48 protein-coding genes and 8 pseudogenes (2 of these 56 running past the window's edge) are annotated in these 57414 nt (G+C 63.2%); 24 read left to right on the forward strand and 32 right to left on the reverse strand.

What is annotated here, in order from left to right:
• Window positions 1-238: the 5' portion of a LysR substrate-binding domain-containing protein gene (locus tag WJU18_RS16915; protein WP_423454120.1), read on the reverse strand. The gene continues 683 nt to the left of window position 1, outside the view; only the first 238 of its 921 coding nucleotides appear in the window; its start codon is at window positions 236-238; the stop codon falls past the left edge of the window.
• Window positions 239-335: 97 nt separating this feature from the next.
• Between WJU18_RS16915 and WJU18_RS16920 the strand changes: the two genes are divergently transcribed.
• The 3 genes from WJU18_RS16920 to WJU18_RS16930 all read left to right on the forward strand — a co-directional run bounded on the left by WJU18_RS16920 (window position 336) and on the right by WJU18_RS16930 (window position 3616).
• Entirely contained in the window at window positions 336-1538 is a 1203-nt protein-coding gene (locus tag WJU18_RS16920; RefSeq protein WP_423454122.1) for a hypothetical protein, read from the forward strand.
• Window positions 1539-1559: 21 nt separating this feature from the next.
• On the forward strand, window positions 1560-2552 hold the full coding sequence (locus tag WJU18_RS16925) for an ornithine cyclodeaminase family protein (RefSeq protein ID WP_423454124.1): 993 nt from the start codon (window positions 1560-1562) through the stop codon (window positions 2550-2552).
• Window positions 2553-2620: 68 nt separating this feature from the next.
• On the forward strand, window positions 2621-3616 hold the full coding sequence (locus WJU18_RS16930; protein ID WP_423454126.1) for a Bug family tripartite tricarboxylate transporter substrate binding protein: 996 nt from the start codon (window positions 2621-2623) through the stop codon (window positions 3614-3616).
• 34 nt (window positions 3617-3650) lie between these two features.
• On the opposite strand, the pseudogene greB reads toward WJU18_RS16930, so the two are convergent.
• Window positions 3651-4213 (reverse strand): annotated as a pseudogene (greB, locus tag WJU18_RS16935) (transcription elongation factor GreB).
• A 118-nt stretch (window positions 4214-4331) separates the two neighbouring features.
• On the opposite strand from greB, the gene WJU18_RS16940 reads away from it, so the two are divergent.
• The 4 genes from WJU18_RS16940 to WJU18_RS16955 are packed head-to-tail and all read left to right on the forward strand — an operon-like array spanning window position 4332 to window position 7891.
• Window positions 4332-5225, forward strand: a complete 894-nt coding sequence (locus WJU18_RS16940) for an inositol monophosphatase family protein (RefSeq protein WP_423454128.1) — start codon at window positions 4332-4334, stop codon at window positions 5223-5225.
• Window positions 5222-5956, forward strand: a complete 735-nt coding sequence (gene trmB, locus WJU18_RS16945; protein WP_423454129.1) for a tRNA (guanosine(46)-N7)-methyltransferase TrmB — start codon at window positions 5222-5224, stop codon at window positions 5954-5956. Before WJU18_RS16940 ends, trmB begins: the two co-directional genes overlap by 4 nt.
• Before the next feature lie 29 nt (window positions 5957-5985).
• Window positions 5986-6939 carry a pseudouridine synthase gene (locus WJU18_RS16950; RefSeq protein ID WP_423454130.1) on the forward strand — a complete coding sequence of 318 codons (954 nt, stop codon included), beginning with the start codon at window positions 5986-5988 and terminating at the stop codon, window positions 6937-6939.
• Window positions 6940-6949: 10 nt separating this feature from the next.
• Complete coding sequence (locus WJU18_RS16955; protein WP_423454132.1) at window positions 6950-7891, forward strand: MBL fold metallo-hydrolase; 942 nt, start codon at window positions 6950-6952, stop codon at window positions 7889-7891.
• Between the two features lie 19 nt (window positions 7892-7910).
• Here WJU18_RS16955 and maiA read toward each other — a convergent pair whose 3' ends face one another.
• The 13 genes and pseudogenes from maiA to WJU18_RS17020 form a co-directional block, all read right to left on the reverse strand.
• A complete protein-coding gene (maiA, locus tag WJU18_RS16960; protein ID WP_423454134.1) occupies window positions 7911-8552 on the reverse strand; it encodes a maleylacetoacetate isomerase in 642 nt (213 codons plus the stop codon).
• Window positions 8553-8557: 5 nt separating this feature from the next.
• On the reverse strand, window positions 8558-9259 hold the full coding sequence (locus tag WJU18_RS16965) for a fumarylacetoacetate hydrolase family protein (RefSeq protein WP_423454136.1): 702 nt from the start codon (window positions 9257-9259) through the stop codon (window positions 8558-8560).
• Between the two features lie 18 nt (window positions 9260-9277).
• On the reverse strand, window positions 9278-10357 hold the full coding sequence (locus WJU18_RS16970; protein WP_423454138.1) for a cupin domain-containing protein: 1080 nt from the start codon (window positions 10355-10357) through the stop codon (window positions 9278-9280).
• A gap of 65 nt (window positions 10358-10422) precedes the next feature.
• Window positions 10423-11136 (reverse strand): ABC transporter ATP-binding protein, encoded by a 714-nt coding sequence (locus WJU18_RS16975; RefSeq protein ID WP_423461025.1) that lies wholly within the window; start codon window positions 11134-11136, stop codon window positions 10423-10425.
• A complete protein-coding gene (locus WJU18_RS16980) occupies window positions 11136-11411 on the reverse strand; it encodes a hypothetical protein (protein ID WP_423461026.1) in 276 nt (91 codons plus the stop codon). Before WJU18_RS16980 ends, WJU18_RS16975 begins: the two co-directional genes overlap by 1 nt.
• 9 nt (window positions 11412-11420) lie before the next feature.
• Window positions 11421-11819 (reverse strand): annotated as a pseudogene (locus WJU18_RS16985) (ATP-binding cassette domain-containing protein); the annotation flags it as partial.
• Between the two features lie 65 nt (window positions 11820-11884).
• Window positions 11885-12859, reverse strand: a complete 975-nt coding sequence (locus WJU18_RS16990; protein ID WP_423454140.1) for a branched-chain amino acid ABC transporter permease — start codon at window positions 12857-12859, stop codon at window positions 11885-11887.
• Between the two features lie 2 nt (window positions 12860-12861).
• Window positions 12862-13785, reverse strand: coding sequence for a branched-chain amino acid ABC transporter permease (locus WJU18_RS16995; RefSeq protein ID WP_423454141.1), 924 nt, complete (start codon window positions 13783-13785; stop codon window positions 12862-12864).
• Between the two features lie 3 nt (window positions 13786-13788).
• A complete protein-coding gene (locus WJU18_RS17000) occupies window positions 13789-14961 on the reverse strand; it encodes an ABC transporter substrate-binding protein (protein WP_423454143.1) in 1173 nt (390 codons plus the stop codon).
• Between the two features lie 82 nt (window positions 14962-15043).
• Window positions 15044-15358, reverse strand: coding sequence for a non-heme iron oxygenase ferredoxin subunit (locus WJU18_RS17005; RefSeq protein WP_423454145.1), 315 nt, complete (start codon window positions 15356-15358; stop codon window positions 15044-15046).
• 11 nt (window positions 15359-15369) lie between these two features.
• Window positions 15370-15852, reverse strand: coding sequence for an aromatic-ring-hydroxylating dioxygenase subunit beta (locus tag WJU18_RS17010; protein WP_423454147.1), 483 nt, complete (start codon window positions 15850-15852; stop codon window positions 15370-15372).
• Window positions 15853-15855: 3 nt separating this feature from the next.
• Window positions 15856-17116: pseudogene (locus WJU18_RS17015) on the reverse strand (aromatic ring-hydroxylating dioxygenase subunit alpha).
• 30 nt (window positions 17117-17146) lie between these two features.
• The gene (locus WJU18_RS17020; RefSeq protein ID WP_423454149.1) at window positions 17147-18133 is read right to left on the reverse strand and encodes a 2Fe-2S iron-sulfur cluster-binding protein; all 987 of its coding nucleotides are present in this window, start codon (window positions 18131-18133) and stop codon (window positions 17147-17149) included.
• Between the two features lie 130 nt (window positions 18134-18263).
• On the opposite strand from WJU18_RS17020, the pseudogene WJU18_RS17025 reads away from it, so the two are divergent.
• Window positions 18264-19201, forward strand: a pseudogene (locus tag WJU18_RS17025) (LysR family transcriptional regulator).
• A gap of 39 nt (window positions 19202-19240) precedes the next feature.
• On the opposite strand, the gene WJU18_RS17030 reads toward WJU18_RS17025, so the two are convergent.
• From WJU18_RS17030 to WJU18_RS17040, 3 genes are read right to left on the reverse strand one after another with little or no spacing between them, the layout of a single operon-like run.
• The gene (locus WJU18_RS17030; RefSeq protein ID WP_423454151.1) at window positions 19241-20215 is read right to left on the reverse strand and encodes a PDR/VanB family oxidoreductase; all 975 of its coding nucleotides are present in this window, start codon (window positions 20213-20215) and stop codon (window positions 19241-19243) included.
• 30 nt (window positions 20216-20245) lie between these two features.
• Window positions 20246-21430 carry an ABC transporter substrate-binding protein gene (locus WJU18_RS17035; RefSeq protein WP_423454153.1) on the reverse strand — a complete coding sequence of 395 codons (1185 nt, stop codon included), beginning with the start codon at window positions 21428-21430 and terminating at the stop codon, window positions 20246-20248.
• Between the two features lie 28 nt (window positions 21431-21458).
• Window positions 21459-22484 (reverse strand): Rieske 2Fe-2S domain-containing protein, encoded by a 1026-nt coding sequence (locus WJU18_RS17040; protein WP_423454155.1) that lies wholly within the window; start codon window positions 22482-22484, stop codon window positions 21459-21461.
• Window positions 22485-22710: 226 nt separating this feature from the next.
• Here WJU18_RS17040 and WJU18_RS17045 point away from each other — a divergent pair, with 226 nt between their 5' ends.
• Window positions 22711-23385 carry a TetR/AcrR family transcriptional regulator gene (locus WJU18_RS17045; protein ID WP_423454157.1) on the forward strand — a complete coding sequence of 225 codons (675 nt, stop codon included), beginning with the start codon at window positions 22711-22713 and terminating at the stop codon, window positions 23383-23385.
• Between the two features lie 3 nt (window positions 23386-23388).
• Here WJU18_RS17045 and WJU18_RS17050 read toward each other — a convergent pair whose 3' ends face one another.
• From WJU18_RS17050 to imuA, 6 genes and pseudogenes are all read right to left on the reverse strand, one after another.
• Window positions 23389-24390: a 2-dehydropantoate 2-reductase gene (locus WJU18_RS17050; RefSeq protein ID WP_423461027.1), complete on the reverse strand. Its 1002-nt coding sequence runs from the start codon at window positions 24388-24390 to the stop codon at window positions 23389-23391.
• Window positions 24391-24437: 47 nt separating this feature from the next.
• Window positions 24438-27067: pseudogene (alaS, locus tag WJU18_RS17055) on the reverse strand (alanine--tRNA ligase).
• Window positions 27068-27171: 104 nt separating this feature from the next.
• Entirely contained in the window at window positions 27172-27783 is a 612-nt protein-coding gene (locus WJU18_RS17060; RefSeq protein WP_423454159.1) for a 2'-5' RNA ligase family protein, read from the reverse strand.
• A gap of 17 nt (window positions 27784-27800) precedes the next feature.
• A pseudogene (locus WJU18_RS17065) lies at window positions 27801-31302 on the reverse strand (error-prone DNA polymerase).
• A complete protein-coding gene (locus WJU18_RS17070; RefSeq protein ID WP_423454161.1) occupies window positions 31295-32671 on the reverse strand; it encodes a Y-family DNA polymerase in 1377 nt (458 codons plus the stop codon). The pseudogene WJU18_RS17065 and the gene WJU18_RS17070 overlap by 8 nt, the downstream one beginning before the upstream one ends.
• A complete protein-coding gene (gene imuA / locus WJU18_RS17075) occupies window positions 32640-33452 on the reverse strand; it encodes a translesion DNA synthesis-associated protein ImuA (protein ID WP_423454163.1) in 813 nt (270 codons plus the stop codon). Before imuA ends, WJU18_RS17070 begins: the two co-directional genes overlap by 32 nt.
• Window positions 33453-33564: 112 nt before the next feature.
• Between imuA and WJU18_RS17080 the strand changes: the two genes are divergently transcribed.
• From WJU18_RS17080 to WJU18_RS17110, 7 genes are all read left to right on the forward strand, one after another.
• Window positions 33565-34380 (forward strand): thymidylate synthase, encoded by an 816-nt coding sequence (locus WJU18_RS17080; RefSeq protein ID WP_423461028.1) that lies wholly within the window; start codon window positions 33565-33567, stop codon window positions 34378-34380.
• Between the two features lie 50 nt (window positions 34381-34430).
• The gene (locus WJU18_RS17085; protein ID WP_423454164.1) at window positions 34431-36221 is read left to right on the forward strand and encodes a tetratricopeptide repeat protein; all 1791 of its coding nucleotides are present in this window, start codon (window positions 34431-34433) and stop codon (window positions 36219-36221) included.
• Window positions 36222-36287: 66 nt separating this feature from the next.
• Window positions 36288-36797 carry a dihydrofolate reductase gene (locus tag WJU18_RS17090; protein WP_423454166.1) on the forward strand — a complete coding sequence of 170 codons (510 nt, stop codon included), beginning with the start codon at window positions 36288-36290 and terminating at the stop codon, window positions 36795-36797.
• A gap of 15 nt (window positions 36798-36812) precedes the next feature.
• A complete protein-coding gene (locus WJU18_RS17095; RefSeq protein WP_423454168.1) occupies window positions 36813-37781 on the forward strand; it encodes a DMT family transporter in 969 nt (322 codons plus the stop codon).
• A 114-nt stretch (window positions 37782-37895) separates the two neighbouring features.
• On the forward strand, window positions 37896-38672 hold the full coding sequence (gene xth / locus WJU18_RS17100; RefSeq protein WP_423454170.1) for an exodeoxyribonuclease III: 777 nt from the start codon (window positions 37896-37898) through the stop codon (window positions 38670-38672).
• Between the two features lies 1 nt (window position 38673).
• Window positions 38674-39417 carry a sulfite exporter TauE/SafE family protein gene (locus tag WJU18_RS17105; RefSeq protein WP_423454172.1) on the forward strand — a complete coding sequence of 248 codons (744 nt, stop codon included), beginning with the start codon at window positions 38674-38676 and terminating at the stop codon, window positions 39415-39417.
• A gap of 46 nt (window positions 39418-39463) precedes the next feature.
• Window positions 39464-40384 carry a DMT family transporter gene (locus WJU18_RS17110; protein WP_423454174.1) on the forward strand — a complete coding sequence of 307 codons (921 nt, stop codon included), beginning with the start codon at window positions 39464-39466 and terminating at the stop codon, window positions 40382-40384.
• 24 nt (window positions 40385-40408) lie between these two features.
• On the opposite strand, the gene WJU18_RS17115 is transcribed toward WJU18_RS17110, so the two are convergent.
• Window positions 40409-41311 (reverse strand): LysR family transcriptional regulator, encoded by a 903-nt coding sequence (locus WJU18_RS17115; protein ID WP_423454176.1) that lies wholly within the window; start codon window positions 41309-41311, stop codon window positions 40409-40411.
• A 190-nt stretch (window positions 41312-41501) separates the two neighbouring features.
• Between WJU18_RS17115 and WJU18_RS17120 the strand changes: the two genes are divergently transcribed.
• The 8 genes and pseudogenes from WJU18_RS17120 (at window position 41502) to WJU18_RS17155 (ending at window position 49420) form a co-directional block, all read left to right on the forward strand.
• Window positions 41502-42914 carry an MmgE/PrpD family protein gene (locus WJU18_RS17120; RefSeq protein WP_423454178.1) on the forward strand — a complete coding sequence of 471 codons (1413 nt, stop codon included), beginning with the start codon at window positions 41502-41504 and terminating at the stop codon, window positions 42912-42914.
• Between the two features lie 52 nt (window positions 42915-42966).
• Window positions 42967-43782, forward strand: coding sequence for a Bug family tripartite tricarboxylate transporter substrate binding protein (locus WJU18_RS17125; RefSeq protein WP_423454180.1), 816 nt, complete (start codon window positions 42967-42969; stop codon window positions 43780-43782).
• Window positions 43719-43949: a tripartite tricarboxylate transporter substrate-binding protein gene (locus WJU18_RS17130; protein WP_423454182.1), complete on the forward strand. Its 231-nt coding sequence runs from the start codon at window positions 43719-43721 to the stop codon at window positions 43947-43949. The genes WJU18_RS17125 and WJU18_RS17130 overlap by 64 nt, the downstream gene beginning before the upstream one ends.
• Window positions 43950-44004: 55 nt before the next feature.
• On the forward strand, window positions 44005-45267 hold the full coding sequence (locus WJU18_RS17135; RefSeq protein ID WP_423454183.1) for an acetyl-CoA hydrolase/transferase family protein: 1263 nt from the start codon (window positions 44005-44007) through the stop codon (window positions 45265-45267).
• 58 nt (window positions 45268-45325) lie between these two features.
• A complete protein-coding gene (locus WJU18_RS17140) occupies window positions 45326-46105 on the forward strand; it encodes an enoyl-CoA hydratase/isomerase family protein (protein ID WP_423454184.1) in 780 nt (259 codons plus the stop codon).
• A gap of 40 nt (window positions 46106-46145) precedes the next feature.
• Complete coding sequence (locus WJU18_RS17145; protein ID WP_423454185.1) at window positions 46146-47324, forward strand: acyl-CoA dehydrogenase family protein; 1179 nt, start codon at window positions 46146-46148, stop codon at window positions 47322-47324.
• Window position 47325: 1 nt separating this feature from the next.
• On the forward strand, window positions 47326-48201 hold the full coding sequence (locus WJU18_RS17150) for an HpcH/HpaI aldolase/citrate lyase family protein (protein ID WP_423454187.1): 876 nt from the start codon (window positions 47326-47328) through the stop codon (window positions 48199-48201).
• A 14-nt stretch (window positions 48202-48215) separates the two neighbouring features.
• Window positions 48216-49420: pseudogene (locus WJU18_RS17155) on the forward strand (CaiB/BaiF CoA transferase family protein).
• 175 nt (window positions 49421-49595) lie between these two features.
• Here the strand turns inward: WJU18_RS17155 and WJU18_RS17160 are convergent.
• From WJU18_RS17160 to WJU18_RS17190, 7 genes and pseudogenes are all read right to left on the reverse strand, one after another.
• Window positions 49596-51052, reverse strand: a pseudogene (locus tag WJU18_RS17160) (aldehyde dehydrogenase family protein).
• Between the two features lie 52 nt (window positions 51053-51104).
• The gene (locus WJU18_RS17165; RefSeq protein ID WP_423454189.1) at window positions 51105-52166 is read right to left on the reverse strand and encodes an amidohydrolase family protein; all 1062 of its coding nucleotides are present in this window, start codon (window positions 52164-52166) and stop codon (window positions 51105-51107) included.
• 147 nt (window positions 52167-52313) lie between these two features.
• On the reverse strand, window positions 52314-53462 hold the full coding sequence (locus WJU18_RS17170; protein WP_423454190.1) for an NADH:flavin oxidoreductase/NADH oxidase: 1149 nt from the start codon (window positions 53460-53462) through the stop codon (window positions 52314-52316).
• A 7-nt stretch (window positions 53463-53469) separates the two neighbouring features.
• Entirely contained in the window at window positions 53470-54606 is a 1137-nt protein-coding gene (locus WJU18_RS17175; RefSeq protein WP_423454192.1) for a zinc-binding dehydrogenase, read from the reverse strand.
• A 190-nt stretch (window positions 54607-54796) separates the two neighbouring features.
• On the reverse strand, window positions 54797-55879 hold the full coding sequence (locus tag WJU18_RS17180; protein ID WP_423454194.1) for an SDR family oxidoreductase: 1083 nt from the start codon (window positions 55877-55879) through the stop codon (window positions 54797-54799).
• Window positions 55880-55938: 59 nt separating this feature from the next.
• Window positions 55939-57408 (reverse strand): ATP-binding cassette domain-containing protein, encoded by a 1470-nt coding sequence (locus WJU18_RS17185; RefSeq protein WP_423454196.1) that lies wholly within the window; start codon window positions 57406-57408, stop codon window positions 55939-55941.
• Window positions 57389-57414: the final stretch of a hypothetical protein gene (locus tag WJU18_RS17190; protein ID WP_423454198.1), read on the reverse strand. The gene runs 157 nt beyond the window's last position; the window shows 26 of its 183 coding nt (coding positions 158-183); the start codon falls outside the window, past its right edge; the stop codon is at window positions 57389-57391. Before WJU18_RS17190 ends, WJU18_RS17185 begins: the two co-directional genes overlap by 20 nt.

Raw genomic sequence — 57414 nt, forward strand, 5'->3', positions numbered from 1 at the left:
CGATGTCCAGCGATTCGGCCAAAGGCTCGAGCATATTCATCGCCACCGCCGTCGGCACCATGCCTTGCCCTGTGTTGACGAACAATTGATCATTGCATAGCACACGCAGCCGTGCAAGCGCATGGCTGACCGATGACTGCGCCAGGCCGAGTTGCTCTCCCGCCGCCGTGACGCTGCGAGATTGGGCGACCGCCAGGAAAACACGGATCAGGTTGAGATCAAAGTTCTTGGGAAGCATGAATCTCAGGCATGGGTGGTATGGAAATAATACATTGGCCCTTCACGCATCCGCTTCCTAGAATTCCCTGCATTCGAACGCTTGCAGAGACAACAGGATGACAACAACGGCAGAGGTCATTGACAGTGGCGGAATCCAGGTTTCTTTCGATGATCTTCTTGGGAGAGGCCTGCCCGGCAACCATACGCTGCCAGGCACCGAGATCGAGCACTACTTTCACGCGGTCAGCAACTTCGTCCACACCTTCGATTTCAAGCCCGGGGACTCATTGGTCCTGTTGACCGACAAGCTGCTTGACCCCCGCGTCGTCTCGGCGATCACCGGCCTGGCGGCCGCCCACGGCATAGAACCCATCACGGTGACCATGCCAACCACCAATGTCCTGGCCATTCCCGAGGATATAAAGCCCATACTCGACAAGGCAAGCTTTGTGGTCTCGACCTGGTACTGCTCGGTCATGGATCCCTACTGCATCCGCTTGCGCCGGGAAAAAGGGCAGCGGTGGGTCAAGATCACCTTTTTCCGCAACCTGGATCTGCTCAAGACCCCTCAGGCCCGCTTCCCCACCGAGCTCGTTGGCGAAATCGTGCGCGCAACCGCGCGGCGCTTTCCCCGGAACGTCGACTGCGAATTGCGCTTCACGGATTCGCGCGGCAGCGACCTGAGAATCCCCCTGACCGCGGCAATGATTGACCGGACTCTGGACAGCAACCGTTGGCGCGGCGAAGTACTGGCGACAAACCCGGGCTCCTACGTTCACTACCTGCCCACCCACGGCCCCAACTTGTTCGACCCACTCTTCATCAGTCCGGATGCGGGGCGAAATTTCAAATCGCATGGCACTCTATATGCACAATGGGCGGTTGGATTCGCACAGCCTTTCAGGGAACGCATCGGCGTGCGCTTTGAGGACAATCGAGTGGTGGAAGTCTCCGGTGAATCCCACGATGCCGAGGTTCTGCGCGAGATGCTGATCGGCGGCGAGTTGATTGAATTAGGTTGCGGCTTCAACCCCAAGTGGCCTCGGCATCTGATCTACCCGGCTGGATCAAACTCCCCAGGCGCCCTTCACTATGGCATTGATCTGACTCAGCCAGCCGACTACATCAAGCGCATGCTTCCCCAGTGGGAAGAGCCGCCAGTCCATGTCGATCTGGTGAGCTTCGACACCACGGTGGATGCCAACGACCAGCGGCTGGTGACGGCCGGATTCCTGGAGGCGCTCCGCGACGAAGACGTCGTCGCCTTGGCTGCCCGGTACGGCGAACCCGTCGATCTGCTGCAAAACTGGCCTGTCTGAACGGATTCAGGAAAACCATAGATGAGCATCTACCTGGGACCTTCCGACCTTCAGACTCTCTTCGCACGGCGCATCGTCACGGCCAGGGAATGCGTCGACGTCGTCGCCCAGGCCTTCGAGGAGCACGGACGAGGCAGCGTCGAAGCGCTGCCGCGCCGGATCCTGTGGGCTTCAGCGCAACACAAGGAGCCACGCGCCCGCGCGCTGAAACTCAGTGCGGCCTATATGCAGGACAGCAAGGTCATGGGCGCATCCATCTATTCGACGCACTTCCAACCGGGGAGCGTCAACATGTGGATCACCGTGTTCAGCGGCGAGTCTGGCGATATGCTGGGCGTCATCAACAGCAAGCATGTGAGCGTCTGGAAAACCGCTTCCACCGCCACTGTCGCCGCGCGGGCTCTCGCCCGCCCTGGCGCGCGCCGCATGGCCTTGATCGGAACCGGCAGCTATGCGCTGGAACAGTTGACCTTCATGGCCGAGGTGCTCCCGCTCGATGAAGTTCGTTGTTTCAGCCGGGATCCAGACCGGCTGGCAAGCTTCTGCGCCCGGGCGAGCACGGCCTCGGGCATTCCGGTGCAGGCCGCGAACTCGGCACGCGCCGCAGTGGCTGAAGCAGACGTCGTGACCACCATGACCACCTCGCCCGTGCCTGTGTTGGAGGGCGCCTGGCTTCCAGAAGGCGCGCATTGCAACGTCATGGGGCAGCACGCACCATCCGCGCGCGAAGTAGACACGGCGGCCGTTCTGCGCTCGCGCCTGGTGGTGGATTCGCTTGAGCAAGCGCTGGAAGAAAAGGGCGAGATTCTCCTTCCGATCCAGGAGGGTGCGCTCGACGCCAGCCATATCGCCGGAGAACTCGGCGCTGTGCTGGCCGGACGCGTGCCCGGCAGGCGCAGCGCCCATGAAGTGACGATGTTCTGCTCGGGAGGCACCGCTTTCGAATACATGAGCCTGTCCCGCCTGCTGATCGAACGCGCCCGTGAGGCCGGAATCGGCCAGCAGCTCAGCTGAGGCGCACGATCCCGTATGCCTGCCGGGCTCATGAAGACAGACCAAGACCAACGACCGGAGACAAACCAATGACCCATCTGCGACCCCAAATGGCGCGCGCGCTCTTGGCCATGGCTTGCGGCATCTTTGCCGCAGTACCTGCCAGCCACGCACAGGACGCCGCGAAAGATTACCCAGCTCGGCCGATACGCTTCATCGTTGCCCAGACAGCCGGCGGCCCAACGGATCTGGTCGCCAGAACGCTCTCCGAGCGGCTGGGGAAGAGCCTGGGGCAGCCGATCATCGTCGAAAACCGGCCGGGCGCGGGCTCTACGATCGCCACCAACGCCGTCGCGCACTCGGCGCCCGATGGCTACACCATCCTGGTCGCCACGGTCCAGCACATCATCAATCCCTACCTCTTTGTGAAGCTCCCTTACGACTCGGTGAAAGATTTTGCGCCCATCACGGTAGCGGCCCAAGCCCAGTTGCTGTTTCTATGCGGCTCCCAGGTACCCGTGCACGATCTGAAGGAACTTGTCGAGTATGCGAGAAAAAACCCGGGCAAAATCAGCTGGGCTCATTCAGGGGTGGGTGGTACAGGCCACCTGGCGGTTGAACTCCTGCAACTTGAAACCGGCATTGATGTCGTCAAGGTTCCCTACAAAGGCACTCAACCGGCGATGAGCGACGTATTGGGCGGACAGGTTCAGTGCATGTCCGCGGCCACTTCGAGCGCCCTCCCCTTCATCAAGAGCGGGAAACTGCGCCCGCTGGCCATTGCCGGCCCGAAGCGATCCAATTTGCTGCCTGAGGTGAAGACTGTTGGGGAGCAGGGATTCCCGCGCTCCGAAGCGCCCGGCCCGCTGGCGCTGCTGGCGCCCGCCCACACCCCGGCGGCGATCATTGACAAACTTCAGTCCAATATCACCGCGATTGTCAGAAGCCAGGATGTAGAGGACCTATTGGCCGCGCAAGGCATGGAGTCCGTGGGCAATACGCCGGCGCAGTTCGCGGACTATATCCAGCAGGAAGGCCAACGGCTTGGCGACGTCATCCGCAAGGCCGGCATCAAGGCCGAATAAGTAACCTGCGTAGATATTGACCACTAGAAACGCTCTAGACCGGCGCGGGGTACTCCACGCTGAGCACCTCGATCTCTCTGGCTCCGGCCGGAGTTTCCAGCCTTAATACGTCGCCCACGCGCGAACGCAGCAGAGTACGGGCGATGGGGAAACCCAGCTCACTTCGCCTTGCTGGCTCTGCGCCTCGTCAATTCCCTTGATCGTGACCGTGCGCTCGGTGCCGTCGTCTTCGACATAGGTCACGGTTGCGCCGAAGAACACTTGTTCGCCGCCGTGGTGGAGACTCGGATCGGTCACTTCCGCGATTTCCAGGCGCTTGGTCAAAAAACGCACGCGCCGATCGATCTCGCGCAAGCGCTTTTTTCCATAGAGATAATCGCCGTTCTCCGACCGGTCGCCATTCTTGGCCGCCCAATGCACCGTCTCCACGATTTTGGGGCGTTCATCGTCCAGCAAGGTCAGCAACTCGGCACGCAGGCGGGCAAACCCCTGCGGGGTCATGTAGTTGCGGGTACCTGCCGGCAGCGGCGCGCTGGAGCCGCCACCCTCATCATCTTCGTCTTCTCCGTCGGATTCGCGGGTAAATGCCTTGCTCATATCGACCGTCATGCTAACCGGGATACGGTATCCGTGGGAAAATCGGCGTTTTGGCTGCCGTCATCGCGCGCGCAGCCGGGACGCGCATGCGTTCTTGAATACGTTCTTCTTACAAGCCATGTCCTCCTCCACCCTGCACCCCATGCTCAATGTGGCCATCCGGGCCGCACGCGCCGCTGGCGCCATCATCAACCGCGCCGCGCTCGATGTCGAAGCCGTGCGCATCTCCCAGAAACAGGTCAATGACTTCGTCACCGAGGTCGATCACGCCAGCGAAGCTGCCATCATCGAGACCCTGCTGACCGCCTACCCGCAGCATGCCATCCATGCCGAGGAGTCCGGGCGCACCCATGGCAACCAGACCTCCGATCACATCTGGATCATCGATCCCCTCGATGGCACCACCAACTTCATCCACGGCTTTCCCGTCTATTGCGTCAGCATCGCCCTTTCCGTGCGCGGGCGTATCGAGCAGGCCGTGGTCTACGATCCCACTCGCAATGATCTGTTCACCGCCACCCGCGGACGCGGCGCCTACCTCAATGAACGGCGCATCCGCGTGAGCAAACGCACCCAGCTCAACCAGAGCCTGATCGCCACCGGCTTTCCCTTCCGCAAGGGCGATGATTTCCCCACCTACCTGAAGATGATGTCCGATGTCATGCAGCGCACCGCCGGACTGCGCCGCCCGGGCGCGGCTGCGCTCGATCTCGCCTATGTGGCCGCAGGCTATACCGATGGCTATTTCGAGACCGGTCTGAAGCCCTGGGATGTGGCCGCGGGCTCCCTGCTGGTGACCGAGGCGGGCGGGCTGATCGGCAATTTCACCGGCGAGGCCGAGTTCATCGAACAACAGGAGTGCCTGGCCGCCAATCCCCGCATCTATGGCCACTTGGTCGGCTTGTTGCGCAAATACTCCAAGTTCAATGCAGCGTCCTTGCCGGCCGGCACTCCCTCGGAGCCCGCAGCCTCCGATACCGAAGAGCCCTCTGAAGGAGCCGACCAGGCATGACGGAAGGAGACGAGCCCACAGGGGTTCCCGCCAACACGCCCTACCCGCGCGCTGTCCGCAGCTTCGTGACCCGTGCCGGGCGCACCACGACCGGCCAGGCCCGCGCCTTGGCCGACCTTGGGCCGCGCTATGTGCTGGCTTTCGACCCGAACACGCCTGATCTGGCAGCTGCGTGCACCTCGAAAGCAAGCGCCGAGGGCAAGCCCTACACCCGAGTCGTGCTCGAAATCGGCTTCGGGATGGGAGCGGCCACCGCGCACATCGCCGCACTCCAACCTGAAACCCTGTTCATCGGGTGCGAAGTTCATGAACCTGGCGTCGGCGCACTGCTGAAGACCATGGGTGAACAAGGCGTGGAAAACATCCGTATCGTGCAGCACGATGCGGTGGAAGTGCTGGCGAAAATGATCGCCCCCGCCTCTCTGGACGGCATCCACATCTTCTTCCCCGATCCCTGGCACAAGAAGCGCCATCACAAGCGGCGCCTGATCCAGCCGCCTTTCGTGCATGAACTGGCCGCACGCCTCAAGCCCGGAGGCTACCTGCACTGCGCCACCGATTGGCAACCTTATGCCGAGCAGATGCTGGCCGTGCTGGGCGAAGACCCCTTGCTCGCCAACACCGCGCAGGATTACGCGCCCAAGCCAGAATACCGCCCGCTCACCAAATTCGAATTGCGCGGCTTGAAGCTCGGGCACGGCGTGTGGGATCTGGTATTTCGCAAGCGCTGAACAGCGCCGGAAAATACCTGCCCCGGTAGATGGCCCACGCCCCGCGCCCGCTCGATCTTCCTGTACGCGACGGCGTGAGCCCCAGCGCCGTGGCCGTGCCGGCAGGCCCCTGGCCGACGGTGCTGGAATTCCTGGCTGCGCGGCTGCCTGTCCTGAGCCCTGATGATTGGGCTGCCCGGTTGGCCGCGGGCGACGTGCTGGGCGACGACGGGAAGCCCGTCGCCGCCACCGCCGCTTGCCGGGCAGGCCAGCGCCTGCATTACTACCGCTATCTGCCGGATGAGCCTGAAGCCCCACAGAGCGAGGCTATCGTGTTCCAGGACGAGTGGCTGGTGGTGGCAGACAAGCCGCATTTCATGCCGGTAACACCCAGCGGGCGCTTCCTGCACCGAAGCCTGCTGGTGCGGCTGAAACGCCGCTTGGGATTGGCGCACCTGAGTCCCATTCACCGCATCGACCGTGAAACCGCCGGGCTGGTGGCCTTTGCCGTGCAACCGGCCACGCGCGCGGCCTATCAAGGGCTGTTCCGGGAGCGGGCAGTTGAAAAGATGTACGAGGCCATCGCGCCCTATCGCCCCGAGCTTGCTTTGCCTTGCACCCGTGACAGCCGCATCGAAGCCGAGCCGGAACGCTTTTTTCTCTCGCACGAGGCGCCCGGCCAGCCCAACAGCCATACCCGGATCGAGCTGGCCGCCGTCCGTGGCGCCTTGGCCCATTACAAGCTGTATCCGCTCACCGGGCAGCGCCATCAGTTGCGGATCCATATGGCCGCGCTTGGTGTGCCGATCATGGGCGATTCGTTTTACCCGGAGGTGCGGCACGGCCCTGGAGACCCCGACGACACGGATACGCCCTTGCAGCTCTTGGCCAGCCATCTGGCTTTCAAGGACCCGCTGACAGGGCAAAGGCATGAGTTCAACTCAGGGCTCAAACTGAACCTGGCAACGGCGGAAGCGACAGACGCAGCACGTCCCGTTCGATAATGCATTCAAGATGACGCCGCAAGCCCCCTCGCTGTTACCGGATGATCTGCGCATGCTGGAGCGCGGTTGGCTCTCATCCAACAACATCGTCTGCCTGGGCGATACCCCCGCCGTGATTGACACCGGGCACACCAAGCACGCGCCCCAGACGGTCGCCCTGGTGCGCGAGTTGCTGGGTGATCGCCCCCTGGCCACCATCGCGCATACCCATCTGCATAGCGACCACTGCGGCGGCACCGGCCAACTCCAGGCCGCCTGGCCTTCCGCCCATACATGGGCCCCCGTGGAATCCTTGCCTCACGTGCAGGCCTGGGACGAAGATGCCCTCACCTTCGGCGGCACCGGCCAGCGCTGCGACCGGTTCACCGCCAGCAGCGCTCTGGTGCCTGGCGATACCGTGCGGCTTGGCAACTACGATTGGCAGATTCACGCGGCGCCGGGCCATGATGCGCTGGCTGTCCTGTTCTTCGAACCCCTTCACGGCCTGCTGATTTCCGGCGATGCCATGTGGGAAAACGGCGTGGGAGTGATCTTTCCCTATATCGAGGGTTCCGATGGCTTCGACACTTTCACCGATACGCTGACGCTGATCGAGCAATTGGCGCCCCGCGTGGTGATTCCTGGCCATGGAGCGCCGTTCGCGCGTGAAGGCGGAGCCATTGAGGCGGCTCTCGCGTCCTCACGGCAGCGCATCGATTATTTCAAGGCGCACCCGGCGCAGCATGCGCTCTATGCCGCGAAGGTGATGATCAAATACCAGATGATGGATTTTGAAAGCATTCCCCACGCGGACTTCAAAGCCTGGCTGAATGCCATGCCTTTAATGCCCTTGTTGCACCAGCAGCACAGGCCGGACCTGTCCCGTGAGGAGTGGCTCCACATGCTGATGGAATCCCTGTTCGACAAAGGCGTGCTGCGCCGCACTGCGACGCACGTGCTGAACGGCAGCTAGTTACCGTTCCATTGCGGAATCAAGCCGCGTCAGGCTGCCTGGCGGGCTCCGAAAGACGGAACGCCTCAAGCTCCCCGCAGGCCTTGTCCACCGCGCTGATGAGAGGCCAGCGCGCAAGACCCACCCGGAACCGCCGCGCACTTTCGACCTGGGGAATCAGGTACACATCGGCCAGGGTGGGTGCATCTCCAAAGCTGAAGCGTCCGCGGCGGGTGTCCGCTGCCAGCAGTGCCTCGTAGGCATCGAAGCCGGTTGTGATCCACGTACCGCACCAGGCATTGACAGCCGCTTCATCAGCCCCAAAACTCTTGCGCAGATACTCGAGGATGCGGCGGTTGTTGATCGGATGCACATCGCAACCCACGATAGCGGCAAGCGCCCGGACTCGGGCACGCGCATCGGCATCGGCCGGCAGAAGCGCCGGTGTGGGGTATTTCTCCTCCAGCCATTCGATGATGGCGGGTGACTGGATCAGCACCTGCTTGCCGTCCACCTCCAGCGCTGGCACCAGTTGCTGCGGATTGAGCGCCTTGAAGGCCTCCGTGAGGTGCGCCTCCTTGCCCAGGTGCACCGCCAGATACTCGTAGCTCAGCCCCTTGAGATGGAGTGCAATACGGGTGCGGTGCGACGTACCGCTGCGCCAGAAGTTGTGGAGCTTCATGGCACTCATTCGGCGTTGCCGATGGCCAGGCTCACTTCAGCCACGCCTTCGACACGGCCGGTGATCTTGTCGCCAGCGACCACCGGACCCACGCCTTCAGGGGTGCCGGTGTAGATCAGATCGCCAGGCTGCAAATGATAGAAGAGCGACAGATCGGCAATGATCTCCCGGATGTCCCAGATCAGTTTGTCGACGTTGGACGATTGTCTGGTCTCACCGTTGACCTCCAGCTTGACGGCACCCTGGCCGATCACCACGCCTTCCATGGGGACGATTTCGCTGCACACCGAACCATCTTCGATGTCCTTGCCCAGATCCCAGGGCCGGCCCTTGTCCCTGGCCACCAGTTGCAGGTCGCGGCGCGTCATATCCAGGCCAGCGGCATAGCCATAGATGATTTCGTGCGCGTTTTCGGCACTGACGCGAAAACCGGCCTTGCCCACGGCCAGCACCAGTTCCATTTCGTAATGGTAGTTGGCCGTCTCCGGCGGATAGGCCACGGTGGCGCCGCTTTGCACGAGCGTCTGTGGCGCCTTGGTGAAATAGAAAGGCCGCTCTACCGTTTTGTCCACGGGTTTGCCCATCTCGACGGCGTGCGCATGGTAGTTGCGGCCGACGAAGAACAGGCGGTTGATGGCGAAGCGCTCGGCCTTGCCGCGGATCGGCAGGGATTGAATGGCGGGAGGGGGGAACAGGTATTGGCTCATGTGGAATGCTCGTGAAAATCAGGATTGCGAAGGCATGGAGGGCTGCTCGTCGGCGCGTATCTCGTAGACACCCAGCTTGCGGTGCAGAGGCGACTCGTCAGCCACGAACAGGAAAGCTGGTTCGCTGCCGGAAAGATTGGCCAGTGTGGTGGCGCAATAGCCCGGGATGCAGCAGGTGTCGGCGGACCTCAGGTCAAAGCCCTGCCCGCCGGCTGCCACACGGGCTGCGCCTTCAATGGCATGGTAAACCGCTGCTGGCGAGCGGGCTGGCAACGTCAGCGTCTGCCCCGGCCGCAACATCAGGGCATGGAAGCCGAGAATGTTTTCGGCGTCTTCGCCTGTCTCGGGATTGATGTAGGTGACTTGCACGGCCTCCAGATCAGGCTGATCCTCGGCGAGAGACTGCAGCGCGGCGCGGGCATCGGTCCAGGGGTAGCGCAGCATCGGATAGCGCCGGCCGCTGCGGCCGAAAACCGGCGTCGGCACGACACCTGCACGAGCGTAGGCACGGTTGCCCTGGCTTTGCTTGGTGTTCTGGCGATCCCCGTTGAGGTGGTAGCTCACCTCCAGGTAGTGGGCCAGGGGCAGATCGAGCACGTCCAGCCAGATCACCGGATCGGAGCCGTCGTGCCCGTGCTCATGCCAGAGCCCTGTTGGCGTGAGAATCAGGTCCCCCCGGCTCATCTGGCAGCGTTCGCCATCCACCGTGGTCCAGGCACCCTCGCCCTCCACCACCATGCGCACCGCATTGGGCGTATGCCGGTGCGAAGGTGCCCATTCGCCGGGCAGCAGAAGTTGCATGCCCAGGTAGATGGCCGAGCTGGCCTGCATTTTCTCCAGCCCATGCCCTGGATTGGCCAGCACCAGCACGCGGCGCTCTGCCTTCTCGATCGGTGTCAAGTCCCCAGCCTGCATCAGCAGGGGTTTGATCGATTGATAGGGCCAATAAGTCGGGCTGGTCTGGCGAGCCGGCACCTTGGGCGGCAACAGGCTGCGCAGGCTGGGCCACAGGGGCACCAGGTTCAGCTTCCTGAGTTCGTCACGGTAAGACTGAGGCAACTCTTCCAGAGTGCCCAGGGGTTGATCTTCTGCGGCCATGCCGGTTTCCTTGAAATACGATTGAGACGAAACAGCGAGAGAGGTGTCGCTCCAGGAACGTGTTCTTACACGCCGAGATAGTCGTGGACGATCTGCTTGTCGGCGCGCAAGGCCTCGGACGTGCCGGACCAGACCACACGCCCTTTCTCGATCACGATGTGCCGGTCGGCCAGTTGCAGCAACGGGCCCAGATTCTTGTCGATGACGATCAGCGAGAGTCCTTCGGCCTTGAGCTCGCCCAGCGAGCGCCAGATTTCGGCACGGATCAGCGGCGCAAGACCTTCCGTCGCCTCATCGAGCACCATGAGCCGGGGATTGGTCATGAGCGCGCGGCCGATGGCCAGCATCTGCTGCTCGCCACCGGAAAGCTGCGAGCCGAGATTGCTGCGGCGTTCCTTGAGACGAGGGAAGAAGCCGTAGACGCGTTCGAGCGTCCAGGGGCGCAGGCCGTGGCCCGTCCGCGAACGAGCGGTCGCCACCAGGTTCTCCTCCACCGTGAGGTTGGGAAAAACCTGCCGCCCCTCGGGCACCAGGCCCAAGCCCTGTTGCGCGATGGCAAAGGAAGGCCGGTTTTCGATGTTCCGGCCCGCGAATTCGATACTGCCGCCGCTGGCGCGCAACAGGCCGAAGAGGCACTTGATGGTGGTAGAGCGCCCCATGCCATTGCGGCCCAGCAGCGTGACGACCTCGCCCTCGCCGACCGAAAAATCGATGCCGAACAAGACCTTGGCCGCCCCATACCCTGCATGAAGGCCCTTGACGTCCAACAATGCCTTCATCATGCGATCTCCTCGTCGCCCAGGTATATCGTGCGCACTTCGCTGTTGCCGCGTACCTCTTCGGGCGTTCCGGTCATCAGGATACGGCCATAGACCAGCACGCTGATCCGGTCCGCCAGTGCGAACACCGCATTCATGTCGTGCTCGACCAGCAGGATGGTGTAGCGCCGCTTGAGCGATTGCAGCAGCTCGATCACCTTGGCTGACTCCTGCACGCTCATGCCCGCCATCGGCTCGTCCAGCAGCAGGAACTTGGGCCGCGCCGCCAGCGCCATCGCCAATTCGAGCTGGCGCCGCTCTCCGTAGCCCAGTTCGGAGGCCCGCAGATCGGCCAGCGCCTGCAGCCCGGCGGCGGCGATGCCGTCATCAGCAGCCGCCACGGCGGCCGCATCGTCCAGCAGGCTCAGCCAGAAGCGGAAGGCGTGCCGCTTGGCGCCCATGGCGGCCAGCGCCGCGTTTTCCCGCACCGTGAACTCGTCAAACACCGAGGTAATCTGGTAAGAGCGCAGCAGGCCCTGGCGCGCGCGGGCATGTATGCCGTGCGAGGTCACGTCCCGGCCCTCGAAGAGCACCGATCCGCTGTCGGAGCGCAGCTCGCCCGAGAGCTGGTTGATGAGCGTGGTCTTGCCTGCGCCGTTGGGACCAATGATCGCGTGCAATTCACCCGGGGCGATGTCCAGCGACACCTCGTCGGTCACGAGCAACGCGCCATAGCGCTTGGTCAGCGATTGGGTTTTCAGCATGCTGCTCATGGCTTGGGCTCCTCTCGCGCCGCCTTGGCGCGTGGCGTGAAGTGTTCAAGCCAGCCCATGAGACCAGTCCTGCCGAGGAGCGCGACCGCCAGGATGGCCAGGCCGAAGGGTGCCATCCAATGCTCGGTGAGCACCTTGAACACCTCCTCTATGCCCAGAAAAACCACCGCGCCCAACAACGGGCCGGCCACCGACCCCATGCCGCCCAGAACCACCATGACGATCAGTTCGCCCGACACGGTCCAGGCCATGGTGCTGGGTGAAGCGTAGGCATTGAGGTTGGCGAACAGCAAGCCCGCCAGCCCGCACAGCACCGCCGACAGCACGTAGGCGGCCAACTGGTACTCGCGGGGCGCCAGGCCGATGGAGGCCACACGGCGGGCATTCTGGCGGCCACCACGCAACGCCATGCCAAAGGGCGAATGGCGCATGCGTGCCGTCCATAGCAATAGCGCGACCAGCAGTATGAGCGAGGCCGCATAGACCGCCTGGGCGCTGGAAAGCGCATGACCGAAGAATTCGCTCGCGCCGGTGATGGTCAAGCCATCGTCGCCGCCAAACTGCTTGAGGCTGACAATGACGAAATAGCCCATCTGCGCGAACGCCAGCGTGATCATGATGAAGCCGATGCCGGTCGTACGCAGGCTGATCGCCCCCGTGACCGCACCGACCATGGCGCACGCACCGATGCACCAGGCCAGATGCACCCAGCCGCTGGTGATGCCGAAGTGAGCCGGCAGCGCGACGCTGTACATGCCGATGCCAAGGAACAGTGCATGTCCCAGGCTGACCAGCCCGCCAAAACCGAGCGCGATGTTGAGCGCGGCGGCGGCAATGGCGTAGATCAGCACGCGGGCGAAGAAACTGACCAGGAAGCTGTCCTGGGTCAGCGCAGCCAAGGCCGGCACGCCGGCCAGTCCCAGCACGACCAGCACCGGCAGCCAGCCGGCGGGATATCGCAAGGATTTCATGATCAAGCCCCTTTGTGCGCGGGAAAAAGGCCTTGGGGGCGGAAGGCGAGCACGACGGCCATCAACAGATAGACCAGCATCGATGCCAGTGCCGGTCCAGCCGCGTTGGCGATCTCACGGTCTGCCACGGCGCGCAGCAGCATGGGCAGAAAAGTCCGGCCCAAGGTATCCACCATGCCCACGATGATGCTGGCATACAGCGCCCCCTTGACGGAGCCGATGCCGCCAATCACGATGACCACCAGCGTGGTGATCAGCACAGGCTCACCCATGCCGCTTTGCACCGAAAGAATGGGGCCGGCCATGGCGCCAGCCAACGCGGCCAGTGCAGCGCCCAGGGCGAACAGCATGGCATTCAGGCGCTGAATGTTCACCCCCAGGGCGCCGACCATGGCCGGGTTGACCGAGCCGGCGCGGATCAGCATGCCCACGCGGGTGCGGTGGATCAGCCACTGGCTGCCCACGGCCACCGCCAGGCCCACGCCGATGATCAGGAAGCGGTAGCTCGGGTAGCTCAGGCCCATCAGATCGATGGTGCCGGACAGCGCCTCAGGCAGCGACACGAAGACCGGTTGCGGCCCCCAGATCATGCGCACTACCTCGTTGAAGAACAGCACCAGCCCGAAAGTGGCCAGCACGTGGTCGAGGTGGTCGCGCCGGTACAGCCGTGCCACGGCCACACGCTCCAGCACGAAGCCGACCACGGCCCCCGTCGCCAGAGCCGCCAGCACCGCCAGCAGAAAGGAGCCGGTCTGGCCGCCCACCACCGCGGCGGCGTAAGCCCCCAGCATGTAGAGCGAACCATGCGCCAGATTCACAAAGCTCATGATGCCGAAAACCAGCGTCAGGCCAGCGGCCAGCAGAAACAGCAGAACGCCGTACTGCAAGCCGTTGAGAAGCTGCGCGAGCAGCAACGTGGTGCTCATGGCTTATTTGCCCTTGCACAGGCTGGCGTACACGTCCTGGTGCTCGGCCAGAGGCGTGCCGAGCAGCTTGGCCGTGAGTTTGCTGCCCTCCTTGGAGGTCTGCACGGCGTAGTAGTTCTGCACCGGCATATTGTTGTTGTTGAACCGGAAAGGCCCGCGCACTGATTTGAGCTCAGCGCCCGCCGCCTTGACTGCGGCGGCAAAGGCGGCCTTGTCGCTGGTCTTGCCATTCACGCGCTTGACCGCGATATCCAGCAAGCGCACCGTGTCGTAGCCCACAGCGGCATAGAGGCTGGGTTCACGTTTGAATTTCTTGGTAAACGCCGCCACGAATTCGCTGTTGCCCGGCGCAGTCAGTACCGCATCCCACATGGCTCCCGAGATCACACCCACGGCAGCATCGCGCTGGGCACCGATGGTGGTGCCATCGACCGTGAATGCCGACAGCAGCGGCAACGTCTTGCCCAAGCCCGCCTGTGCGTACTGCTTGACGAAATTCACGCCCATGCCGCCCGGGTAGAACACGAAAACGGCATCAGCACCCGCCGCCTGCAGCTGAGCCAGCTCCGCCGAGTAATCCGGCTGGTTGACCTGCGTATAAACCTCATCGACCACCTTGCCCTTGTAGAGGCGCTTGAAGCCCGCCACGTAGTCCTTGCCCGCCTGGTAGTTGGGCGCCATCAAATAGACTTTCTTGAAGCCTTTGTCCTGGGCGTATTTGCCCATCGCCTCGGCCGCGCCATCGTTTTGCCAGGCCGTTGAAAAAACGTTGGGGAGGCAGCCGGCGCCGGCCAGCGGCGACGGGCCGGCATTGGTGGCGATAGCCACGGTGCCCGACTCCTTGATGCGGGGAAGGCTGGCCATCAGCACATTCGAAAAACCCAGGCCGACGATGGCGTCGACTTTGTCGCGGTCAATGAATTTGCGCGCGATCTGGTTGCCCATTTCGGGTTTGAGCTGATCATCCTCGCGCAGCACACTGGCAGCCTGCCCGCCCAGCTTGCCACCCAGTTCCTCAAGGCCCAACATGAAGCCGTCATATTGATCCTGCCCGACAGCCGCGACGGGACCGGACAAAGGTGCAAAGAAGCCGATTTTCACGTCGGCACGGGCTTGCATGGCGAGGCTCAAGGCCGAAGCGGCAAGTAGCAGGGAAATGGAGGTGGGTCGTGTCATTCTTGTCTCTTGTGAAGGCCTGGAGCGGTCCGAAAACCGCCGTGGCGGGTTGAAAATCCAGCGAGGAGAAGGAAGCCGGGGCTCAGGACAGCTTGAGCATCACGCGCTGGTTCTCGATCCTGATCGGGTAGGTGCGCAGCGGCTCGGTCACGGGCGCGCAGGTGGGTTGCCCATTCCGCACATCGAACTTGCCCTGATGCAGCGGGCATTCGATCTCATGCCCTTCCAGGAAGCCATCGCACAAACGAGCGGCCCCATGCGTGCACAGGTTGTCGGTGGCGTAGACCTCATCGCCCAAGGTGTAGATGGCAATGTCCCTGCCCTCGACAATAACGCCCACCACGTCGTCCGTGGGCAGATCGGTGACGGCCAGCGCGTCGGTCCATGGTTCGCTCATGCAGGTCTCGCTCAAATGGGGTAAATAATGGAGTTGGGGATCATTTCGCTGTCGTAGATGCACTCGCGCGAGGCGAACTTCAGCCCCTCGGGGGTGCGCACCACCTTGTCCAGGTAGCGGCCCACGTTGAACACCGTGGAGGCCTGCGACAGCTTGGTGCGAAACACCGCGTAGTTCGCCTCGCAGCGCCAACCGTCCGCCTCCACCTGGCGCACCACGGGGCTGCCCACCACATGGCGCTGGTAGTACGGGTCATGGAACAGCGTTTCCTTGATACCGTAGACGCGATCCTTCAGCATGCCCTTGCTGCTGAAGGACAGCGTGGCCAGCGGGAAGCCGCGCTCATGGTTCTCGCGCGGCTGCAGGCGATAGGTGCATTGCTCAATGAAGAACTCGGGCCACAGCTCCCAGTCATTCGAATCGACAGCGCTTGCATAGTCGGCATAGAGCTGGTTCAACTCCAGCCAGTCCTGGAACTCGATCTTGATGCTCATCGCTCAGTCCTCCATCACGTCGCGCCAGTAGCGGTACATGCCGCGAATCAGGGTCTCGGTCACCATGTGATCGGTATCGCCCACTTCGGTACCGCCCAGTTCGGCGACAGCACGATGGAACGGTTTGCTCTCGAAGGATTCCTGCGAGAACTCGATCACCTCGCCGTCGTCGGCAGACACAAAACCGGCCGGGCCGAACAGATTGGCCTGGCGCAGCCGCCGGTCGGTCATCTCGGGCGTGTCGTCCTCAAAACCGAAATGCGTCCACACGAAATCGAATGAACCATTGCCCGTCGGCTGGATGTGGCGCGTGGAAACGCTATTGACCTGCTGCTGGAGGATCACGCTGGGGAAAATGGTGGTCATCACCGCCGTGGGGCCGCCCCACCAGGGCTCGGGCACGATGTCCAGAAAGCTGGGGTCGTGGAGTTGCATGCTCTCCTTGAAGCTCGATACCTGCGTGACCTGATCGGCCTTGCCGCCCGTGCCGCGCGTGGAGATCATGGCTGCATGGCGATAGCGGTCGTCCATCTTCAGCTCCGAGCGGTTGTCGGCGCGCCACAGCCCGAAGGTCACAAACCAGGTGTGCAACAGGCCTGGGTGATAGGGGTCCTTGATGTTTTCCTGCATGAGCTTCCAGTTGCCCGGAATGCTCTGGCGGTTGTAGCCCAGGATCTTGAGCTTGCGCCCGTTGAACAGACGATCGAAATAAGACAGGATCGCGGGGCCCAGGTAGTCCTCCAGCGATTCAACCTCGTGGTCGAAGGAGGCGAACACCACGCCGCCGCGCACCGCGACCTTGAGCTTCGTCAGACCATGGTCGCTGGTCTTGAAATCGGCCGGCATGCCGCCATTGACCTTGCCGTCCTGCTTGACGCCGCGGCGGAAAGGCACCCCTTGCAAATCACCCTTCAGGGTGTAGCTCCACTGGTGATAGGGGCAGACAAAATCCTTCTTGTTGCCGTGGCGTTCACGGCAAAAACGCATGCCGCGGTGCGCGCAAACGTTCTCCACCACATTGATGGAGCCGTCGGCATCCCGCACCATGATGACGGAGCGCTCTCCCACCACGGTCCGCTTGAAGTCGCCGGCGTTGGGCACTTCCGCTTCCAGCCCGACATAGCACCAGTGGCCTTTGTAGAAAAAACGCTCAAGCTCGCGCTTGTAGAGATCTTCACTGGTATAGGCCAGGAAGGGGAATTCGGTGCGTTCCATCACCAGCCCAACTGGGCTCGGCGGGAAAGATGCTCGAGACTTCGCTCATGGGAGATCCTCTTTGGGTGGGGGATTGAAATCAGGTACCGCTCGGGTAGAAGGCATCCGCGTGGATGTGCTCCGGCGCGAGGCCCAGCCGCTTGACCAGAAAAGTCACGGCCTCCACCATCGCGGGGGCTCCGCACAGGTAAGCCCGCCAGCCCGTCAACGACGGCAGGTCCTGCTCGATCGCGTCGGTGACCAGGCCTTGGCGCAGACCGCTCGCCACCGGGCCGGTCGCCACCACGATATGCAATTGCAAATTGGGATGCGAGGCGGCCATGGCTTGCAGGCGCTGGGCGTCATAGAGATCGCGCTCGCTGCGCACGCCGAAATAAAGATGAATCGGGTTGTCCATGCCGCCTTCGAGCGCACCGCGCACGATGGACAGCACTGGCGCCAAACCCGTACCGCCAGCCACGCAGAGCATGGGCCCCTCATGTTTGCGGCGCAAGTAAGCCGTGCCCAGCGGCCCGCTGATTCGCAGGGCCGCGCCGGGCTCCAACTGTTCGAACACGTGCTCTGTCACGCGGCCATCGAACACGCGGCGGATCTGGAACTCCCACTCTTCATCGCCAGGCAGGCCGGCCATCGAATAGGGGCGGATATGCTCAGGCGTGAATTGCAGCGTGGCGTATTGGCCCGGGCTGAACTCGATGGGCTTGGCCAGCTTGACGCGCAAACGCCGGATATCGTGGGTGGCCTCCTCGATGGCGACCACGGTGCCCTTGACGATCCGGGCCGGGTGAACCACCACCTCGTCCACTTCGGGCAATTCGATGGCGCAGCTTTCGGTCAATACGCTCTGGCAGGCCAGCACATAGCCTTCGCCCTCCACCTGCGGCCGGCCTGATTCAGGCCCGGAGTTGAGCACTTGCCCCCGCACCACGCGGCAACGGCAGGTGCCGCACCGCCCCGCCATGCAGCTGTAGGAGATGGGTACCTCGTTGGCACGCAGGACGTCCAGCAGGTTGTTGCCGACCTCGGCGCTGAGCACCCGCTTGAGGGGTTCGATCGTGATTTCCATGGTCTGCCGGCTACCAGCTTGCTTTGGCTGCAGTTGTCTTCTTGGGCTGGGATTCTGCGGACGGGAGGAATATCAGTCCATACATCGATCCTGATAGATAGAATCACTGGCGTGAATAATGCTCATCGCCATGAACCTGCGTGAACTGGATCTCAACCTGCTGGTGGTTTTCAATCAACTGCTGCTCGACCGCAGCGTTTCGGCCGCCGCCGAACATCTGGGGCTGACGCAACCGGCCGTGAGCAACTCGCTCAAGCGGTTGCGCACCCTCCTCCAGGACGAATTGTTCCTGCGCACCTCCCGCGGTATGGAGCCCACGCCCTATGCGTTGCATCTGGCCGAGCCCGTGGTCTACGCGCTCAACGCCCTGCAATCAGCCCTGACACGCCGCGACGCGTTCAACCCCGAGACCAGCGGGCGCACCTTCAACCTCGCGATGACCGATATCGGCGAGATCTATTTCATGCCGCCGCTGATGAATGCCCTGGCCCAGCGCGCGCCGCACATCCAGATCCACACGGTGCGTCCGCACACCGGCAACCTCAAGCTGGACATGGAATCGGGCGCCGTCGATCTGGCCGCCGGCCCTCTGCCGGATCTGCAGACTGGTTTTTTCAGACACGGCTGTTGCGCCACCGGTATGTATGCCTGTTCCGGCAGGACCATCCCACCGCGCGCTCCCCCATGAGCCTTGAGCAGTTCTGCGAACTGGATCATGTGGGCGTGCTGTCGGCCAGCACCGGCCATGGCGACATCGACGGCCTGATGGAGCGCGCCGGCATCCAGCGGCGCCTGCGCCTGCGCGTGCCGCATTTCGTGGCCGTGGGACCGATCCTGCAAAGCACCGACCTCATCGCCACTGTGCCCGAACGCTTTGCCGAACGCATACAGAACGCCTTCGGCCTCGCCAGTTCACCACACCCCGTGCGGCTGCCCGACATTGCCATCAACCTGTTCTGGCATGCCAAGTTCAACCGCGACCCTGCCAACCTCTGGCTGAGGCAATTGTTCGTGCAACTGTTCTCTGACGGTAGCCCAGGCAAGCTCCCCGAGGCCCAATCCTCTTAGAGCGTGTTTATGGTCTTAGGGCGGGCATTCATGCCCACCCTACAACGCCAAGACCAACCTTGCCGATTTGGCCCGCGAGCAACACGGCGTAAAGCAGTCGTTGCGTGCGCGCTCATCATCGCTCAAATACATGTCGTGGTGTTCGGGAATGCCCTCGCGCACGCCCGTCAGGCAAGTGCCGCAAATGCCCTGCTCGCATGACAGCGGCACCTCCACCCCGCAGCGCGCCAGCGCGGCCACCACGGTTTCATCGGCGGCCACGGTCACAACCTGCCCGGTACTCGCTACCTCGACCTCGAAGGTGCCCGCATCGGCTGCGGGCGCCACAGGCACAAAGGATTCGAAGTGGAAGCGCTCTTCCGGCCGTCCTCGCGCGGCCCATTCTTCGCGGGCGCAATCCAGGAAGCCAGCCGGGCCGCACACATAGGCACGGGCATTGGCATCTGCCTTGCTCAATACCGTGGCAAGCGCTGGCGGCTGGCCGGGCAACGCTTCGTCGTCAAAGTGTAGTGTGACCCGCCCCGCCAGGCGCTCCGATGCCAGCTCACTTTGGAACGGCGCCCGGGCACGCGAGCGCGCGAACAGATGCATGTGGAATTCGCACCCTCGTGCTGCCAATTCATAGGCCATGGCCAGCAGCGGCGTGATGCCGACGCCGCCGGCCAGCAACACGCTGGGCGCACTGTCGGCCTGCAGGCCGAACGCATGGCGCGGCAGGCCAATGGACAGCACCTGCCCTTCGAACACCTGCTCGTGCAGATACCGGGAGCCGCCCCGCCCCGCCTCCTCCCGCAGCACCGCGATCCGATAGCGGTTGCCTTGCGCGCCGCTCGCCTCTGGCTGGCCGCACAGTGAATACTGGCGCACCATCCCGTTGGGCAGATGCACATCTATATGCGCACCGGCCTGATAGGCCGGCAGCGTGACGCTGGCATCCACCGGGGTGATCTCGAAGGCATCTATGCCTTCGGCTTCGCGCCAGCGGCGTGCCACGCGAACGTTCAAGAGGCTCATGGATTGGCTCCGGCTCGTTTCATCCCTGCCTTATTTGAGCGGACAGGCTGCGGCGTAGGCATCCTGGTAGCTCTTGAATGGCGTGGAGATGGTTTTCAGGTTCAGGCGGCCCTTGGCGTCCTTGGCCACTTGCATGACGTGCATGGCCTGGATGGGGAAGTGGTTGTTGCCGAATTTCATGTCCCCCCGCACCGATTTGAAATCGGCGGCCTTGAGTGCAGCCATGAAAGCCTTCTTGTCGGCCACATTGCCCTTGACGTTGGCAATGGCCGAATCAAGCAGCAACGCGGCGTCGTAGCTCTGGGCGGCGTAGTTCGACGGAATGCGCTTGTACTTGCGCTCGAACTCATCGACGAACTGCTGGCTTTGCGGATTGCTGAAATCAGGAGCCCAGAAACCTCCGCTCACCACCCCCATCGCGGTGTCACCCACAGCGGGTAGCGTCAGCGCATCGACGATGAAGGTCGACAGCAGCGGCACCTTGCGGATCAGGCCGGCCTGCGCATATTGCTTGGCGAAAGCCACACCCAGCCCGCCGGGATAGAAAGCGAACACGGCATCCGGATTGGCCGCAGCCACCTGAGACAACTCAGCCTGGAAATCCAGTTGGTTGAGCGAGGTATAGACCTCTTCAGCCAATGCGCCCTTGTAGTGGCGCTTGAAACCGCTCACGATATCCTTGCCGGCCTGGTAGTTGGGCGCCAGCACGAACACCTTCTTGTAGCCCTTCTCCGTCGCATACTGGCCGATGGCCTCCGCCGGCTGATCGCCCTGCCACGAGGTAATGAACTGATAAGGCGAACATTGCGCGCCGGCGATCTGCGAGGGACCGGCGTTGGAGCCGATCAGGAACACCTCATTGCCGGTGATGTACTTGTGCACCGCCATCATGATGTTGGAAAAGGAGATGCCGGTGATGATGGACACCTTGTCCCGCTCCACCAGCTTGCGGGCCAGTTGCGTGGCCACATCGGGCTTGAGTTGGCTGTCTTCCTTGATCAACTGCACCGGCACGCCGCCGAGCTTGCCGCCGTTGCGCTCAAGCAGCAGGTTGAAGCCGTCAAGCTGATCCTGCCCCACGGCTGCCTGCGCGCCCGACAGCTCACCGATGAAGCCGATCTTGATCGGCGTCTGGGGTTGGGTTTGCGCCTGAGCAAAGGAAAGAGAGCCCAAGGCCAGCGCAGCCAGGGTGATTTGAGCGAGTTTGAGTTTCATTCTTGTCTCCTACAGTCATGTGGGCGGCTCACAGAGCCTCTTCTTTGATCAGGCGCTCGATCTGCCGGCGCATGCGCACCGGACCGGCATCGACGGTCAGCAGCACCGGTTTCATGGCCCAGAAATCCTGGTCGCCAATGGCGGCCTGCTGAGCGTCCAGGAAAGGCTTGTCCTGGTCCTCGAAGGCCATGCGGCGCAAGCGCGAAAACTCGCTCGCCTGGGCTTCGTCGAGCTGCGTGCCGGGCGGCATGACAGCCGCGAAGTGGTAGTGCGTAGTCTTCTCGGTTTCGGGTGTCAGGATGTGCACACCGTAGTACCACCCCCTGTCCTCGCGCTGGCCACCCACCTCGTGCACACCGGTATCCAGCAGAAAATTGCTGGGTGGAATCCAGGTCATATGGGTCCACATATCCACCGGCTTACCGTCGCGGCGGTAGACCATATCGAAAATGCGGGGCACGGAGATGTTGGGCATCCAGCGCTTGCAGATGAGCGTGCCGTCCTTCTCCTCCAGCGTCTGATCGGCGCCACGCTGCTCGGGGCTGCCCAGAAAACCGTCGTGCAGATAAGTGATGTGGCTCAGGTCCAGCAGGTTTTCGCCCATCAGCTCGTAGTTGGCCTCGATGTTCAGGTAGCCATGGCTGGTGCTGAAGCCCTCGCGCTGCTGTAGCGCGTCGTAGTTGGGCAGCTTGGCGCGATCGGCTTCGCCCGTGCCCATCCAGATCCAGACCATGCCCTGGCTCTCGGCCAACGGATAGGAGCGCACCTTGGCCGCTGCCGGGATCTTGCCGTCGCCGTGCGGGTTGTCCACACACTTGCCCGTGCAGTCGAAGGTCAGCCCGTGGTACTGGCACCTGATGTTGTCTTGCTTGAGCACGCCCATGGACAGCGGCACGAAACGGTGCGGACAGCGGTCCAGCAAGGCGGCGGGCGTGCCATCGGTCTTGCGATAGAAAACGATGGGCTCATCCAGCAGCCGGCGCTTGAACATGGCGCCAGGTTGAATATCGCTGCTCCAGCAGGCCAGGTACCACGCATTGCGTATGAATGCCATGTAGATCTCCTCGTGGGGAAAGTGGGCGGAAAAATTTCTTGAAATAGTTGGGCGCGATCTTAAAAGAAACAGAGCAGGCGGTTTGTAAGTGAATTCCCTAAGATGTGACTTCCCCGGAATCGCTTAGAACGGATTCAGGTTCTTGACGTGCTCATGTCCTTAAATACGCCATGGGAGCGCGGCCATTCATAATTCCCATGGATCACCATGCTTTCGCAACACCACCATGCCCAGCGCTTCCCTACCTGAGGATCAGACCGAACCGCAACCGCCCGCCCCTCGCCGCGAGCGCCGCACACAGGCCGACCGCACCCGTGCCACGCGTGAAAAACTGATGCAAGCCGCCATCGATGTGCTGCTGGAGCAAGGCTATGGCCGGCTGACGACCAAGGAGGTGGCGAGGGTCGCCGGTGTTTCCAATGGCGCGCTGATGCACCACTTTGCCTCCAAGGCGGAGCTGGTGGTAGCCGCCACGGCCATGGTCTACGAAGAAGCCATCGTGCGCGGCCAGCGCGTGGCGCAGACGGCGGATGCTGATCTCAACCCCATCGAGGGTTATCTGAGCGATTGCCTGAGCGTCTACTTCGACTGGCCCTTCATTGCCGCGCTCGAAAGCATCGTCGTGGCCCGCACGGACCCCGAATTGCTGGAGCAAATCCTGCCCGTGATGGAGCGCTATCGCACCACTTGCGACGACATCTGGCTCAAGGTCTTCAAGCGCGCCGGCCTCCCCTCATCCCGGGCCAAGGTCTTGCTCAACCTCACACTGAACCTGACACGCGGCATGGCCATCAACCGCCTGTGGCGGCATGATGACCGCAACTACCAGAGTTATCTCAAGGAATGGGTAGCCATTGCTGAACGGGAAATGGCCGCATCCGTCAACCCAGCCAACCCCTGATGATCACTTCAGCCCGAGTGCATGCAGCAAGCGAGAGGCCTCCATGTGTTCGGGCGCTGTGGGCCAGGAACCGTCGATCAGCTCAACCATGCGCGCGTTGCGCGGTGCCGGTACACCCGTAGATTTCGCCAGACGCACCACCTCTCCGCAGAGCGCATCGACTTCAGTGCGCCGGCCCATGGCCAGATCATCCGCCATGCTGGAACGCGCCTGTGCATCGATCCGCAGCATGCGCGCCGCCAGCACGCGGAACAGCCAATCGGGCAAACGCAGGATCGCCGGCAGCCGATGCGGCGGCACAGGCGTCAGCCGCGCAGGTTGAATGCCGGCAGCACGCAGCACGGCCAGCGCCTCGTCCATCAGACTGGCAAAAACTTGCCGGTAACCGCGTTGCATCAGCTCGGCGCGCAGCGGCAAGCCTGACAGCGCATTGACGGGATTATTCAGATTGAGCAGCAGCTTGCCCCATTGAACCGGCCGCAGATCGGCATGCAATTCAAGCAGCAACCCGGCTCGCGTAAAAAGCGGCTGCCATGCGCGGAGCACCGCATCGTCCTGCGCCGCCAGATGCCCTTCCGTGCCCTGGTGATAGTGCCCTGGCGCCAATTCAGCCACGTTGAAAGACACCATGCCCGGCAGCACGCGCAAGGCGGGTGCCGCTGCCTGGGCCTGCGGCGCATTGGCAAGGCCATTCTGCAAGGATAACACCGGCGCACCCGCTGGCAGCACCTGGGCCAGCGCGCTGGCGGCTTCGGCCGTGGCACCGCTTTTGACCGTGAGCAGCACCAGGGATGGCGCCGGCATGGTGGCGCGCAATATCTCCACGCTCTCCACCAAGTGCAGGGCCGCCGGAGACAGTTGGTGGCGCCTGCCGAACACATCGGTCAGAGTCAGGCCCTCCCGGGCCAGCGCTTGATTCACACGAGGGCGGGCGATGAACACCACGTCCGCCCCCGCTGCGGCCAGGCAGCCCCCGACAAAGCACCCTATCGCCCCAGCGCCCATGACCCAGATGGGCCCAGGCGCCGCGGACAGCGGGGTGCTCTGCGGACTCACACGCGCTCAGCCACCCAGGCCTGGACAGACTCCAGCGCCTTCGGCAGCCCGCTGGCATCAGTGCCGCCCGCCATGGCCATGTCGGGTTTGCCGCCGCCCTTGCCGCCTACCTGCTGGGCCACGAAATTGACCAGCTCGCCCGCCTTGACCTTGCCTACGCTGTCGGCCGTGACACCGGCCGCCAACTGGACTTTGGCGCCGTCCACGGCGGCCAGCACGATGGCCGCCGTCTTGAGCTTGTCCTTGAGCTTGTCCATGGTCTCGCGCAGGGTCTTGGCGTCAGCCCCCTCCAGCTTGGCGGCAAGCACCTTGATGCCCTTGACATCGACCGCCTGAGTCAGCAGTTCGTCGCCCTGCGAGGAAGCCAGCTTGCCCTTGAGCTGGGCGATCTCCTTTTCAAGCGTTTTCACCTGATCGAGCACTTGCCCGAGGCGGCCTTGCACTTCGGAAACAGGGGCTTTCAGGGTAGCGGCCACACTGTGCAGCGTGGATTCGACCCCTTGCAGGTAAGCCAGCGCGTTGGCGCCGGTGATCGCCTCGATACGCCGCACGCCGGCAGCCACGCCGCCCTCGCTCACGATCTTGAACAGGCCGATATCGCCGGTGCGCGCCACGTGCGTGCCGCCGCAGAGTTCGCGGCTGGTACCGATATCGAGCACGCGCACGGTTTCGCCATATTTTTCACCGAACAGCATCATGGCGCCGGTCTTCTGAGCGCTCTCGATGTCCATCACGCGGGCCTGTGTGGCGGCGTTGGCCAGAATCTCGTCGTTCACGCGGCGTTCGATCTCGGTGATCTGCTCCGGCGTGACCGCCGCGTTGTGCGCGAAATCGAAGCGGGTTTTTTCCGCATCGACCAGCGAGCCTTTTTGCTGCACGTGCGCGCCCAGCACCTCGCGCAAGGCCTTGTGCATCAGGTGCGTCACGCTGTGGTTGCGCATGGTGGCGGCGCGGCGCTGCTGGTCAACCCGGGCGTCGATCACGTCGCCCACCTTGAGCGAGCCCTGCGTCATCGTGCCGTGGTGGCCATAGACGTCGGCGCGGATTTTCTGCGTGTCCTGCACGCCGAATTCGACCCCCTCGCCTGCCAGCACCCCTTGATCGCCCACCTGGCCGCCTGATTCGGAATAGAAGGGTGTGGTGTCCAGCACGACGATGCCGTTCTGCCCTTCCTTCAAGACCTCCACGGGAGTGCCTTCTGCATAGAGCGCGAGCACTTTGCTGGTGTGCGCCAGCTCGTCGTAGCCAGTGAAGGTGTTGGCCGTGCCGCTGTATTCAACGGCCTTGTCCATCTTGAACTTGCCCGCGGCGCGGCCTGCGGCCTTCTGGCGCTCCATGGCGGCATTGAAGCCGGCTTCGTCCACCGTCACGCCGCGCTCACGGCACACGTCCTGGGTCAGATCGAGCGGGAAACCGTAGGTGTCGTGGAGCTTGAAGGCCACTTCGCCCGGCAGTGAGGTTTGCCCGTTGGCCAGCGCGCCGTCGAGGATTTCCATGCCATTGGCCAGCGTCTCGAAAAAGCGCTCTTCCTCGGCCTTCAGCACCTCGCCCACGCGCTGCTCGTCAGCGGCCAGGCGGGGATAGGCGGCGCCCATCAGCCTGGCCAGATCGGGCACCAGCTTGTGGAAGAAAGGCTTCTTCTGGCCCAGTTTGTAGCCGTGCCGGATGGCGCGGCGGATGATGCGCCGCTGCACGTAGCCGCGGCCTTCATTGCTGGGGATCACGCCGTCGCTGACGAGGAATGACGTCGCGCGGATGTGGTCTGCGATCACCTTGAGCGAGGGATTGGCCAGATCGGCGCATCCGGTCTCACGTGCGGAGGCCTTGATGAGCATATCGAACAGATCGATCTCGTAGTTGCTGTGCACGTGCTGCAGAATGGCCGCCAGGCGCTCCAGGCCCATGCCGGTGTCCACACACGGGGCGGGCAACGGGGTAAGGCTGCCATCTTCATGCATTTCGAACTGCATGAACACGTGGTTCCAGATCTCGATGAAGCGGTCGCCGTCTTCGTCGGGCGATCCAGGGGGCCGCCAGGGATCTCGGGACCATGGTCGTAGAAGATCTCGCTGCAAGGGCCACAAGGGCCTGTGTCAGCCATCATCCAGAAGTTGTCGCTCTTGTAGCGGCCGCCTTTGTTGTCGCCAATGCGGATCACGCGCTCGGGCGGCAGGCCAATGATCTGCGTCCAGATGCCGTAGGCTTCATCGTCTTCCTCATAGACGGTGGCCAACAGGCGCTCAGGGGGCAGCCCGAACACCTTGGTCAGCAGCTCCCACCCCCACTCGATGCTTTCCCGCTTGAAATAGTCGCCGAACGACCAGTTGCCCAGCATTTCGAAGAAGGTATGGTGGCGCGCGGTGTAGCCCACGTTCTCCAGATCGTTGTGCTTGCCGCCGGCCCTCAGGCACGCTTGCACACTGGCGGCACGCACGTAGGGGCGCTTGTCGGTGCCGAGGAAGACATCCTTGAACTGCACCATGCCGCTGTTGGTGAACATGAGCGTGGGGTCGTTGCCGGGCACCAGCGGGCTGCTCTGCACCACGGTGTGGCCCTTGCTTTCGAAGAAATCGAGGAAAGTCTTGCGGATTTCCGCGACAGAGATGGGAGGGCGAGAAGTTTTCATATTCTTTGGCGGCCACAACCGCCGGCAACTCGCGCCGCACGGGCGAACGCGTGGCAAGGCGCGAAATTCGGGCTTTTGATGGAATTAGCCAAATTTTAGCTGTTTCACCCTGGCGAACGCCCTGCTCCGAAACGCCCTAGCCTGTGATAGCGTGGTGGCTGGGATTTCAGCTCTGACCAGATCAGATCAATATGAGCCGCTTGCCAGCGGATGGCCTGCGTCAAAGGCTGCAAGCTGAGCTTATCCGCGCGGCGCAGGGTGGTCAGATGCGGCTTCCAGCCTTGCGTGGCGGCGGGCAGGCCGATCTGGCGGGCGAATCTCGCGGTGGCCAGATGCAGTGCGGCCAATTCCGGGGTCAGTTCGGGTGTCAGCACGGCAATGATTCCACTGGGCGCATGCCATAGCTCGGCCTGGGTGAGTACAATTTCAAACGGCTCGAAACGCAGATCCTGCAGCGCCACCAGCCAGTCCCGTTCGTGCGGCGCATCGACCTGATTGAAGAACTGCAACGTGATGTGCATGCGCTCGGGTATGGGGTGCAGCCGGCGCGGCTGGCCCGGCCAGCGCTGTCTCTCGGCGTCAATGGCTGCGCAGGCGCTGGCGTCTGGAAACAGCGCGGTAAAAAGGCGCCTGGGCGCGGTGGGGATCGGGAGCGAATCCATATCAAACAGGCCCGCCTGGGTATAACTGGCTGAATTAAATGCGAAAGATGACATAGCCAGCGCCTTGGCCGTTAATGAAAGTCACGGCTGGTGGTCGATTCGGCCAACCGGCCGAGCCAGGGTGTCAGGTCATGCATGCGCTGGGCAATCAGGTGCCGCACCTGGCCACCACTGTCCTTGTCCTTCTGCCACTCGCCCTCCACCGCCAGCAGGCGCGAGCGCAACAGCGCGTTGCGCTGCTGCTCGTCGATGCGGGCGCTTTTCCAGACGATGACGTTCACCGGGCCGGTTTCGTCCTCCAGCGTGACGAAAATGGTGCCTTTGGCCGTGCCGGGCTGTTGGCGGCCGATGACCAGACCGCAGGCAGTCACGCGCCGGCCATGCGGCAAGGCGCTCAATTCAGCGGCACTTTGCACGCCGCGCCGCGCCAGCCGCTCCCGCAGCAAAGCCAACGGGTGCTGGCGCAGCGTGAGGCCCAGGGCCGCGTAATCGTGCACGATCTCCTCGCCTTCAGGCGCGGCGGCGAAGGGCAGCACGGCTTCATCGACCGGCGCTTCGCGCAAAAGGCCTGGCGCCCGCCGCTCGCCAGCAGCCTGCCATACCTGCTGGCGCCGGTGGCCACTGAGGGAACGCAGCGCATCGGCGGCAGCCAGGGCATTGATGTCCCTGGTTTCCAGATCGGCGCGCAGGCACAAATCGTTCACGCTGGTGAAGGGGGCCTCCTTTCGTGCCTCCACGACTCTTTGGCCGGCCACCATGCTGAGCCCCTTCACCAGCAGCAGGCCCAGACGAACCGCTGGGCGGTCTTGCGTCAGCTCGGCAGGGCTTTCATCGCGGTTTGCATGTCTGCGCCCGTCCGCTCTCCCCTCTCCGCCATCCCCGCGCAAGCGAGGATCCAGGGGCGCTGGAACATCCGTACTGGATCCCCGCCTGCGCGGGGATGACGGGGGAAATGGAAATGCAGGAGATTCCAACGTGCATTCCCAATCGCTCACTGTCACATCGGGCGGCACCACCACCACATCGTGCCGGCGAGCATCCTGAATCAGCTGCGCCGGGCCATAGAACCCCATGGGCTGGGAGTTGAGCATGGCGGCCAGGAAGGCCTCGGGTTCGTGGCACTTGAGCCAACTGCTCTGGTAGGCGATCAGCGCGAAGCTGTAGGCATGACTTTCCGGGAAACCGTATTCGCCGAAACCCTCGATCTGCTTGAAGATACGCTCGGCATATTCCTTCTTGTAGCCATTGAGCAGCATGCCGGAGATGAGTCTTTCACGGTGCGGCCCCAGGCCCCCTTTTTCTTCCAGGCGGCCATGTCTCGGCGCAGCTTGTCGGCCATCTCGGCGCTGTAGCCCGCCGCAAGCATGGCCAACTGCATCACCTGCTCCTGAAAAATAGGAACGCCCAAGGTACGCTTCAAAGCCTTGGCCAGAAGTGGCTGGCTCTCCTCATCGTCTGGGTCTGCCAGATTGGGGGGTGGGTCTTTCGAGGAGCGCTCGTACTCAATGGGCAAACCTTTCCTGTGCCTCTCACGCGCCCTCAGATAGGGATGGACCATGCCTCCGCTGATGGGCCCAGGCCGCACAATGGCCACCTGCACCACCAGGTCGTAAAAACCCGCGGCCGCAAGCGAGGCAGCATGGACATCTGCGCTCGGCTTTCGATCTGGAAGGTTCCCACCGTGTCGGCCTTCGAGATCATGTCGTAGGTTGCCGGGCAACCGAGTGGGATATCGGAACAGGCAAAGGGCCGCCCTTTCCGGGCTGAGACCATGTCCAGGCAACGCCGCATGGCCGTCAGCATGCCAAGCGCCAGCACGTCCACCTTCATCAGACCCAAGGCTTCAAGATCATCCTTGTCCCACTGGATCACCTGGCGATCTTCCATGGCGGCCGGCTCCAGCGGCACCAGGCGATGCAAGGGGGTTTCCGTCAGAACGAATCCTCCCACGTGCTGGCTCAGATGCCGGGGCGCTCCACGTAGTTGCTCGGTCAACTCCAGCCATAAGGCTGCCAAATCTGGTGCCAGCGTGGTACCCACGCTCTGCGCCAGTTCACCCAGCCTATGCGCAGCCAATTCAGAATCAAACCAATGGTGATCCTTGGCAAAAGCATCGACCAGGCGTTCGTCAATACCCAATGCCTTGCCCGCATCGCGCAGCGCGCTGCGCCTGCGATAGCAGATGACGGTGGCAGCGAGCGCAGCGCGGTTACGCCCATATTTTTGGTAGATGTACTGAATGACCTCTTCTCGCCGCTCGTGCTCGAAATCGACATCAATATCTGGCGGATCATTGTGGCGCGCCTGACTGATGAAGCGCTCAAGCAGCGGGCTGGATACACGCGGATCTGCTTCTGTAATACCCAGGCAGTAGCACACCACCGAATTGGCGGCGGAACCACGCCCCTGACACAAGATACCTATGCTCCGCGCCTCGCGCACGATGTTGTGCACGGTAAGAAAATACATTTCATACTTGCAGGCGGCGATGAGCTTCAGTTCCTTGGCAATGAGGTCTCGAATATTCGAAAGGACACCGCCCGGAAAACGCCAGGCTGCACCTTCTTCCGTCAGGCGCGCCAAGGTCTCCGTGGGCGTCAATCCGTCTAGAACGCTTTCCTTCGGATAGTTGTAGCGGATCTCTTCCAACCTGAACACACAGCGCTCAGCCACCATCAGCGTGCCAGCCAGCAGTTCCTGTGAATACACCTCGGCCAGCCTCGCGTGCGGACGCAAATGACGCTCTGCATTGGCCTGCAACTCAAAGCCGCATGCATGAACCGGCCGGCCTAGCCGAATGGCGGTCATCACATCGTGCAAACGCTTGGCGGCGCGCACGTGCATGTGTACATCGCCAGCGGCAAGCAGCGGGCAGCCTGTTGCATGGCCGAGTTCCCGCATGAACGCCAGCCAGAGCGCATCATCGGCAGCGCCATTCAGTTCCACCAGAAGAGAGAGTTCGGAGCCAGACAGATTCCTGGCTTCCCTGAAGCCAGCCTGGGAGTCCATCCACTCAGGAACACTCGCAGCAGCCCGCCAAGGCGACCACAGCAGTTCGCACTCGCCCAACGCGGCCAACGTATCCTGCAGCGAGCCCATCTGATACTGCCCCTTGGGCGCCCCGCGTCGGGCTTTCGTGATGGCCTCGCACAAGTTGCCCCAGCCCTCCAGATTGCGCGCCAGCACCACCAGCGTACCCTGCCCTTCAAAACGGAATTCACTGCCATAGAGCAGACGCAACGGCTGCTTCATGCCCAGGGCAAGGCGCGCGGCGCGAATCTGCTTCAATTCCTCATCAAACTCATCGCTGCCCGACACGCACAGCTTCAACTCTCTCCAGGCCCGAACCACACCGGCCACCGAGCATTCATCGGTCATGGCCAACGCGGCGTACCCCAGCGCCCAGGCGCGCCGCACCAGATCTTCCGGGCTGGACGCGCCCCGCTGAAAGCTGAATTGCGTCAGGCAGTGAAGCTCGGCGTAACCAGCCAGCCCGCCGGCAGGCAGCGGCGCGGCGCGGCGGCGAACAGGCAGCCTGTGAATGGTGGCCGAGGAGACGGCGGCATCAGGCATACAAGCCTTGCAGAAACCAACGCGGCTTCTGGCTTTCATACTGTGAGGTGGGGCGCTCCCGGTACACCCACAACAATTCGGCCGTGGGGTTCTGCGCGATGTAGTAATCCCGCGCCGCGGGCACGCCTTGCGCCGGCATGGCCCCACCCCACCAGCCCGCCTCGATGCGGCGCGGCCCCGTCAGCAGGCGCAGCACGCCCCGGTGGCAAGGCTGGCCGTCTTGCACTTCGAGCGGCAAAGGTTCGCGCAACAACCAGGTGGGCGCCAAGGCATCAGGCAAAGAAGAAGCGCTGTTCTTGTCGGCTTTTTCCACCGCCGCCCGCCATTCCTGCGCGCACTCAGGCCGGTGGTCGGCATTCATGGCCGGTGACAGCACTTGCGTCGAACCCAGGCGCGCGCTGAGACGCTCGACAAAGGCATGCAGCGGCTCTCCGTGACGCTGTTCTTCGGGCAGGAAGCTGACGCTGCCCGCTTGCCATGGCGCTGTTTCGAGGGAACGCAGGCGCAGTTGGGCGGCAGGCGCGAGCAATTGCACCTGGGCCAGGCGCTCGGCCAGCAAGCGCCGCAAGTGCGCCATGGACTGCGCTGGCTCGGCGGTACGAATGACGAGAGCTTGATCCGGCGGCAATGGCCGGCCGTCCAGCCGCTTCAGATCCAGCGTCCACTTCAGCTCGAAAGCCAATACGCCCAACTGGCGTGCGCGCAGCCATATCTGCAATGCGGTGAGCAAACGGTTGGCTGACCACATCAGCGCCTGCGCGTCTTCCACGCGCGTGGGCAATTCCAATGACTGATCGAAGACGTCAGGCAACGTCAACCAGCAGTAGCTCTCCGGGGCCAGGCCCCAGGCCACATCGAGCGCGGCGCGCAGTTCTGTTCCGAATCGCCGCACCAGGGGGCCGCGCGGCAATGCTGTTACATCGCCCCAATTGCGGCAACCCAGGCGCGCCAGCAAATCGAGATGCGGACGTGCCGCGGTCAACGTGTCCAGCGGCAATGCGCCAGCCCCTCCGCCCGGCAGCGGCTGGCCAGCGGCCCGCAGGCGCAAACGCGCCAACGCGATGACGCCACCGGCTGCCTGCGCCTGGTAAAAGCCAGCCGAAACCGGGTTCGATTCAAGAATACGGCGCAGCAATGCTTGCCGCCCGCCCCACAGACGCAGGCTGCCCGAAACCTCCAGCAACAGCGCCTCATCGACCCAGGCCACGCGCGGCGTAAAACCCAGCGCCCACCATCCCAAGGCTTCGCGCATGCCAGGGTCTTCGCTCGGCGCAGAAAGAGGGGTTTCAGATGCACCAGCCGCACCAGTTCCACCAACTGCGCTGTTTGTGCCCTCTTCAGGCAGCCACTGCAAGGCGATCCAGTGCATAGGAGCTTTCTCGTTGCGTGGCAAAAGGCAATACGGCGGCACCAGCGGTTTCAGCCGTGTTGTCAGGAAAGTGATACTGGGCGCTGGCAGCCGCCAGCAGCGCTTGCATCTGTCCGCCCTGGGCATCCAGGAACAGAGGGGCGGCCAAGGGAGGCCCGCGGCGCTTCAGGATATTGACCTGCAAGCGGGACGCGGCGCCCTCCCGAGCCCTCGCCACTCGCACCGCCGCCCGCAACCGGGCCGGCGACGCCGAAGCCGCTGCCCCTTCAGGCCGCAGCACGAACAGCAAACTGCCCGCCCGCCGCGCCGCCGCTCCCTGCAGCCGCCGCAAATCGGCTGTGCGGGCACCAGGCAGCCAGGTCACGACGGAGCCCACGTCGGCGCAACGCAGCGCCTGCTCGGCAGCCCAAAGTGCGGCGGTAGCTGTTTCGGCACGAACCCACAGCACGGCCTGTGCCGGCAAGCCCGCGGCCGACAACGCTGGTATGAAAGGCTCATGGGGCGGACGGACCAGCACCACGGTTTCACCGCTGGCTTGCCAATGCGCCGCCAGCGCCGGCAACAGCAGAGACCAGACGGCGCCGTCGGCCATGGGCTGCAGCAACTCTGTCATCGCGCCCAAGGGCCAGCCGCCACCGGGCAGCTCGGCATCCAGCCGCGCGTGACCCGTGGCCATGGTTGGTGTGGTTCCTCCGGCCAGTTCATCGGCATGCCATATACCGGGAAAGCCGGCGCAGGAAGGCAATGATGCGAGCGAAGGGGAAAATGAAGATGCGCCCATGTTTATAAATAAAATACTGTTCTTTTATACAGTATTTTGAGGCATCTGTGAATCAGGATGCATCATGAACAGAGGATGCTCAGAATGAGCCACAATCATCCCCATGACAAAGATTAGCGACCGCCCTATCCGCCACCAATATGAAGACTTCATGCGCCACGTGAATGAGCATGGCGTGTTCAAGGCTGATCGGACCGGTACAGGCACGAAAAGCGTGTTTGGCTACCAGATGCGCTTTGATCTTAATGAGGGCTTTCCGTTGGTCACCACCAAGAAGGTGCACCTGAAAAGCATCATCCATGAGCTTCTGTGGTTCCTACGTGGCGACAGCAATGCGCGCTGGCTGCAGGAGCGGGGCGTATCCATCTGGGACGAGTGGGCCAACCCTGAAACGGGCGATCTGGGACCGGTATACGGTGTGCAATGGCGCTCATGGCCCACCCCGGACGGCGGGCATATCGATCAGATCGCCCAGGTGATCGACACCCTGAAAAACAACCCCGATTCACGCCGCATCATCGTCAGCAGCTGGAACGTGGCAGAACTGGGCAAGATGGCGCTGATGCCCTGTCATGCCTTCTTCCAGTTCTACGTGGCGGATGGCAAGCTCAGCTGCCAGCTCTACCAGCGCAGCGCGGACATCTTTCTGGGGGTTCCGTTCAATATCGCCAGCTACGCGCTGCTGACACACATGGTGGCCCAGCAGTGCGGCCTGGCGGTGGGCGACTTCATCTGGACAGGTGGCGATTGCCACATTTACTCGAATCACGAAGAACAAGTAAAGGAGCAACTGTCTCGCCAACCCTTCCCCTACCCCACGCTCGCCATACGCCGCAAGCCGCCCTCGATCTTCGATTACGACTACGACGATTTCGAGGTGCAAGGCTATGAGCATCATGCGGCCATCAAGGCACCTGTAGCGGTGTAGCACCAACCGCACAAGGCGTGCGCCGGGAGGTTGACGAGGTGTAGACTGCCATGCACCCCGCCTCTTCCAGCAAGCCACTCCACGCCCTGCTGCAAGAAGCATCGGCTCATCTGCAGCAGCGTTCGTTCGACTCTGCCCAGACGCTGCTGGATCAAGCGGTCCGCATGGCGCCGCAGATGCGCGATGTTCAAATGCTGCAGGCCATTCTGGCCGTGCAGACACGCCAGAACGAAAAGGCCGAACACATTTTCAAGGCGCTCCTGCGGCAAAACCCCTCCGATATCGATGCGCTCGCCAACCTGGGTTTTCTGCTGCTGCAAGTCGGGCGCAACCACGACGCCCTGGCCGTTCTCGAGCGCGCCATTCAACTCCAGCCTCGCCATGCCGGGTTGCACCTGAATCTCGGCGTTACCCAAGAAGCCCTGAACCGCCAGGATGACGCCCTGCAAAGCTATCAACGCAGCCTGGCGCTCAACCCTCGCGACGCCCAAACGCATTTCGTGGTGGGCAAGCTGCTGCAGGACCGGCAGGATTTTCAGGGAGCTTGCGCCAGCTATCAGCGTGCCTTGTCGCTCCATCCCAGCCACCCCGAGGCCTTGAGCAACCTCCTCTTCACGCACCACTACCTGGAGGATTTCAGCCCGTACGTGAACAGCACCCTGGCTCGACGGCTGGCCCAGGCGGCGAACACGGCACATCAGGGTCAGGCAAAAAAGGAAAGGCAGGAAAGACGCTCATCAAAGCCTTTGCTGAGAGTCGGTTTCGTTTCAGCCGATCTGCGCGAGCACCCTGTCGGCTATTTCCTTGAAACCACACTCCAGCAACTTGACCGCACGCGCCTTGCCTTGTTTGCCTACAGCAACAACATTTTCGAAGACAAAGTCTCCGCGCGTCTGAAGCCTCATTTCACGTGCTGGAGGGTGATTGAAGCGCTCAATGATCGCGATGCCGCCGCATTGATCCGGCAAGACCAGATCGATGTCCTGGTCGATCTATCCGGTTATACAGCAGGCCATCGCCAAGGGCTCTTCGCGCTGCGCGCGGCGCCGCTGCAACTCTCGTGGTTGGGCTACTTTTCCACCACGGGCCAATCGGCCATCGACTATGTGCTGGCAGACCCGGTCTGCGTTCCGCCTGAAGAAGAAGACCTGTTCGTTGAACGCGTCTGGCGCATGCCGGTCACCCGCTATTGCTTTACCGCGCCATCGAACGCCCCGGCCATATCCAGGCTGCCGGCACTGGAATCCGGGCACGTCACTTTTGGAAGCTTCCAGGCCCTGCAGAAAATCAACAATCGAGTGCTGCGCGCCTGGGCCGAGATTCTTCGCCGCGCGCCCAAGGCCCGATGGCGCATTCAAAGCAAGCAGCTTGATATCCCCGCCGGGCGCGCTCTGTTCGAAGCCCGCTTGGCGGCATGCGGCGTACCGCGGGAGCGGGTCCGCCTGACAGGAAGCCAGAGCCGGGCGGACTATCTGGCTTCGTATGGCGAGGTCGATCTGATCCTGGACACTTACCCTTATCCTGGCGGCACCACCACCGTCGAGGCCCTCTGGATGGGGGTACCCACCCTGACGCTTGCCCAGCCCGGCATGCTCGGGCGGCAAGGACAAAGCATCATGTCGGCCGCCAGGCTGGCCCATTGGGTTGTCGGCACGGAGGCCGATTATGTGGACCGCGCCACCCAGTGGGCAGAGGCCTCCGCCGAGCAACTGCAGGAATTGGCCCGCCTGCGCTCGGGCTTGCGGGAACGGATGCAAAAAAGCACTCTGCTCGATGCAACCCAGTTCGCCCGTGACTTCGAGCAGGCCATCGAGGGCATGTGGCAGGATGCCCAAACGTGAGGTCCTTGAGGTGTGCGAACTCCGGCACAATCAGCGCCTCGTTTTCCACGCAAAGCTGAAACACCCATGACACCCGTAATTGGCCTGATCTACGCACGCGCACGCAATGGCGTCATCGGGAAAAATGGCGTCATGCCCTGGCACCTGCCGGAGGATCTGGCCCATTTCAAACGCACCACGCTGAATCACCCGGTCATCATGGGGCGCAAAACCTGGGATTCGCTCCCTCCCCGCTTTCGCCCCTTGCCCGGCCGCACCAACATCGTGATCACACGGCAAACGACCTGGCAGGAAGAAGGCGCGCAGCGTGCCAGCAGCTTGCAGGAAGCGCTTGAACACTGCGCAGGCGCCGAGAGGGTCTGGGTCATCGGCGGCGCACAGATCTACGCCCATGCGCTGGCCTTGGCAGATGAGATTGTGGCCACCGAGATCGATGCCGATTTCGAGGGCGATGCCTATGCACCCGCGCTGGATGAATCATGGCAAGCCGTGGCCCGCGATAACTTGACCGCCGCCAACAACCTACGCCTGAGCTTCGTCACCTACAGAAAAGCCGGAAAAGCAGCCGCAGGCTAATTCCGCCAGCATGACATGAACACACTCCCGATGTCGTCCGGCGGCAAAGGCAACACCTGGACAGGCGTTGCCTGCGGCATGGGAGCGGGCGCGCTCTGGGGCCTGGTTTTTCTGGCGCCTGAGCTGGTGCGGGAGTTCAGTCCCCTGCTGCTGACCATCGGCCGCTACCTCTGCTACGGCCTGATCGCCGCCGCCCTCATTGCTCCGCGCTGGCGTTCACTGGCGGCACGCATCCCGCGCCGCCAGTGGTGGAACCTGGTCTGGCTGGCCTTCGTGGGTAACACCCTTTATTACCTCTTGCTGGCCAGCGCCGTCCAAATAGGCGGCATCGCCATGACCTCGCTCGTGATCGGCTTCCTTCCCGTCGCGGTCACCGTGGTGGGCAGCCGCGATCACGGAGCGGTGCCGCTACGCAAGCTCTTGCCTTCATTGATGCTGTGCGCGGCCGGTGCCATCTGCATCGGCTGGCAGGCCATTGCAGGCCCGAGCACCGGCTCAGGCTCCCGGCAGGTGATTGGTTTGCTGTGCGCCGTCGGCGCACTGGCCTCATGGACAAGCTACGCCATCGGCAACGCCCGCAGCCTCGTGCGCCTGGAGCATATTTCTTCGCACGATTGGAGTCTGCTCACCGGCCTCGTCACAGGCGCGCAGAGCCTGCTCCTGATCCCGTTCGCGCTGGCCTTGAACGATACAAGCCACCCGATCGACTCATGGGCCCGGCTGGCCGCCGTATCAGCCGGTGTGGCAGTGTTCGCCTCCATCACGGGCAACGCCCTCTGGAACCGGATGAGCCGCCTGCTGCCGCTCACGCTCGTCGGCCAGATGATCCTCTTTGAAACGCTGTTTGCGCTGCTGTACGGCTTTCTCTGGGAGCGCCGCCTGCCCACATGGCTGGAAATTGCCGCGCTGGCGTTCGTCGTCATGAGCGTGCTGACCTGCCTGGCCGCTCACCGCAAGCCCGTGGTGATCGAGCCGGCGGCCTGAGTTCACAAAGGCCTTCCCTGACCATGCCATGATGGAGGGTAAAACGATCAATGGTAATGGCCGGCAACGGCTGAAAACATCCGTAAGACATTGATTTAATTGGATTCCTGATCAATGAAAATCACCACCTGGAACGTAAACTCCCTCACCGCCCGTCTGCAGCATGTGCTTGACTGGCTCACGGCCAACCCCGTGGACGTACTGGCGCTGCAAGAGCTGAAGATGACCGATGACAAGTTTCCGTTCGATGCTCTGCGGGAAATCGGCTATGAGGCGGCCGCGTTCGGGCAAAAGACCTACAACGGCGTCGCCCTGCTCTCCCGCTCACCCATCAGCGATGTCGCACGCAACATTGCCGGCTTCGCGGATGAATCAGCGCGCGTCATCGCGGGCACCATTGATACACCGGGCGGCACACTGCGCGTGGTCAATGGCTACTTCGTTAACGGCCAGGCGCCAGACAGCGAAAAATTCGAGTACAAGATGAACTGGCTGCGCGGCCTGCAAGACTGGCTGCGCGAAGAGCTTGCCGCGCATCCGCGTCTCATTCTGCTGGGCGATTTCAATATCGCCCCTGAAGATCGCGACAGCTACGATCCCGTGGGCCTGGCCGAAACCATCCATCACACCACCAAGGAGCGCGACCATTTCAAGGCGCTGCTGGGGCTGGGTCTGCAGGATGCCTTCCGCATGTTCGAGCAGCCCGAAAAAAGCTTCTCATGGTGGGACTACCGCATGCTCGGCTACCAGAAAAACCGGGGGCTGCGCATCGACCACATTCTGGTCAGCGGGCCGCTGGCACCGCAAGTCAAGGCATGCAGCGTCGACCGTACGCCGCGCAAATGGCCCAAGCCCAGCGATCACGCTCCCGTCACGGTGGAACTCGCCTGATTTGATTGAAGCCATCACAGCCGCGGTAGCCATTGGTGTCGGCGTCCTGATCGGCGCCTCTGGCGTCGGCGGTGTCCTGCTGATCTCGTTTCTGGCTCTCTTTGGCGGACTGAGCATCCACCAAGCCTCTGCCACAAGCCTGTTCAGTTTCGTGTTCACGGGTCTGCTGGGTACCTGGCTGTTCCAGCGCAAGGGATCCATCGACTGGCGGCTGGCGGTGCCGGTCTGCGTAGGGGCCATGGTATCGAGCTATCTGGGCGTCATCGTCGCTTCGGCGACCAACGCGAGAACACTGACGCTGATCGTCGGATGCCTTATCGTGGCCTCGGGCATCAACCTGCTGGTACCGCGCCGGCCACAACCATCTCGGCCGCACGAGTTCAATGCCCGCACGGGGTTGTCGTTGCTTGCCGTGGGAGCCGCCTCGGGCTTCGGCTCAGGCGTCTCGGGCGCGGGCGGTCCTGTGTTTTCCGTGCCCATCATGATGGCAATGCGATACTCGGCTCTGGGTGCCATTGGGATTGGCCAAGTGTTGCAAGTCATCTCGGCGGTGTCCGGCTCGGCCGGTAACATGCAGCGCGGACTGATCGACTGGAAATTGGCCGCCTGGGTCACGGTATTTCAGTTGGCGGGGCTGGCCTGGGGCGCCAAACTGGCACACTCCGTCGACGAACGATGGCTGAAGCTTCTGGCGGGCGTTCTTTGCGTCACCGCTGGCACCCTGCTCCTGATTCGGGCTTGGTAACACGGCATCAACCCAGCAGTATGAGCAGACAGCACGAGGTACGGCAATGATTTCCCGATATTCCACTCACCTGAAGCTGGTGGGCATGGCTGCGCTATGGGGCGCCTCGTGGGCCTGGGGCCGGGTAGTGGCCCAATCCATGCCCCCGATTGCGGCGGCTTGCGTGCGCTTCCTGCTGGCCAGCGTGGTGCTGATCGTCTGGCTTCGCCATAGCGGCCGCATGCGCACGCTGCGGACGCTGAACCGCCGCGAATGGTGGGGCCTGGCATGGGCCTCGGCGGTGGGGGTGCTGGGTTATGCCGTTTTCTTCATGTTGTCTCTCCAGACCGTTCCGGCCAGCAGAGCCGCGATGGTAGTGGCCCTCAACCCGGTGTTCACCATGCTCTTCGCGGCCATGCTTTTCCGGGAACCCGTGAACTGGAAAATGAGCCTGGGCCTCATCATGGCCGTGGTGGGCGCCATCTATGCGCTCAGCGGCGGCGCCTTGGCCACCTTGATGCCCAACCAGGCCGGAACGGGCGAATTCCTGCTGCTGGGCTGCGTGGCCTGCTGGGTCGGCTACACCCTGCTCGGCCGCGTGTTGCTGACCTCCGTCGATTCGCTCACCGCCACCACTGTGACGTCCCTGTTGGGCGCCATCTTTCTTGCCATTGCCAGCCTGATCACCGAAGGCCCCTCCGCCTGGGCCGCGGTGGCGCAAGCGCCTCTGGCATCGTGGTATTGCCTGGTGGGTCTGGCCTTTGGTTCCACGGCCCTGGCCTACGCCTGGTACATGCACGGCGTACAGGCTCTGGGCGCAGGCCCCGCTGCCGCCTATATCGCGCTCGTGCCGCTGTTCGGCGTGCTGGCTTCCAGCCTATGGCTGGGCGAGCCTTTGACGTTTTCCCTGCTTGCCGGCGGCATCCTGGCGATCAGCGGCATGGCGATCATGAACCTGGGACGCATGTCCATCACAAGCAAGAGCTGATCTCGGAGCTCCCTGAGAACGTGTTTACAAAGCCCGCATTTCAGGCCAGATAGCAGCGGCCGCATCGAGAAATGCCCGGATGAGTGGATCATGCCGCCGGCTAGCCAGATGGGCAATGCAGAGCGAATACTCCTTCTCCGCCGCCAGAGGGGAAACCGCCAGCCAGCCGGCAGCCTCGCCTTCAACGGCGTGCTCCCGGCGGACCAGGGTGAGGCCAGCGCCCTTTTGGACCAGCGCACGCGCTGACGTGGCATTGTCGAAGCCGATCACAGTGTTGAGCGTCAGCCCCCTGGCGCCAAACAGTTCCTTGAGAATCGTCGCGTACGCCATGCTGTCTTCGGAGGGCGTGATCCAGGGAAGATCGGCCAAGGCCTGCCAGTCCGCGGATTCAATCTGCTCTTTCCAGGCAATGGGGCCCACGATGCTGAAATGCACGGTCGTCAGCTCATGGTAGGTCAATGCCGGATCGGTTGGGCGGTCCAGCAAGACGCCTACATCCAGCTCCCCGCTCTTGAGGCCCTGGCGGGTGCTTGAAGAGGGGCGCACCCGAAGATCCATCTTGACCAGCGGGTGCTGGGAACGCATTTCAGACACCACCTCGCCCATCCGGTTGGCCGACAGATCGCTACTGCTCCCCACGATCAGCGTTCCCTGGATCTTGCCTTTCAACTCGCGGGCAAATGACGAAAACAGGACGGCCTCGTTCAGCAGCAGCTTGGCCTTGCGAAGCAGGGTTTCGCCCGCCTGGGTGAGTTCAAGATTCCGGTTGGTCCGCACGAAGAGCTGGATATCGAGGTGCTCTTCCATCGCGCGCACATGCGCGCTGGCCGCGGACAAGCTGATATGCAGCCGCTCCGCCGCGTGCGTGAGGTGCTGCTCCTCAGCGACGGCGACGAACGTACGAAGCTGGACAAGGTCAATCAACATGGCATGGGATTCCTATTTTTCGGCGGACTCGTTCAGCGTGGCCTGAGGACGTGTCCACGATCCCCCGAGGGTAACCCCTTCGTGCAAAGACTCTTCGCAAGACATGAACACGGAGTTCCGAAAAACGCCATGGACACAGGACCACCCTCCTTCCTAGACTCGGCTTCACTACTCCATCAGAGACATCTCCATGAGCGGCACGACGACCGAAGATTTCGCGGCAACCCTGAGCCGGTTCGCCACCCGGCTGACCATGAACCAGTTGCCGCCTTCGGCCATCCTCGCTGCCAAGGCAAACATCTTCGACACCCTGGCCTGCGCAGCAGCAGGCTCCAGCGCGGCGGGCATCGCTGAGCTGCGCGGCCTGGCCACCGAATGGGGCGGCGCGCCGCAGGCCAGCACGCTGGTCTTTGGCGACAAGCTGCCCGCTCATCATGCGGCCTGGGTCAACGGCGCCATGGCCCATGCGCGCGATTATGACGATACACACGACGCCGCGGTGCTGCATGCGGGTGTCTCCGTGGTGCCCGCCGCCCTGGCGGCCGCTGAACTCGCAGGGGGCGTGCCAGGCGCGGATTTCATTGCCGGCGTGGCGGCCGGCCTGGAAACCATCTGCCGCCTCGGCGTAGCCACCCAGATCGGGATCATCGAGAGCGGCTATATGTACACGTCGCTGTTCGGCCACTTTGCCGCTACTGTAGCCGCCAGCCGGGTGCTTGGCCTGAATGAAGGCCAGATGGTCAACGCTCTCGGGATCAACTATTCGCAGGCCGCGGGCAATCACCAGGTGACACGAGATGCGGCGCTAACCAAGCGCATGCAGCCCGGCTTCGCCGCCATGTCGGCCTTGATCGCCGCTCAAATGGCACAACGCGGCGTCCGCGGCGTCCAGAACACTTTCGAGGGCGAAGACGGCTTTCTTCGCGTGTACCTGCATGACCGCTGCGATCGCGCCGTGTTGCGCGCCCACCTGGGGGAGCAGTTCGAGTTCACGCAGCTCAGCTACAAGCCGTACCCGTGCTGCCGATTCAACCATCCCGCCATCAGCGCGGCCCTGGCTTTGCGGCAAGTCATCGGCGGCCAGACCGGCCAGATCCGCAAGGTGCGGGTGGGCCTGAATTACCAGGCCTACGAAGCCGTATGCACGCCGGTAGAAGTGCGCAAGGCCCCCAAAACCGTGGTGCAGGCCCAGTTCAGCATCCCCTACACGGTGGCCGCCGCCTTGATCGATGGCGGTGTCCGGCTGGAGCATTTTGCGGACACCTCGCTCGGCCGGGAAGACCTGCTTTCGCTGGCCAGCAAGGTGGATGCCTCGGTCGATGAGGAAATCGAGCGCCAGGCCGGCCGCAACATTTCACCGGTTCTGCTGGAAATCGAGATGAATGACGGCACGGCCCACCGACTGCGTGTCGATGCGCCGCTGGGGCACCCAAGTCACCCCATGTCCGAGAACGACTTCGACACCAAGGCACGTGACTGCATGCGCATGGCCGCCCGCCCGCTGGGCGACAACGCCGCCAGCCGGCTGCGCGCGCAGGTCAATCAACTCGATAAGTCGGACAACGCCAGCGAGTTGATCCGGGCCCTGGCCCCCGCGGGATAGCGCCTCCCGGCATCCCGCATCCCAAGAACGAGCACCCATACAAGGAGACAACGTGAACGATCTGAAAACCATCAACCGGCGCACGCTTCTTGCCGCAGGCGCAAGCACCCTGCTCCCGCTTCAGGCAAATGCCCAGGGAGGCTGGCCAAACCGGCCCATCAAGCTTGTCGTGCCGTTCGCGCCTGGCGGCAGCAACGACATCCTGTCCCGGGTGCTCGGCGCCAAGCTGAGTACGCGCCTGGGCCAGCCTGTCGTCATCGAAAACAAAGGTGGCGGCGGCGGGACCATCGGCACGGATGCAGTGGCCAAGTCGGCCCCCGACGGCTATACCTTGTTGTTCGCGTCCACGTCGGTAACCACCAACGCCGCCAGCGGCAAGAAGCTGCCCTACGACCTGTTCAAGGATCTGCAACCCATCGGCCTGCTGGCCGCGACACCATTCGTGGTGGTGGTCAGCAACCATGTCAAGGCCCACACGCTTTCGGAATTCATCGCCCTGGCGCGTGCCAAACCGAAATCGGTGAATTACGGCACCGCCGGCATTGGAGGCATCAATCACCTGGGCACCGAACTCTTCGCTTCCGCGGCGAAGATCGAGATGACCCATGTGCCCTACAAAGGCATCGGCCCGGCCTTTACCGATCTCATGGCCGGCAACCTGCAGATGACGCTACCGACGCTGGCATCGGTGCTCCCCCACATCCGCGGCGAAAAGATGCGCGCGTTGGCCGTGACCAGTCCGGAACGCTCCCCCTGGCCCCGGAAATCCCCACGGCCTCGGAAGCCGGTCTTCCCGGATTTCAGTTGGAGGCCTGGTTCGGCCTGCTTGGCCCCGCCAACATGCCGGCGCCCATTCTCAAACGCTTGAACGAGGAGCTCAACTGGACCTTGGAGCAACCCGATGTGAAGGAAGCTCTCAAACGCGAAGCCGCCACCACCACGCCTGGTACGCCCGAGAAATTCGCCAGCCTGATGCGATCGGAAGTCACTCGGTGGGGCAACCTGATCCGCGACAAAAACATCGAGATCGATTGAGCCTGAAAACGCTCACGCTCGTTTGCGCGTCTTTTGAACGGATAGGCGATACCGTATGAAGCAGATCTCACTGGCGCAGTTGCGCTTTGCCGAACTCCTGAAGCCCGGCGATGTCATCGCCTGGCCCCAGGGACCCGGCGAGCCGCTGGCGTTGACCGAGCAACTGGTCGCGCAGCGTGCTGAACTGGAGCGCCCGGCGCTACTTTTCGGCCTCACCCAATCGGCTACCCTGCGTCCGGAGCTGGCGGACCACTTCCGCTTCCACGCACTCAATGGTGCGGGGAGCAGCAGGAAAGTCACGGCGCTGGCAGAGCTCATTCCCTGCCAGATCAGTACGGTCCCCACCCTCCTGCGAGGCGGCTATCTCCAGGTGGACGTCGCCTTGATCCAGGTCCGCCCCATGCCGGGCGGTGGTTATACGCTGGGGGTGATCGCGGACTTTACCCAGGCCTTGATCGAGCGTGCCCGGGTGGTGATCGCCTTGCTCAACTCCTCACCGCCTCTGATGGGGGGTGACGCCCGCGTGAACGAAGCCGATATCGACTGGCTCGTCGACGGCGATGACCGCGTGATCGACATGCCCGACCCGGAGCCCTCGGCGGTGGAGCTGGAAGTGGCTCGGCGCGTGGCAGAACTCATACCCGATCGCGCCACCATTCAGCTCGGCATCGGAACGCTGCCGGCCGCAGTGGCCCACGCCTTGGCCGATCACCGCGAGCTGGGCGTGCACTCCGGCGTCGTCTCCGATGTGCTGGTCGACCTGATCGAACGCGGCATCGTCTCCAATGCCCACAAGGGCGCTGATGCCGGCCGCACCGTCACCGGCGGCCTGTTCGGAACGAAACGCTTGCGCGACTTCGCCGAGCGCCACGGGCTCATTGATCTCCGCAATGCCGATTACACCCACCAGATCGCGACGGCCAAAGCGCTCTCGGCGTTCCACGCGGTCAACTCGGTGATCGAAATGGATCTGACCGGCCAGGCCAACGCGGAGATCGCGGGCGGCCGCTATCTGGGCGCCGTCGGCGGTCTCGTGGATTTCGTGCGCGCGGGCACAGCTTCGCCTGGCGGACGCTCGATCCTGGCCTTTCCCTCGGCCACGCCGGACGGCAAACACTCGCGCATCGTGGCTTCACTGGGCGATCGCCCGGTCACGGTGCCTCGCGTCGAGGTGGATGTGGTGGTCACGGAGCACGGGGTGGCCCAGTTGCGCGGCTGCTCATTGTCAGAGCGTGCCAGAAGGCTCCTGCAGATCGCGCATCCGGACCACCGGGAAGCGCTCGAACGGTCCTGGCATATGGCCGGACATGTGGCCTGACATGTGACTGGACGCGCGTCCTGAAACTCTCTTTCATTTTCTTTGACCGGCTCCCAACATGACCCAAGACGTCATCCTCGAAAGCCCCGGCGACGGCATTGCCGAAATCCGCCTCAATCGCCCTGAACGAATGAACGCCCTGGGTGTTGAAACCGTGCTCGCGCTGCGGCAAGCCATAGACGAAGCCGCCCGCAGGCGGGCGCGGGTCATCCTCTTGTGCGGCACGGGACGCGCGTTCTGCGCCGGCGCTGACCTCAAGCAGCGCAAGGGCATGGATCTACCAGCCCGCCTGGCCCACAACGCCGGCATCAACGATGCCATCAATGCCCTGGCCGCCGCCAAGTGCGTGACCGTGGCGGTACTCAACGGCGTGGCGCTGGGCGGCGGGCTGGAAATGGCCCTGGCGTGCGATCTGCGCATCGCGGCCGCCGGAGTTTCATTGGGCCTGACTGAAAGCCGCATAGGCGCCTTTCCAGGCGCCGGGGGCACACAGCGCCTGTCCCGCCTGGTGGGCACCAGCCGCGCCCTGCAGATGATGCTCACGGGCGAGCCGGTCAGCAGCGAATACGCCCACTCGATCGGTCTGGTGAACGAACTGGCTTCTTCCGAAGAACTTTCATCCCGTGCGCTCGGGCTGGCCCGGCTGCTGGCCAGCCGCTCCGGCAACGCGCAGGCGGTCATCAAGCAACTGGTCTATCAAGGCATCGAGCTGCCCCTGGCTGAGGGTTTGCGCATGGAGCGCGCCGCCTTGCCGGACATCCTCGGGTCCGCCGACTACGCGGAAGGCCTCGCCGCCTTCGAAGAACGCCGGCCACCGCGCTTCGAAGGCCAAGCCTGACTCTCTCCCCTGTTTTTTTCAATTTCAAACGCCGCATCACATGAACCCCATCAAACTCAAACTTTCCCCCGAGCAGCGCGCCCTGGTCGGCGCCGTGCGCGATCTCTCCCACTCCTTGGATTTCCGGGGCAACTCCATCAAGTACATGGATGGCACCTATCCCTGGGAAAACCTCGACGCGCTGGCGAAAATCGGGGTTCTTGGCATGTCGATTCCCGAGGAATACGGCGGCTCCAATCTGCCCGTGTTCGACACGGCGCTGGTCATCGAAGAAGTGGCCAAGGGCTGCTATGCCACCGCCATGGGCCTGATGGGCATGCTGGGCGTTCAGACACGGGTGATCTCCACCTATGCGCCGGAATCCATGAAGCGGGAAATCCTGCCTCAGGTCGCCGCGGGCAAGGTGCACCTGGCCGTCTGCATGACCGAGCCGCATGCGGGCACCGACGTGCCGAACTACAAAACCAACACCGTCATCAAGGACAGCCATGCCGTTGTCAATGGTGTCAAGACGCTCATCAGCCGCGCCAAAGAGGCAGAGTGGTTCGTGGTGTTCACGCGCATCAACGGCTCTCCCGGCAGGCACGGCATTGGGTGCGTGCTGGTCAACCGCCATATGCCGGGCTTCGAAGTCACCGCCCGCTACCACACCATGGGTGGCGAGTATCTGGCCGAGATCCAGTTCAACAACGTCGAAGTGCCCGTAGAGAACGTGATCCTGCGCGAGGGCGGCATGAAGCAGCTGATGTCGGCCTTCAACACGCAGCGCTGCCTGAACCCCAGCGTCTCCCTGGGCCTGGCCGAGGCGGCGTTCGAGGAAGCCGTGAAGTATGTGCGCGAGCGCACCATCCGTGGCCAGGCCATAGCCAACTTCCAGGGTATTCAATGGAAGTTCGCCGAGATGTACCGCGACATCGAAGCCGGCCGCGCCCTGCTCTACCAGGCAGCCCTCTCGGCCAACCCTTTCCCCGATCCTTATCAGGCCGGCATCGCCAAGATGTTCGTCAATGAAATGGCGATCCGGGTGGCGAACGAAGCCCTGCAGGTGCATGGCGGCTACGGCTTCACCGACGACTATCCCATCTCACGCATCTACCGTGGCGTGCGTTACGGCACCCTGGGTGGCGGCGCCACAGAAGCCTTGAAAGATCTGGTCGGCAAGAAGATCATGAATGACTTCGACTCCGTTGATGGCTTCCTTTCTATGGGCAACTTCTGAGATGCGCTCGCTTCTATTCGTTCCCGGGCATGACGAGCGCAAGCTGGTCAAAGGCTTGAGCTCGGGGGCCGACGCGCTGATCGTGGATCTGGAAGACGCCGTGCCGGAAACCGAGAAAGCGCGTGCGCGCGGCATTACCGCGGCATTCGTGGGCGCACACCAGGAGCGTCTTCCGCTCTTTGTCCGTGTCAATGCGCTCTCCACGGGACTGACGCTGGACGATCTGGCCGCCGTGGTGGGCGCGCGCCCTTACGGCATCATGTTGCCCAAGTGCGCGTCGGTCCGCGATGTGGATCTCCTCGGCGCCTACCTGCAGGCACTGGAAGTGCGTGAAGGCGTGCCCGCCGGCCGCACCCGCATCCTCCCCATTTCCACGGAAACGGCCGCCTCGGTACTGGGGTCGGCCAGCTATGGCGAGAAACCCAACGAACGGTTGTGCGGACTCATGTGGGGAGGTGAGGATCTGGCCGCCGACATCGGCGCCACCGCCAACCGCGGGCCGGACGGACGTTACGGCGCGCCCTACGAACTGGCCCGCTCGCTCACGTTGATGGGCGCCACGGCAGCCCAGGTGCCCGCTGTCGACGCCGTGTTCACCAATTTCCGCGATACCCCAGGCCTCATGAGCGAGGCGGAGCAGGCCTTGCGGGATGGCTTTTCCGCCAAGGCCGCGATCCATCCGGACCAGATCGGCCCCATCAACGAAGCCTTCACACCCACGGCGGAAGACATCGCCTGGGCAGGCCGCGTGACCGAGGCGTTCGAAGCCAACCCCACCCGCGGCGCGATCCAGCTGGACGGAAAGATGCTTGACCGCCCGCATCTCAGATCCGCCCGGCGCGTCCTGGCGCGCGCCTCATCGGCGCGCGCGAATTGATTTTGGAGACCGAGATGTCAAGCGTTCAAAAATACCCCTTATCGGGAATCACGGTACTCGATCTCTCTCACGTCTATAACGGCCCCTATGCGACCTTTCTCATGGCCATGGCGGGCGCCGACGTGATCAAGATCGAGCCTTTCGAGGAGAGCATCTGAGAAGCCGCGGCGACATGGGTGGCGCGGCGCTGCCTTTCGCCATGCTCAACTCCAACAAGAAGCCCATCACGCTGAACCTGAAGTCAGACAAAGGGCGCGAACTGTTCATCGAGATGGCCCGGCGCGCGGACGTTCTGGTCGAAAACTTCGCCCCCGGCGTCATGGACCGGCTGGGCTTGGGGGTAGACGTGCTGCGTGAGGCCAACCCCCGCCTCATCTACGGATCCAGTTCGGGCTACGGCAAGGAAGGCCCCTACAGGGACTACCCCGCCATGGACCTGGTCATGCAGGCCATGTGCGGCGTCATCGAATGCACCGGCTACCCCGATCAACCACCGGTCAAAGCCGGCGCGGCACTGTGCGATTTCATGGCGGGCATTCATTTGTACGGTGCCATCATGACGGCACTCTATGAGCGCGAGCGCACTGGCAAAGGACGCACTGTGGAGGTTTCGATGCAGGAGGCCACCTATGCCTCGCTCGCCTCCAACCTCGGCATGTTCCACACGCGCGGCGCCGCCGCGCCTTCACGCACCGGCAACCGCCACGGTGGCCTGGGCATTTCGCCTTACAACGTCTATCCCACCACGGATGGCTATGTCGTGCTCAACGCGCCGGGCGATCATCATTTCCGCGCCATCCTGGATGTGATGGGGCGCTCCGACCTCAAGGACGACCCGCGCTTTCTCTCCCGCTCCTCGCGGGTGGCAAATTTCGCCGATGTCGATGCGCTGATCGAGAGCTGGACGACCACCCTGCCCAAACAGAAGGTGGCCGATCTCATGCTGTCCGCGAAAGTACCGTGCGCGCCGGTGCGCGGCCTGGAGGAAGTCATGAACGATGAGAACATGCATGCCCGTGGCAGCCTGCAATGGATCGAGCACCCTTCATTGGGGCGTGTACCGCTTCCTCACTCGCCCCTCTTCTTTGAAGACACCCCCCGCCGCCCCATCGAACCCAGCCTGCCCTTGGGCGCGAAGAACGACGAGATCTTCGGTACCTGGCTGGGTCACTCTCCCGAGGAGTTGCAGGCGTACCGGGCGGATGGCGTGATTTCCTGATGCGCGGATAGCCGAGCCCCGCGCGCAAGCGGAATTCAGCGCGACATGGGAGCCCCCTGGATCCCCGCGCAGGCGGGGATCCAGAAAGCCTTGGCACATCCTATAGAGTTCGATAAGCCTCCAAAGCAAAAGCCCCTCAACCCGTGAAGAGTTGAGGGGCTTTAAGTGAAGGCCATCAGTTCAAGGCACAGTCGATGTGCTGCGGCAGCAGGAACTCCCTCAAGCCGTCCTCTCCCCACTCAGAACCCACCCCGCTGAATTTGTAGCCCGTCATCGGAGCATCCGCGCGCAGCGGACTGCCTCCATTGATCTGCACCGTACCCACGCGCAGCCTCGGCACCAGCTTGAGGCATTGGTCCTTGGCGCCGAACAGATAGGCCTTGAGTCCCAGTTCTGAGTCATTCGCGATCGCGATGGCCTCGTCCACCGTGCGGTAGGTCAGCACCACTGATACCGGGCCGAAGATCTCGTTGCGTGCCAGCGGCGCCTGGTTGTCCAGGCCACCTACGAGCGCCGGGTTGATGAACCAGCCTTTCTTGATGGCCGGCCGGCCACCGCCCGCCAGGATGGTAGCTCCCCCTCCACAGCCTTTGCCAGGCCAGCTTCTATACGCTCGCGCTGAGCCGAGGAGATCACCGGGCCGACGATGGTGCCTGGATCGCGCGGATCTCCCACCGTGATTTTTTCATAGGCCTTGCGGCTGGCCTCCACGAATTCATCGTAGCGGCTTTCTTCCACCAGAATGCGCGTGGGCGACCCACAGCCTTGCCCGGCATTGCGGGCGTAGCGGGCATGCAGCCAGAACGCATATTGCTCGTAGTTCACGCCGGGCAGCATGATCGCCGCAGACTTTCCGCCCAACTCGAGCACCACGCTGCGCATGCCCGCAGCGGCCTGCTGCATGACCTGCCGGCCCACGTTGACCGACCCCGTGAAACTGACCTTGTCCAGGCCCGGATGCTCTGTCAGCGCACGCCCGGTTTCCGCGCCACCCGCGAGAATGTTGACCACCCCTGGCGGGAAGCCAGCCTCGTGTGCCAACTTGCCCAACAGCGCTACCGCCAGCGGTGCCTGGGGCGAAGAAAGCAGCACCGTGGTGCAGCCTGCTGCCAGGGCAGCGCCAATCTTGGTACCCCCGATCAGAAGGGGATAGTTGAAGGCCGTGATCGCCCCCACCACACCCACCGGCCGGTAAGCCACGGAACTCACGGCCGTGCAGGTCTCATTGAAGCCCAGGTTGCGGGTCCGGTCGCGCGTGCCGGCTTCGGCGAGCCAGCGAATGAAGGCAGCGGGCGTGTCGATATGGTTGGTCTTGAGGTTGACGGGCGACCCCACTTCGGCCAGCAAAGCCTCCATCAATTCGTCGCGGTGCGCCACCATGAGATCGGCAAACTTCAGCAGCACCCGCTTGCGCAGCGCTGGATCGCTCCAGACGCCGCTTTCGAAAGCCGCGCGCGCGGCGCTCACGGCCTCTCCTACCTGCGCCACGGAAGCGCCTGGAAATTCAGCCACCACTTCTTCCGTCACAGGGCTGACCACCCGGATCATCTCGCCTTGGCCTCGGCGATTTTCGTTGTTGATGAACAGATCCGTGTGGGGTTTAAATGAGGTTGTCTCAGGCATAGGGTTCATCTCCTTCAGTGCAATGCGGTTGATCTTGAGTGGTTCTTGAATAGCCACGCGTTCAGGCAATCCGGTAGACCCGCTTGGCGGTACCGCTGAAAAGCGCGTGGCGCTCGTGCGCAGGCAACGCTGCCGTGGCCTGCTTGTAGGTGTTCCATAGGGCCAGATAGCTGCACGATTGGCGATCGACAGGGAAATTGCTCTCGAACATGCAGCGGTCTGCCCCAAAGCGATCGATGCATTCGGCAATCAGGGGCTGCCAGGCGGGCAGGAGCTCCTTGGACGCGGCAGGGCGCGATCCGTGTTCGAAGCCAAAGCCGAAAACCGCCATGCCCAAGCCGCCAATCTTGACGACGACATTCTTCAGCGCCGCCAGCTCCGCCAGGCCCGCGCGCCATTCGGCCAGGACCTCTGCACGCTGATCGCGATACTGCTCCACACCGATACGGCCGCCCACATGATTCAGCACCACCGTGGTGTCAGGGAACGCGCGAGCCAGCGCTGCCAGATCACGCAATTGATGGTGATACAGCCAGGCCTCGAAATGCAGACCGCGCGGGGCCAATTGCGCCATTCCTCGGTGAAACTGCGGATCAGCCGTGCAGTCCGGCGGCGACATATGCTTGATGAAGCGGCCGACCACGCCGGGTTCATGCGCGAGCTGATAGCGGATACCGCGCAGCCGTCCGCGTGCAGCCGACAGTTGTTCGTCAAGTACGGCGCCCACGGCATCGCCTAACATCAGGTCGGCATGGCCGACCACGGCGGCCGCCACCCGGCATGGCCCATAGATGCCACTGTCGGCCATGGCGCCCACACCTGCCGCGAACTCGATCTCCCCGACCGGCCGCATCGCCTCCGGGCCGCTGGCGCGCCACATGGAGGAGTAAGCCTCCACGTAAACCGTGTGCGTCACCCGATGCCCTTGCCCGATGTCCGCCAGCAGATCAGGCAGCATATACCGGCTGCCCCTCCCTGGATCGTCGTACAGATGATGGTGCGGATCGACAATGCCAAGCTCCGGCTCCAGCACCGGCTCCGGCAAAGCCCGCGCATGCCATGCCTGCAGCTCAGCACTCGATTTGGGCTGGTTGCCCGCAAAAGCAGGAAAAAATGAGGTCATATCAGTTTTCCATAACGCTGCGCATGAAACACAAAAGTTCAAAAGGTCGCGGAGCAGGCCACGTCAGTGCACCCGCGGAGCTGGCTTTGCCAGGCCGCCAGGTGCGTCCCCCTCCGGGGGGAAGGCGCGTAAGCGACTCAGGGGGGTTCACCCCAACCCTTTAATGATTTTCTGGCGACCATTCAGCCACCAGCCATACTGCTCGGGCCAGGAGCCAAACGGCTCTGCCGGATCGTTGCGGCCGAGTGCGGCTTGGGCATGCAGCGGCCAGTTCGGATCGAACAAGGCCTGACGGCCGATGGCGACCAGATCGGCGCGGCCGTTGGCGATCACCTCATCAGCCAACGAGGGCTCGGTGATCAAACCTACGGCCATCGAAGCCACCCCGGCTTCGTGCCGGATGCGCTCGGCATACGGCACCTGAAACCCATATCCGCGCGGGCCACCGCCCCGGGCCGTCGAAGCCGAATGGCCCCCAATACCCCCGGACGAACAATCGACGACGTCAACGCCAGCCAACTTGAGCTCGCGGCAGAAAGCCAGTGTGTCATCAAAGCTGCGCCCGCCGTCTACCCCGTCCAGCGCCGACACGCGTGTGAACAAGGGCTGCCCGGCGGGCCACACCTCGCGTACGGCGGCCACCACCTGCAGTGGAAAGCGATGGCGGCTGGAAAAGTCTCCGCCAAAGGCATCGTCGCGCTGGTTCGTGACGGGCGACATGAAACTGTGCAGCAAAAAACCATGCGCCAGATGCAGCTCGACCACATCGAATCCCGCCGCGCGGGCGCGCCGCGCCGCCTCAGTGAACTGGCCAATCACCTCGGCCAGATCATCCGGGCCCAGTTCCGACGGCGTTTCGTAATCGGCACCGAAAGCCACCGCGCTGGGCGAGACCAGCGGCCAACCGGTTTCGCCCCGAAGCGAGAGATCATCGGCCCCCAGCGGGCCATTGCCATGCCATGGCCGCTGCCGTGCGGCTTTCCGGCCGGCGTGGCACAGCTGGATACCGGCGGCAGCGCCCTGCGCCTTGATCAACCGTGCGATACGCGCCAACGGTTCGATCTGCGCGTCGTTCCACAGGCCGAGGTCACCATGGCTGATGCGGCCCTCGGGCGCCGTGGCGGTGGCCTCCACCATGACCAGGCCGGCACCGCCAAGGCCAAACCGTCCGTAGTGAGCCAGGTGGAAATCGTTGGCAATGCCATCCGTTGCCGAATAGGTGCACATCGGCGAGATGGCGATCCGGTTGCGCAGCGTCAGCTCGCGCAGGCGCAGAGGAGAAAACAAATCAGCCATCGCGACTTCAAACACTCCCATGCGGCAACAGAATCTGGCGCACGACCTCGCCACGATCCAGCAGATCAAGGCTGACGTTCAGGCGGTCAAAATCGATGGCTTCGCTCTTGAGCCGGTCCACGGGCAAGCGCCCTTGCCGGTACATCTCGATATAGGCCGGAATATCGCGCTCGGGCACGCAACTGCCCATGAAGGAACCGCGGAACGACTTCTCTTCGGTGACCAGCCCCGCGTGGGCATACTGGAATTGCGCCTCGCTCGCGCCAAGACCGACACAGATGATCTCTCCGCCGCGCCGGGTGATGGCATTGGCCACGGTCATGGCAGGCAGGCTGCCTGACATTTCGAAGGCCACATCCACACCGCCATTGGTCAGTTCACGCACCTGTTCCACGGCATTGGGATCGCGAGGGTTGATCACGTCGGTCGCGCCAAGCTCACGGGCCAGCGCGAACTTGCTTTCGTTGATGTCGATGCCGACGATACGCGAGGCGCCCGCTACCCGGGCCGCCATCACGCCGTTCAATCCAATTCCGCCCAAGCCGAGAACCGCCACGCTGGCGCCAGGCGACACCTTGGCGGTGTTGAACACCGACCCGGCCCCGGTGACCACCGCGCAGCCGAACATGGCGGCCACGTCCAGCGGGATATCGTCACCAATGCGCACCAGCGATTTGGGCATCGTGATCGCATATTGAGCGAAGGCCGAGATACCGCTGTAGTGGTTGATCGACTGGCCCCGCAAGCTCAGCCGGCGCTCACCGTTGGCCAGCATGCCCTGGGTGCGTGGCAGCGTCACGCTCTGGCACAAGGCCGGGCGCAATGTGAAGCAGGTGCGGCAGTGCCCGCAGCCCGACACCACGGTCATTACCACGTGGTCACCGGGTTTGACTTCGGTGACGCCAGCACCGACCTCCCGCACGATACCCGCGCCCTCGTGCCCCCCCACCACTGGCAGCTTGCGCTTGCGCAAGCCTTCCACCTGAGCCAGATCCGAGTGGCACAACCCGGCGGCGCGCACCTCTACCAGCACCTCACCAGGACCAGGCCCGTCCAGATCCACTTCCTCGATCTGAAAGGGCCGGGAATCGGCATAGGGTGCGGGTAACCCCTGTTCATACATCACCGCCGCCTTCATTCGCATGTTGTTCCTTCCTGTGTCTGAGTCATTTAAAAATGGGTAATTGCCGATCAAGTCCTTGAAGGACAAGTAGCGCCCCTTTCCGTCATTCCCGCGTAGGCGGGAATCCAGTGCATCCTATCCAGCGCCCCTGGATTCCCGCCTACGCGGGAATGACGGGAGAGGAGATGCGCGTGCACTTATGCTCCAAGGGCTACGGGATCACGCGCTCGCTCCGGTAGTGCTTCAATTGGTTGATGATCATGTCCTCGGTATCGACCATGGCGTGAAACCCCGCCTGCCGGATCTTCGTGGTCGAAGAGATGATGTCGAAGTCGCAGCCCAGCAGGAAATCCGCGAACCCCCAGGAAGCCACCTCCTCGATGGGGCGCGCCCGCAAGCCGTTTACCTTGACGATCTCATCCCAGACAGGACCTTTGTCAGCCATCCATTGAACCAGCGGGAAGTATCTGACACCCCCCATCTTCATGCCGAAATGCTCGGCCATCCGGGGCCACATGCTCTCCCAGCGGAACAGATCTCCATTAACCACGTTGAATGCCTGGTTCTCCGCTGCCGGGCTCTGGCACATCCAGGAAATGGACTCCGCCAGAAGCCTGGCATCCGTCAACTCCATCAAGCTTCTGTACGTGCCCGGCTTGCCAGGAAAATCCAGCGGCAGGCCCAGGTGGCGGCAGATGGCCGCGTAGGCCCCCAGCGTGGAAACCAGGTTCGGGCCACCACCCACGCTCATCCCATTGATGGCGGCCGGCCGGCTGGCCGACCAGGTCCAGGGCCCACAGGCCGACTCCAGAAATTTCTGCTGATCGAAATAGAAATTCGGCGGCATGTGCCCGGGCGCAGATTCCCGGGCCGGCGTCGGATAAGGCCCCATATGGAAGCCATACCATTTAGAACCCTCGATGAGGTGCACATGGCGCAACGAGGGCCCCTCGCACGCAGCCACGACGTTTCGCAGCATGGCGATATTGGGCTCCACGTTCTCGATCCCGACCTTGGCGCCTGGCGTCATCGCCGTGTAGAGCTTGTGCTTGGCCCGGGCTGCATAGACCAGATGCGTCACCCCGGTGCCCTTCAACGCCTGCCGGCAGGCATCCGCATCCAGCATGTCGGCCGAAATGTGCCCGACCGCTGGAGGCAAATCCGCTGGCGGGGTCCTGGACAAGCCGATCACCTTCCAGTTCTTCTGTTTGCGGACGATATCGATCAGGTTCTGTGCCGCCACCCCGGTTGCGCCTGCAACCAGCATGGTGCCGCCATCTCCATTCATTGGCATGCCGTCTCCGTTCTGTCTTTCATCAAATCCATCACCGCGCACTCCCGCGGGAACGAGCCTCATCCACCCAGGTAGATGCGCTGCACGCGTTCATTGCCGAGCAGCTCGGAACTGCTTCCGCGCAGCGACACCTCGCCGTTTTCCAGTACGACCCCGTGATCGGAGATCCGCAATGCAAGCCGGGCGTTCTGCTCCACCAGCACCACGGCAATACCCTCGGCATTGATCAGCTTGACCAGCCTGGCGACCTCGTGAATCATCTTGGGCGCAAGCCCCAGCGTCGGTTCGTCCAGCAGCAGGAGCTTCGGCCGGCTCATCAGCGCCCGCGCGATCGCCACCATCTGCTGCTCGCCGCCCGATAGACTGGACGCCGTCTGGTTCGCGCGGTCCGCCAGTTTGGGAAACATGTCATGCATCTGCGCCAGCCGCTCCTGAAAAGCCGCCCGGTCGCGGGAGCGGTACGCCCCCATGCGGATGTTCTCCAACACCGTCATCTCGGGAAACAGGCGCCGGCCCTCGGGGCACAGCGTGATGCCCAGGTCCAGGCAGCGCGGCGGCGAAGCGCCTTGCAGATCGGCGCCGTCGAACCGCAGTTGGCCGCGCTGCGAAGGCACCTGGCCCACGATCGCTTTCAACAAGGTCGACTTGCCGGCGCCATTGGCACCGAGAACCGTCACGACTTCGCCCGCGGACACCGTCAGATCGACTCCCCGCAAGGCAGGTACACCGTCATAGGCAACGTCCAGCCCGCGTACGTCAAGCAAGCTCATGGTCGCCCCCAGATAGGCCTCGATCACCGCCGGATCGGCCTGCACCGCATCAGGCGTCCCGAGCGCGATGGCGCGGCCTTGATTGATCACCAGAATCCGGTCCGACAACCCCATCACCAGCCGCATATCATGTTCGACCAACAGGATGTCGATACCGCGCTCATCGCGCAGGCGGCGAATCAACTCCCCCATCGTGCGCTTTTCGGTCGGGTTGAGGCCCGCCGCCGGCTCGTCCATCAGCAGCAGGCGCGGCGCGGTCATCAGCGCCATCCCCACGCCCAGCATTTTCTGCAGCCCATAGGCCAGCGCCCCGCCGTTCTGATCCAGTTGCCCGGCGAGCCCTACAAACGCCGCCACCTGCTGGCAGCGCACCTCGACCTCCCGCTCTCCGCCCCCGCGCGAAGCACGAAAATGAGCCCATGGCGCGAACGAGCGCTGCAGCAATGCGGCGCGGCGAAGGTTCTCGCGCACGGTCTCGCCCTTGAAGGTGTGCGCCGCCTGGAAAGTCCGGCCTATGCCCCTGCGGGCGATCACGTCGCTCCCCACCCCTGTCACGTCATGCCCGTCATGCAGCACTTCGCCGCCGCTGGGCCGATGAACGCCTGCGATCAGGTTGAACAGCGTGGTTTTTCCGGCGCCATTGGGGCCAATCAACCCGAAGATCTCACCCCGCTGCACGGTGAAGGACACCTCCGACACCGCCTGCAATCCACCGAAGCGCTTGCTCAGTCCTCGCAATTCAAGACTCGGCGCCGTCATCTGGAC

Origin of the sequence: Ottowia sp. VDI28 (assembly GCF_049532675.1) — a bacterium.
GTDB lineage: Bacteria > Pseudomonadota > Gammaproteobacteria > Burkholderiales > Burkholderiaceae_C > Ottowia.

Bases quoted from the DNA above. Each gene is read 5' to 3' on its own strand.
- WJU18_RS16920 (WP_423454122.1), top strand. From the start codon at position 336: ATGACAACAACGGCAGAGGTCATTGACAGTGGCGGAATCCAGGTTTCT.
- WJU18_RS16925 (WP_423454124.1), top strand. From the start codon at position 1,560: ATGAGCATCTACCTGGGACCTTCCGACCTTCAGACTCTCTTCGCACGG.
- WJU18_RS16930 (WP_423454126.1), top strand. From the start codon at position 2,621: ATGACCCATCTGCGACCCCAAATGGCGCGCGCGCTCTTGGCCATGGCT.
- WJU18_RS16940 (WP_423454128.1), top strand. From the start codon at position 4,332: ATGTCCTCCTCCACCCTGCACCCCATGCTCAATGTGGCCATCCGGGCC.
- trmB (WP_423454129.1), top strand. From the start codon at position 5,222: ATGACGGAAGGAGACGAGCCCACAGGGGTTCCCGCCAACACGCCCTAC.
- WJU18_RS16950 (WP_423454130.1), top strand. From the start codon at position 5,986: ATGGCCCACGCCCCGCGCCCGCTCGATCTTCCTGTACGCGACGGCGTG.
- WJU18_RS16955 (WP_423454132.1), top strand. From the start codon at position 6,950: ATGACGCCGCAAGCCCCCTCGCTGTTACCGGATGATCTGCGCATGCTG.
- maiA (WP_423454134.1), bottom strand. From the start codon at position 8,552: ATGAAGCTCCACAACTTCTGGCGCAGCGGTACGTCGCACCGCACCCGT.
- WJU18_RS16965 (WP_423454136.1), bottom strand. From the start codon at position 9,259: ATGAGCCAATACCTGTTCCCCCCTCCCGCCATTCAATCCCTGCCGATC.
- WJU18_RS16970 (WP_423454138.1), bottom strand. From the start codon at position 10,357: ATGGCCGCAGAAGATCAACCCCTGGGCACTCTGGAAGAGTTGCCTCAG.
- WJU18_RS16975 (WP_423461025.1), bottom strand. From the start codon at position 11,136: ATGAAGGCATTGTTGGACGTCAAGGGCCTTCATGCAGGGTATGGGGCG.
- WJU18_RS16980 (WP_423461026.1), bottom strand. From the start codon at position 11,411: ATGGCGCTGGCGGCGCGGCCCAAGTTCCTGCTGCTGGACGAGCCGATG.
- WJU18_RS16990 (WP_423454140.1), bottom strand. From the start codon at position 12,859: ATGAAATCCTTGCGATATCCCGCCGGCTGGCTGCCGGTGCTGGTCGTG.
- WJU18_RS16995 (WP_423454141.1), bottom strand. From the start codon at position 13,785: ATGAGCACCACGTTGCTGCTCGCGCAGCTTCTCAACGGCTTGCAGTAC.
- WJU18_RS17000 (WP_423454143.1), bottom strand. From the start codon at position 14,961: ATGACACGACCCACCTCCATTTCCCTGCTACTTGCCGCTTCGGCCTTG.
- WJU18_RS17005 (WP_423454145.1), bottom strand. From the start codon at position 15,358: ATGAGCGAACCATGGACCGACGCGCTGGCCGTCACCGATCTGCCCACG.
- WJU18_RS17010 (WP_423454147.1), bottom strand. From the start codon at position 15,852: ATGAGCATCAAGATCGAGTTCCAGGACTGGCTGGAGTTGAACCAGCTC.
- WJU18_RS17020 (WP_423454149.1), bottom strand. From the start codon at position 18,133: ATGGAAATCACGATCGAACCCCTCAAGCGGGTGCTCAGCGCCGAGGTC.
- WJU18_RS17030 (WP_423454151.1), bottom strand. From the start codon at position 20,215: ATGAGCCTCTTGAACGTTCGCGTGGCACGCCGCTGGCGCGAAGCCGAA.
- WJU18_RS17035 (WP_423454153.1), bottom strand. From the start codon at position 21,430: ATGAAACTCAAACTCGCTCAAATCACCCTGGCTGCGCTGGCCTTGGGC.
- WJU18_RS17040 (WP_423454155.1), bottom strand. From the start codon at position 22,484: ATGGCATTCATACGCAATGCGTGGTACCTGGCCTGCTGGAGCAGCGAT.
- WJU18_RS17045 (WP_423454157.1), top strand. From the start codon at position 22,711: ATGCCCAGCGCTTCCCTACCTGAGGATCAGACCGAACCGCAACCGCCC.
- WJU18_RS17050 (WP_423461027.1), bottom strand. From the start codon at position 24,390: ATGGGCGCTGGGGCGATAGGGTGCTTTGTCGGGGGCTGCCTGGCCGCA.
- WJU18_RS17060 (WP_423454159.1), bottom strand. From the start codon at position 27,783: ATGTCATCTTTCGCATTTAATTCAGCCAGTTATACCCAGGCGGGCCTG.
- WJU18_RS17070 (WP_423454161.1), bottom strand. From the start codon at position 32,671: ATGCACTGGATCGCCTTGCAGTGGCTGCCTGAAGAGGGCACAAACAGC.
- imuA (WP_423454163.1), bottom strand. From the start codon at position 33,452: ATGGGCGCATCTTCATTTTCCCCTTCGCTCGCATCATTGCCTTCCTGC.
- WJU18_RS17085 (WP_423454164.1), top strand. From the start codon at position 34,431: ATGCACCCCGCCTCTTCCAGCAAGCCACTCCACGCCCTGCTGCAAGAA.
- WJU18_RS17090 (WP_423454166.1), top strand. From the start codon at position 36,288: ATGACACCCGTAATTGGCCTGATCTACGCACGCGCACGCAATGGCGTC.
- WJU18_RS17095 (WP_423454168.1), top strand. From the start codon at position 36,813: ATGAACACACTCCCGATGTCGTCCGGCGGCAAAGGCAACACCTGGACA.
- xth (WP_423454170.1), top strand. From the start codon at position 37,896: ATGAAAATCACCACCTGGAACGTAAACTCCCTCACCGCCCGTCTGCAG.
- WJU18_RS17110 (WP_423454174.1), top strand. From the start codon at position 39,464: ATGATTTCCCGATATTCCACTCACCTGAAGCTGGTGGGCATGGCTGCG.
- WJU18_RS17115 (WP_423454176.1), bottom strand. From the start codon at position 41,311: ATGTTGATTGACCTTGTCCAGCTTCGTACGTTCGTCGCCGTCGCTGAG.
- WJU18_RS17120 (WP_423454178.1), top strand. From the start codon at position 41,502: ATGAGCGGCACGACGACCGAAGATTTCGCGGCAACCCTGAGCCGGTTC.
- WJU18_RS17135 (WP_423454183.1), top strand. From the start codon at position 44,005: ATGAAGCAGATCTCACTGGCGCAGTTGCGCTTTGCCGAACTCCTGAAG.
- WJU18_RS17140 (WP_423454184.1), top strand. From the start codon at position 45,326: ATGACCCAAGACGTCATCCTCGAAAGCCCCGGCGACGGCATTGCCGAA.
- WJU18_RS17145 (WP_423454185.1), top strand. From the start codon at position 46,146: ATGAACCCCATCAAACTCAAACTTTCCCCCGAGCAGCGCGCCCTGGTC.
- WJU18_RS17150 (WP_423454187.1), top strand. From the start codon at position 47,326: ATGCGCTCGCTTCTATTCGTTCCCGGGCATGACGAGCGCAAGCTGGTC.
- WJU18_RS17165 (WP_423454189.1), bottom strand. From the start codon at position 52,166: ATGACCTCATTTTTTCCTGCTTTTGCGGGCAACCAGCCCAAATCGAGT.
- WJU18_RS17170 (WP_423454190.1), bottom strand. From the start codon at position 53,462: ATGGCTGATTTGTTTTCTCCTCTGCGCCTGCGCGAGCTGACGCTGCGC.
- WJU18_RS17175 (WP_423454192.1), bottom strand. From the start codon at position 54,606: ATGCGAATGAAGGCGGCGGTGATGTATGAACAGGGGTTACCCGCACCC.
- WJU18_RS17180 (WP_423454194.1), bottom strand. From the start codon at position 55,879: ATGCCAATGAATGGAGATGGCGGCACCATGCTGGTTGCAGGCGCAACC.
- WJU18_RS17185 (WP_423454196.1), bottom strand. From the start codon at position 57,408: ATGACGGCGCCGAGTCTTGAATTGCGAGGACTGAGCAAGCGCTTCGGT.